The sequence below is a fragment of the Streptomyces sp. NBRC 110035 genome, assembly GCF_000829695.1.
GTDB lineage: Bacteria > Actinomycetota > Actinomycetes > Streptomycetales > Streptomycetaceae > Streptomyces.
The window spans coordinates 1-57,671 of sequence record NZ_BBNN01000032.1 but is presented as its reverse complement, the minus strand read 5'-3'; the positions used below and the strand labels follow the sequence as shown (position 1 = coordinate 57,671).

Below are 57,671 nucleotides of genomic sequence, written 5' to 3'. Positions count from 1 at the left end.
GGGCCGCCCGCCTCCGCGGCTCAGGTCCGTCGGGCCACGCAGTCCTTCAGGTGGTCGTCGACCAGGCCGCAGGCCTGCATCAGCGCGTACGCCGTGGTCGGGCCGACGAAGCGCAGGCCCTGCTTCTTCAGGGCCTTGGACAGCGCCGTCGACTCGGGGGTGACCGCGGGGACGTCGGTGAGGGCCGCCGGGGCCGGGCGGCCGGCCGGGTCGGGGGCGTGCGACCAGATCAGGGCGTCCAGGTCGCCGGGCGCCCACCCGGCCAGCACCCGCGCGTTGCCCAGGGTCGCGTCGATCTTGGCGCGATTGCGGATGATGCCGGCGTCGGCGAGCAGACGCTCCCGGTCGGCGTCGGTGAACTCCGCGACGGCCGCGATCCGGAAGCCGGCGAAGGCGGTACGGAAGCCGGCACGGCGGCGCAGGATCGTGAGCCACGACAGGCCGGACTGGAAGGCCTCCAGGCTGAGGCGCTCGAACAGGGCGTCGTCCCCGTGGACCGGGCGGCCCCACTCCTCGTCGTGGTAGGCGATGTAGTCCTCGGTGGACAGGGCCCAGGGGCAGCGCGGAGCGCCGTCCGGGCCGGCGAGGGCGGCTTTGTCGGTCACGGCTGGTCTCCCTCCTGGCGGGCGTCGGGCTTGTCCGGGGCGATGTGGGCCGCGACGGCACGGGCACCGGCCAGCGCGGACTCCATGTCGGCGATCCGGGCGTCGCGCTCGGCGAGTTCGGCGCCGAGGCGGCTCAGCGCGTCGTCCACGTCGGCCATGCGGTAGCCGCGGGCGGCGAGCGGGAAGCGGAGGGCGTCCACGTCCGCGCGGCTGACCGGGCGGTCCAGCGGCAGGGTGTCCCTCAGGCGGTCGGGGTCCGCGTCGGGCAGCGGGCCGCTCTCCCCGCCGCCCACCACCGCGAGGGTCACCGCGGCGACCACGACGGCGAGCGCGACGACCAGGAACAGGAACATAACCATCGCTGAGGTCCCCAGGGTTGGATCGGGAGGGTTGAGTCGGGCCGGAGTCGGATGTGTGGCTCCGATCGTGCCATGCGAGTCTGACAGTCGGGATCGCAGACGGCCGGGTACGGCCGCGGACCGGACCCGACGAGGAACCGAACGAGGAGAGGTCTCAGGGGATGCTCAGGCTGGGCAGGCGGGAATTCGCACCGCACGAGCCGGTGATCATGGCGATCGTGAACCGGACCCCGGACTCCTTCTACGACCGGGGCGCGACCTTCCGCGACGAACCGGCGCTCGCACGCGTGGAGCAGGCGGTGGCCGAGGGCGCCGCGATCATCGACGTCGGCGGGGTGAAGGCCGGGCCGGGCGAGGAGGTGTCCGCCGAGGAGGAGGCGCGGCGGACGGTCGGTTTCGTCGCCGAGGTGCGGCGGCGCTTCCCGGACGTCGTGATCAGTGTGGACACCTGGCGGCACGAGGTCGGCGAGGCCGTGTGCGAGGCGGGGGCGGATGTACTGAACGATGCCTGGGGCGGGGTCGATCCGCGGCTCGCGGAGGTCGCCGCGCGGTACGGCGCCGGGCTGGTGTGCACCCACGCGGGAGGCGCGCCGCCGCGGACCCGGCCGCACCGGGTGGAGTACGAGGACGTGATGGCCGACATCCTGGAACGGACGCTGGGGCTGGCGGAGCGTGCGGTGTCCCTGGGTGTGCCGCGGGAGTCGGTGATGATCGACCCCGGGCACGACTTCGGCAAGAACACCCGGCACAGTCTCGAGGCGACGCGGCGGCTGGACGAGATGGTCGCCACCGGGTGGCCTGTGCTGGTGTCGCTGTCCAACAAGGACTTCGTCGGCGAGACGTTGGACCGGCCGGTCAGGGAGCGGCTGCTGGGGACGTTGGCGACGACCGCGGTGTCGGCGTGGTTGGGGGCGCGGGTGTACCGGGTGCACGAGGTGGCGGAGACGCGGCAGGTGCTGGACATGGTGGCGTCGATCGCGGGCCATCGCCCGCCGGCGGTGGCCCGGCGGGGGCTGGCGTAGGGCTCCGCCCCGGGGGGAACGGTCCTGCCCCTACGCCCACTTCGTCCGCCCCGCCCCCGGACCCCGGGCAGAGGGCTCCACCCCGGACCCCGCCGAGAACTCCGCCCCTGGAACCCGGCCTGTGCCCCCCACCACCCGACTCGGCCGGTCGAAAGGTGATCCGAAAACCACCCGGGCCCCTCCCGGCAGGCGGCCGGTCGGAAGGTGGACCGGAGACCGCGCCCGCCCACACCGGTAGTCGGCCGGCCGGAAAGCCGTCCGAAAACCACCCGGGCCCACCCCGACACTCGGCCGATCGAGAAATGGACCGGGGGCCGCGCCCGCCCGCGTCGGCTTCCGGTCGGTCAAGGGGCGGTCCTCAGCGGCCCGCTTCCTTCGAGACCAGGGCCACCGCTTCCTCCACGTCGTCCGTGACGTGGATGAGGAGGAGGTCCTTGTCGGCTGCCTTGCCCTGGGCGATGACCGTGTTGCGCAGCCAGTCGACCAGGCCGCCCCAGTACTCGGTGCCGAACAGGACGATGGGGAACTGGGTGATCTTCTGCGTCTGGACCAGGGTCAGCGCCTCGAAGAGTTCGTCGAGGGTGCCGAGGCCGCCGGGCAGGACGACGAAGCCCTGCGAGTACTTGACGAACATCAGCTTGCGGACGAAGAAGTACCGGAAGTTCAGGCCGATGTCGACGTAGCTGTTGAGCCCCTGTTCGAAGGGCAGCTCGATGCCGAGGCCGACCGAGACGCCGTTGGCTTCGCAGGCGCCCTTGTTGGCCGACTCCATGGCCCCGGGGCCGCCGCCGGTGATGACGGCGAAGCCCGCCTCGACCAGGCCCCGGCCGAGTCGGACGCCGGCCTCGTACTCCGGTGAGTCCACCGGGGTGCGTGCCGAGCCGAAGACGCTGATGGCGGGCGGCAGCTCGGCGAGGGTGCCGAAGCCCTCGATGAACTCCGCCTGGATGCGCAGCACCCGCCAGGGGTCGGTGTGCACCCAGTCCGAGGGCGCGCGCCCGTCCAGCAGCCGCTGGTCCGTGGTGCTCGCCTGGACCTGGCCCCGCCTGCGGAGCACCGGACCCAGCCGCCGCTCCTCCGGTGGGCTCTGCTTGCCCTCGGGGTTGCCAGTAGCCATATGTGCTCCCTCCGGTTGCGGTCTCCCCCGCTCGGAAGAGGTCGAGGTCCGGGGGAGAGGTCGTTCCACTTCAGCGTAGATCCACACGGGTTACGTCTGGGGGACGTCAGCATGTCCGCGGGGAAGCGTTCCAAACGCCCTGGCAGGGCGGCGTACTCACGCGGTCAGCCAGGTCCGCAGCCGCTCCTCCCCCGCGACGATCTTCGCCGTCTCCACGCGTTCGTCCCGCTTGTGCGCCAAGTGCGGGTTGCCGGGGCCGTAGTTGACGGCCGGGACGCCGAGCGCGGAGAAGCGGGAGACGTCCGTCCAGCCGTACTTGGGCTGCGGGGTGCCGCCCACCGCCTCGATGAAGGCGGCCGCGGCCGGGTGGGAGAGGCCGGGCAGGGCCGCGCCGCTGTGGTCGTCGACGACGAACTCGCTCACGCCGCAGTCGGCGAAGACCTCGCGGACGTGGGCGAGGGCGTCGGCCTCCGAGCGGTCGGGGGCGTAGCGGAAGTTGACGGTGACGACGCACTCGTCGGGGATGACGTTGCCGGCCACGCCCCCGGAGATGCCCACCGCGTTCAGGCCCTCGCGGTACTCCAGGCCGTCGATCACCGGGTGACGCGGCTCGTAGGAGGCGAGGCGGGCGAGGACGGGGGACGCCGCGTGGATCGCGTTGGAGCCCATCCAGGCGCGCGCGGAGTGGGCACGTTCGCCGGTGGTCTTCAGGAGCACCCGGAGCGTGCCCTGGCAGCCGCCCTCGACCTGGCCGTCGGAGGGCTCGAGGAGGACCGCGAAGTCGCCCTCCAGCCAGTCGGGGCGCTGCTCGGCGACGTGCTTGAGGCCGTTGAGGTCCGCGTCGACTTCTTCGTTGTCGTAGAAGATGAAGGTCAGGTCCCGGTTGGGCTCGGGGACGGTGGCCGCGATGCGCAGCTGGACGGCCACGCCCGCCTTCATGTCGCAGGTTCCGCAGCCCCACAGCACGCCGTCCTCGTCGAGCCGGGAGGGGACGTTGTCCGCGATCGGGACCGTGTCGATGTGACCGGCGAGGATCACGCGCTCCTCGCGCCCCAGGTTCGTACGGGCCACGACGTTGTTGCCGTACCGGTCGACCGTGAGGTGCGGCAGGGAGCGCAGGGCGGATTCGATCGCGTCCGCGAGTGGCTTCTCCGTGCCGCTGACGGACGGGAAGTCGACGAGCCGCGCGGTCAGAAGCGCCGCGTCCAGGGTGAGGTCAAGCGGGGTGTCGGCCATGCCGACGACCCTAACGCGCTGGTCCGGGCGTACTGTCCACACCCGGCGCACACGCCTCGTACTCTCCAGTACCTTGTACGCGTGTCAGAGTCACCGCCTCCTTCCAAGCGTCGTGGCCGCTTCTTCCGCTTCGGGGCGGCCTCCGTGGTCCTCCTCGGAGTCGCCGGCTACCTGGTGGTCCAGTACGACACGGGCGGCGGTCCGAGCGGGCCGGGCTGCCGGGTCGTGTCCGCCAAGGGCGACGGGGCCACGTACGAGTTCACCCCCGAGCAGGCGGTGAACGCGGCGACGATCACGGCCGTGGGCACCGCGCGCGACCTGCCCGAGCGGGCCGTGACGATCGCGCTGGCGACCGCCCTCCAGGAGTCGGCGCTGCGCAACATCGACTTCGGGGACCGTGACTCGCTCGGCCTGTTCCAGCAGCGGCCCTCGCAGGGCTGGGGCACGCCGAAGGAGATCATGGACCCGGCGTACTCGGCGGGGAAGTTCTACGACGGTCTGGAGGAGGTGCCGGGGTACACCCGGCTGCCGCTCACCGTCGCCGCCCAGCGGGTACAGCTCAGCGGCTTCCCGCAGGCGTACGCCAAGCACGAGCCGGATGCCACCCTGCTGGCCGCCGCTCTCACCGGCCGCCGTTCGGCGGCCACCCTGACCTGCGAGGGCCGCCCGGCGGCGACCCGCGCGGCGGGGACGGACGCGGTACGGGACGCGCTGGCCCGGGACTTCGGGCGGGACGCCCTGGAGCCGGCCGGTGCCGAGGTCGGCGATCCGGCGAGCCCCTCCCCCGCTCCCGGGGACGAAGGCGCCGGCTCGGACGGGCGGACCATGACGCTGCCGGTCTCCACCGAGGCGGATCCCGGCCGCAAGGGCAGGGAGCGGGGCTGGCAGCTGGCGCACTGGGCCGTGGCCAACGCCTCCGCGCTGCACATCGAGCGGGTGTCGTACGCGGGGGAGGAGTGGACCGCCGGGGACGACGGCCGGTGGAGCCCGGCCGACGGCGGGGACGGCAAGAACTCCGCGGGCCCGGACGGCGGTGCGGACGCGGTCCGGATCACGACCGCGCGGTAGTCGCGCGGAGCGCGTCCCCCGTCGTGGTGTACCCGGTCATGACCCGCCACCTGCCGCCTCCGGTCCGGGGCCGGCGGGCGCGTCCCGCCGGGAGGGCACCCGGCGGTCGGTCGTCGCCGGTCCCGGCTCCGCGGGCCCGGGCGGGGCACCGGCGAAGGCGGTCGGTGTCGCGCCCGGTGTGCCGCTCGATCGGCCTCACCACGTGGCGGGGCGCCACCCCGCGCGGCCGCCCCGCGAAGTGGCCCGCACGGCCACCCGCACAGTTGCCCGACGGACCGCTCCCAGGGGTTGCCCCGAGGGGCGCGCCGTTGACGAGGTGAGCGGATTTCCGCGTCCCCTCCCCCGGCTCGGCGTACTCCTGGGGGTTTGGGCGCTGTAACCATTCGGCAACCCATCGAACAATGCACCGTTCGTCCGCTTTTCGGCACATCTGATCATGTGACACATTACCAACTCTTTACGTCGCCGCACCGCAACCTTCCCGCCCTTCGAGCGGTAGTCACGGCGTCCGAGCCCGGAGACCGATCACCGGGTCCGGCTGGACGTCCCACCGTTCTCTCCCGCCGAAGGAGCACCATGTCCCTCCCCCTGACCCGTCGGATCGCCCGTGCCGCGCTGCTCGTCGCCGCCGGAGCGGCCGCCGGGGTCGGTGCGGCCGGTTCCGCCGGCGCGGCCCCCGAACTGCCGGCCACCCCGAGCGTCGGCGGCCTGACCGTCCTGGACGGGGCCGGCGCGACCGGCGCCGTGGACGACGCGGCGCACACCGTCACCGACACCGCGGGCAACTCCGGCGGCCAGGCACTCGAGCAGGCCGCCGGGGACGCGCTGCCGACCGACGCCGTCGGTCTGGACGGCGTGCCGACCGCCCGAACCCTCCCGGCCACGGCGCTGCCGCTCGGCTGACCCGTCCGGATCCACGGAGATCCACAGGGATCCCCGTGGATCCGGACGGACCGCACGAACGCCGTCGGGGCCCGGGAAGAACCCGGGCCCCGACGGCGCCGGCGTCTCCGCTCCCCCGCGTCACGCCTTCAGGCGTTCCACCGCCGCCCGTACCCGCTCGTCCGTGGCGGTGAGGGCGACGCGCACGAACCGCTCGCCGGCCGGGCCGTAGAAGTCGCCCGGTGCGACCAGGATGCCGCGCTCGGCGAGGCGGGCCACCGTCTCCCAGCAGGACTCGTCGCGGGTGGCCCACAGGTAGAGCCCGCCCTCGCTGTGCTCGATGCGGAAGCCGTGCCCGAGGAGGGCCATCCGCAGCGCGGTGCGGCGGGCCGTGTAGCGCTCGCGCTGGACGCGGACGTGGTCGTCGTCGCCCAGGGCCGCCACCATGGCCGCCTGGGTGGGCGCCGAGGTCATCATGCCGCCGTGCTTGCGGATCTGCAGCAGCGGGCCGAGGACGGCGGGGTCGCCGGCCAGGAAGGCGGCGCGGTAGCCCGCGAGGTTGGACCGCTTGGACAGCGAGTGGACGGCGACGATGCCGTCGTACGAGCCGCCGTTGACGTCCGGGTGCAGCACCGAGACCGGTTCGGTGTCCCAGCCCAGTTCGAGGTAGCACTCGTCGGAGAAGACGAGGACGCCGTGCTCGCGGGCCCAGGCGACGATACGGGTCAGCTCCGCCTTGGAGAGCACCTGGCCCGTGGGGTTGGACGGGGAGTTCAGCCAGAGGAGTTTCAGGCCGGCCGGGTCCAGCCCGGTCGGGCCCGGCGCGTCGGCGCCCGGTGTCAGCGAGTACGCCTGGTACTCCGCGCGGGCCAGGCGGGCGCCGACCTCGTACGTCGGATAGGCCAGGCGCGGGTACGCCACCCGGTCGCCGGGGCCGAGACCCAGCTGGGTGGGGAGCCAGGCGACCAGTTCCTTGGAGCCGACGACCGGCAGTACGTGGTGGTGGGTGAGGTCACGGGCGCCCAGGCGGCGCTCCCCCCAGCGGGTGAGCGCGTCGCGCAGTTCCGGGGCGCCCCAGACCGTGGGATAGCCGGGGGAGTCCGCGGCGGCGATCAGGGCCTTCTGGATCGGCTCGGGGACCGGGTCGACGGGGGTGCCGACGGAGAGGTCGACGATACCGTCGGGGTGCGCGGCGGCCGTCTTCTTGTAGGGCTCCAGCTTGTCCCAGGGGAAGGTGGGCAGCCGGTCGGAGACTGCGGACACGGGTTCTCGCTCACTTTCTGGTACGGCAAACGCCTCGGCCCCGTACGGCGTCGGCCAGGGCCTGATCGGACCGATCAGGCTGACCGGGCGCCGTACGGAACCGAGGCGGCACAGGTTCACGCACCACTCGCGCGGCGACGGCGTCCCCGGGTGTGTCGCACACCCCGGGACGCGTCACGCGAGCGGCGTCCTAGGCCTGCGGCGGCAGCGCGGCGATGAACGGGTGGTCGCGCTCGATCAGCCCGAGCTTGCTGGCGCCGCCGGGTGAGCCGAGGTCGTCGAAGAACTCGACGTTGGCCTTGTAGTAGTCCTTCCACTCCTCGGGAGTGTCGTCCTCGTAGAAGATGGCCTCGACCGGACAGACCGGTTCACAGGCGCCGCAGTCGACGCATTCGTCCGGGTGGATGTACAAGGACCGCCGGCCCTCGTAGATGCAGTCGACCGGGCACTCCTCGATGCACGCCTTGTCCTTCACGTCGACACAAGGCTGCGCGATGACGTAGGTCACGCTGTCGTTCCTCCTCGATAGGGCGCTGGCGGGCCTCCTCAGGCTCCGCCGCCTGGCGCGCGGGAGCGCGGCGTCGTCGATGCCCGCCCCTAGTATCTCCGTTCTTGGGCACGATCCGAACAGGAGGGGTGGACCGACCTGTGGAAATATCCGCCGCCGGACGTCTCGAGGTCCGTGTCACCACTGCTGACGTGGGCAAACGGGTCTCCGTACGGAGCTTGATCGAACATGGTCCCCCGGGTGAGAAGTTCACCGACGCCGTCGGAGTTCTCACATCATGGGACAGCGGTGTGCTGCGGATCACACGCAAGAACGGCGAGAGCGTCCTCGTCCGGGAGTCAGCGCTGGTCGCGGGCAAGGTGATCCCGTCCGCACCAGCCCGCCGACGCGGTCCGGCCGCCTCGTACGAGGAGCTGGCGCGGGTCGCCGCGCGGGCGTGGCGGCCCGTGGAGAGCGAGTCGCTGGGCTCCTGGGAGCTGCGGGCGGCAGCCGGGTTCACCCGCCGGGCCAACTCGGTGCTGCCGCTCGGCGACCCGGGCGTGGAGCTGGACGAGGCGCTGACGGCCGTGCGGCGTTGGTACGCCGGGCGCGGGCTGCCCGCCTACGTGCAGACGGCGACCGGCGCCGAGGGTACGCAGGAGGCGCTGGGCGCGGAGCTGGAGCGGCGGGGCTGGGTGCGGGAGGTGACCGCCGAGCTGTGGGTCGGCGGGCTCGCGCCGGTCGCCGACCTGGTACCGGAGCGGTCCGGCGCGGAATCCGCCGGGGCGGACGTGGTCCTGTCCCGGGAGGCCGACGGGGCGTGGCTGGCGCGCTACCAGCGCCGGGGCCTGAGCGAGGTCGCCCTGAAGGTGCTGGGCAGCGGCCCGTCGGTGTGGTTCGCGACCGTGCCGGGAGGCGACGGGGGTGGCCGTCCCGCGGCCATCGGGCGGTGTGTCGTGGACGGGCGGTGGGCCGGTTTCGCGGCCGTCGAGGTGGATCCGGCGCTGCGGCGGCGCGGGCTGGCGACCGCCGTGATGGCCGCGCTGGCCCGGCGGGCGCTCGACGAGGGCGCGTCGGCCGCCTGGCTCCAGGTGGAGGCCGACAACGCGGGAGCGCGCGCCCTGTACGAGAGGATGGGGTTCGCCGCACATCACTTCTACCATCACTACCGTGCGCCCCGGTCCTCGGCTCCGGCCGGTGACGGGTCGCTCTGAGAGGGCACGGACCGGTCATGCGCTCCCCTCACCCCCCGCCCCCGGAACGCTCCGCCGAGCTGCGGCGGCGGTTCGCCGAGGAGGCCAGGTCCGAGCGGCCGGATCTCGCCACGCTGTGCCTGCTGATCGGCGCGCAGGCGGACGGCACGCTGGACGAGGCGGGCATCGACGCCGCCCAGATCGAGCTGGACGCGCTGGCGGGCCGTCTCCCCTACCGGCCCGGCGCCCCGCGCGCGTGGGCGTCGGCGCTGCGGGAGCTGCTGGGCGAGCGGTGCGGTTTCCACGGCACCCCGGGCGACTACCAGCGCCTGGCGTCGTCGCTGCTGCACGAGGTGCTGCGGCGCCGGCGCGGGCTGCCGATCCTGCTGTCGGTGGTGTGGCTGGAGGTCGCCCGACGGGCGGGGGCGCCGGTGTACGGGGTCGGGCTGCCCGGCCACTTCGTGGTCGGCCTCGGGGAGAGTGGCGCGGAGGCGGAGCAGCAGGTGCTCGTCGATCCCTTCGAGGGCGGCCGGGTACTGACCGGGGCCGACACGGAGCTGCTGGTCGCCGGGGCGACGGGGGAGACGCTGGACCCGTCGATGCTGACGCCCGCCGATCCGCTGGAGGTCGTGCTGCGCGTCCTGAACAACGTCCGCGCGTGGGCGGAGGCGCGCCCGGAGCGGTCGGACGTGGCGCTGTGGGCGCTCGACCTGTCCCTGCTGCTCCCCTCCCGGCCGGCGGGGCTGCGATACGAACGGGCCCGGTTGCTGGTGCGGCGCGGCGATGTCCTCGACGGCGCGGAGGAGCTGGAGGCCTACGCCGACGTGGTCGCCGCGGTGGACGAGCCGGCGGCGGACCGGATCCGCGGCGAGGCCCGAGCGGCACGGGCACTGCTCAACTGAGGCCGGCCCCGTCCGTCGCACAGGCCGTACGGGCCACACAGGCCGCATCAGCCGCGCCCGGAGGCCCGCCCGACACCCCGCTCGACATAGGTATGCGCGCATACCTAACATCGACGGGTGTCCATCAGTGGTGCCTCCGAACAGCGCGTCGCACACGTGAGCTCCGAGCTCGCGGCGTGCCTTCCCGTGCTGCACCGGGCCCTGGACCGGCGGGTGGCGAGCGGGTATCCGCACCCGAAGCCGCCCGAGGGGCAGCTCGCGCTGCTGCGCTTCGTCGCGCAGAACGAGGGTGCCACGGTCCGCGAGGCGGCCGAGGCCCTGCTGATGAAGCCGAACAACGTCAGCGCGCTGGTCTCCCAGCTCACCGAGCGGGGCGACCTGGAGCGCCGGCAGGACGGCGTCGACAAGCGGATCGCCCACCTCCACCTCACGGACGTCTCGCGGCGGCGGATCGCCGAGGTCACCGCTCTCGAGGAGAGCCACCTGGGCCGGGCGATGCTGTCCCTCACCGAGGGTGAGCTGGACGCGCTCGGTTCCGCCCTCGGCGCGCTGAACGCGCTGGCCCGGCAGCTCCACTCGGCAGCCCTCTGACGACGGCGTCACCGCCTCGCGCAGCGCGCGTGTTTCCGTGCGTTCCCGCACGTCACCCGATGCAGCGGTGACGTGCTCGTCCGCCTTCCGGCTCGTCCGCCCCCTCGCTGCCCCCTTCCCCCTCCCCCTTTTCCGAGGGCCCTCCTCCCCGGACGGCCCTGTGTGCAGCCCCGTACGCACCGCCCCGCCCTGACCTGCCCTGCCCCGCCCTGTCCTGTCCTCGACCGGCCGGAGGGCGCTCGGGGCCGGCTGTCGGGCCGCGGCCCTGTGCCGTGCGGTCCGTTCGCCCCCTTCGAGAAAGAAACGGCTCTCCTCATGGCGTCCACTCCCGTGGATCACTCCGCCCCCGGCACGGCCGCCCGGCCGACGTTCGAGCGGCTGCGGGCCAATCCCTGGCTCGCGCTGCTCGCCGTGTCGTTCGGTCTGCTCATGGTGCAGCTCGACGGTTCCGTCGTCGCCATCGCCAACCCGGCGATCGGCAAGGACCTCGAGGCCAGCACCGCCGAGCTGCAGTGGGTCACCAACTCCTACCTGCTCGCGCTGGCCGCCTCGATGATCCTCGGCGGCAAGCTCGGTGACCGGTTCGGCCGGCGCTTCCACTACCTCGCCGGCATCGGCGGGTTCGTCGTCACCTCGGTCGCCATCGGCCTGGTCGGCAGCATCGAGGGCGTCATCGGCCTCCGTGCCCTGCAGGGTCTGGCGGGCGGCATCCTGATGCCCAACACCCTGGGCATCCTGCGCGTCGTCTTCCCGCCGAGGAAGTTCGCCCTCGCGGTGGGCGTCTGGGGCATGGTCTCGGCCGTGTCGACCTCACTGGGCCCGATCGTCGGCGGTCTGCTCGTCGAACACGTCAGCTGGGAGTCGGTCTTCTACCTGAACGTGCCGATCGGTCTGGTCGCGCTGCTGTTCAGCGCGGCCGTTCTCGCCGAGTCGAAGAACTCCACCGGTCACCACCGCTTCGACCTCCCCGGCGTCGTCCTGCTGGCCGCGGGGCTGGTCGCGCTCGTCTTCGGCATCGTGAAGGGCGAGACGTGGGGCTGGACCTCGGCCGCGACCCTCGGCTCCATCGTCCTGGGCCTGGCGCTGCTGATCGTCTTCGGCCGGTACGAGACCCGGCAGGAGCACCCGCTGCTGCCGATGCGCCTGTTCCGCAACCGGTCGCTGACCACCAGCTCGGTCATGACCCTGTTGAACTTCTTCGTGCTGCTCGGCGGCATCTTCTTCATCATGCTGTACCTGCAGAACGTGCGCGGGTACACGCCGGTCGAGGCCGGTGTCAGCACGCTGCCGCTGTCGCTCGCCTCGCTGTTCGCCTCTCCGGTCGGCTCCCAGCTGACCACCCGCTTCGGCCCGCGCGTCACGATTCCGCTGGGCCTGGTCCTCTCGGGCACCGCCATGTTCGGCATGCTCTCCTGGAGCGTCGACTCGTCCTACGCCACGATGTGGCCGCCGTTCGTCGCGCTGGGCCTCGGCGTCGGCATCGCGCTGCCCGCCACCGCCGCCGCGATCATCGGCAGCGCACCGGTCGAGGACGGCGGTGTGGCCTCCGGCCTGCAGTCGACCATGCTGCAGATCGGTGGTGCGCTCGGCACCTCGGTGCTGGTCACCGTCATCGCGGACAAGGTCGGTTCCTCGCTGTTCGGTGAGCTGACCACCGCGGGGGTCCCGACGGGCCTGGCGCACGGCCTCGAGCAGGCCGAGGACGCCGTCACGATGGGCATCGCCCCGGTCTCCGGCGACATGTCGGCACAGATCAGGGCCGCGGTCGTCGAGGGCAGCGGCCGGGCGTTCGTCAACGGTCTGCACGCCGCCGTCACCGTCACCGGCGTTCTGTGCCTCATCGGTGCCGTGGCCGCCGTCATCGGCATCAGGAGCCGCGCCGAGGAGATGAAGGACCTGCGCGCCCGGTCGGCCGACGACGAGGAGCCCAGGGTGGTCGTCGCCGCCCACTGAGCACACCACACCACACCACACCGCACCTGCCCGTGCACGGGACGCGGCGCTGCCGGTCCCGGGCCGGAACCGGGCCGGAACCGGCGTGCCGCGCGGGACCGGTGGGAGGCTGGGATGCTGGTGGGGTGAAGCAGCGCGCGTGACGCGGCCGACGGATCTGCGGACGGTGGGTGGTGGTGAGCGCGGTGGCCATCGGCGACATCCCGGAACCGGACCGGGAACCGGACGGCGGGTCGAAGGGTGAGCCGGGCAGTGAACCGGGCGGCGGCCCCCAAACCCCCGGGGTCGACCCCCGGGGCGACCCGTTCCTGCGGACCCGTTACGCCCTTCCCCCCAGGCCCGTCACCTTCCTGCGGCGGGAGCGTCTGACCCGGCATCTCGACGGTGCCCTGACCACTCCCCTGACGATCGTCAACGGGGCGGCCGGCGCCGGGAAGACCCTGCTCGTCGCGGACTGGGCGGCCCGTCTCGGGCGTCCGGTGGCCTGGTTCACCACCGACGCGGAGGAGCTGCGCCCCGGCGTGTTCTGGGCGTACGTCCTCGAAGCCCTGCGTGCCGCCGGGGCGCCGGTGCCCGCGGCGGTGGGCTCGCCCGCCGACCCGGGCAGGGTGGACGAGACGCTGCTGAACCGGCTGGCAGCAGAGCTGAACGGCCCGACGACGGCCGGGCGGCCGGCGGTCCTGGTGCTCGACGGGTTCGACCGGGTCGCCGCACCGGAGACGGCCGCCCAGCTGGAGTTCGTGCTGCGGCACGCGGGGCCGGGCCTGCACCTGGTCGTGGTGTCCCGTACGGAACCGCTGCTGCCGCTGCACCGCTACCGGGCTGCCGGGGAGCTGACGGAGATCCGGGACGCGGAGCTGGCGTTCACCGCGCGGGAGGCCGGGGAACTCCTCGGCCGGCACGGTCTGTCCCCGCCCGCGGCCGTCGTGGACGCCCTCGTGGACCGCACCCGGGGGTGGGCCGCCGGGCTGCGTCTGTGCGCGCTGGCCGCGCGGGAGAGCCCCGAACCGGAGACGTACCTGAAGGAGTTCGAGGCCGGGCAGAGCGCGGTGGCCGACTTCCTGCTGGCGGAGGTGCTGGACATCCAGCCGCCCGGTACGCAGGACCTGCTGCTGCGGGTCAGCGTCCTGGAGCGGTTCGGCCCCGGCCTGGCGAACGCGCTGACCGGGCGCTCCGACGCCGGGACCGTGCTGGACTCGCTGCACCACCGCAACGCGTTCGTGCAGCATCTCGGGCACTCCTGGTACCGGTTGCACCCGCTCTTCGCAGAGATCCTGCGGGCGCATCTGGAGGTGCGGCACCCCGGTCTGGCGCCGGAGCTCCACCGGCGCGCGGCGCGCTGGCTGAAGGACGCGGGGTTCCTCCCGGAGACGCTCGTCCACGGCGCCGCCGCCGGTGACTGGGAGTTCGCCGCCGGCACCCTGGTCGGCGATCTGGCCGTCGGCCAGCTGTTCACCGGGCTGCGCTCGGCCGGCCTGCACGACCTGTTCTCCCGCATGCCGACCGGGGCCGGCGGCCCCGCGCCGGAACTCGTACGGGCGGCCGGCGACCTCGCCCGCGGCGACCTGGAGCGGGGCACGGTCCATCTGGAGCGGGCCGGGAAGCTGCTGGCCGGCGACCTCCTGGGCCAGCGGGGCGGGGAGGGGCAGGACGATCCGGAGGGCCTGAAGGGCGACCGGGAAGCCGCGCGGCTGTGCTGGGCGCTGCTCGAGGTGTACGCCGCCCGGCTGGCGGGGTCGTCGCCGCGCGCGGAGCGGGCCGTCCGGCTGGCTCGGGAGCTGCGCGGTGCCGTGCCGGCCGAGTTGCTGGACCGGCATCCCGAGCTGACCGCGCTGCTGCTGGCGCATCTGGGTTCGACCCGGCTGTGGACGGGCCGTTTCGAGGACGCCCGGATGGCCCTGAGCGCGGCCGTGGCGGGCCCCGGCGGGACGTCGACGGCGCTCCCCAGGGAGGACGCCCTGGCCCATCTCGCGCTGATCGACCAGCTCAACGGCTGGCCGGGCCGGGCGGAGCACAAGGCGTCCCGGGCGTTGGCGGAGACCGCGCGGTACGGCCTTCCCGGCCCGCCCGGCCCGCCCGGCACCGGTCTGGAGCGGCTGGTGCTGGCGGCGGTGGCGATCGACCGCGACGAGTTGGACCGGGCCCGGGCACTCCTCGACGAGGCGGCCACCCCCCTGGACGCCGTACCGCGTGCCGCGGCCCGCTCCGCGTCGCCTCCCGCCTCGCACGACGCGCGCGCCGCACACGACCTGCACGCCCACGCCCCGGTCGGCCCGGCCGACCCGGTCACCTCAGCGGTGCGGGCCGTCGTCACGGCCCGGCTGCTGCTGGCCCGGGGCGACCCGCGCGTCGCGCATGCCGCGCTCAGGGCGGCCGTCGGCGCCACACACCCCGACGCGACCGCCGCCCTCACCACCGAGGCGCCCTCGCCCTGGCTGCGGGGCCAGGCGGCGCTGGTGACGGCCGCCGCGCACCTGGCCGAGGGGCGGCCGAGGGCAGCCGCCGAAGCGCTCCGCGAGGTGCCCCTCGACCAGCCGGCCTGTGTCGTGGAGGCCGCCCGGATGCAGCTCGCGGCGGGCGATCCCCGCGCGGCGGGCGGCCTGCTCGACGCGCTGCACGGCACGGACCGGACCGGCCCCGGGGTGTCCGTACGGGCCGCACTCGTACGGGCCCGAAGCGGCCACCTGGCGGGAGACACGGCCACGGCCCGCCGGTGGCTGGCGGTGGCGCTGCGCGGCGCCCGGCACGAGCATCTGCGGCGCCCCTTCGTGGAGGCGGGGCCGTGGTCCGGGCCGCTGCTGGACACGGACCCGCTGCGGGGGCTGGCCGCGGGCTGGCTCGTCACCGGGTCCGCGGACGTGCCGCCGTCAGGCGTGAAGGAGCCGGTGGAGGAACTGAGCGGCCGGGAGCGGGACGTGCTGCGGCGGCTGGCCCGGCTGATGACGACCGAGGAGATCGCCGCCGACCTGTACGTGTCGGTCAACACGGTGAAGACCCACCTCAAGAGCGTCTACCGGAAACTCGACGTCAACCGCCGCGCCGACGCCGTACGCCGGGCCCGCGCCCTGCGGCTGCTGTGAAGCCCCGCCCCTCCCCACCCCCTCCCCACCCCCTCCCCATCCGCTCCCCACTCGCGCCGCGTCGCCCTGCCCCCTCACCTGCCCCGGGTGAGGGCGTACGGCCGCCCCGGGGGGACGATCGCAGGACAGGGGCAGTCCGCTCTGTCGCCCGCGCCCGAGCGGTGGGAGGGGAGGAGGGCCGCATGCACTACGAGATCCGCGTCGACGGGCAGATGTCCGAGGCGCTGACCGAGTCCTTCCCCGAGCTGGACCACGTCGTGATGCAGGGGCAGACCGTGTTGTTCGGCCATGTCGTCGACGAGGCGCATCTGTACGGGCTGCTGGCCCGCCTGCGTTCGCTGGGCCTGCGCGTGATCGAGATGCGCCCGACTCCTGGGTGACGGCAGCCCCCGCACGACGGCAGGCCCGGGTGACGGACCGCCCCCCTCCCCCCGCGCAACGGCCACCCTTGCCCGACAGCAGGCCCTCGGGTGGGAGTCTCAGAGGCTCTCCGCGGTGAGGCGTCCCGAGCGTACGGCGGCCCCGAGCTTCTCGACGTCCCGTTCGTTGCGGTCGGCGTAGGCCTGGGCGAAACCGGGGAGGGCGCGGTCGAAGCGGTCACCGGCGCCCAGGTAGGCGGCGATCGCGACGGGATCGCCGGAGCGGGCGTGGGCACGGGCCAGGCTGCCTCCGCACCAGCCCCCGAAGAGGGCGAGCGTGCGGGGATCCATGGTTTCCGGCCGGGCGATGCCCTTCCAGTCCCGCAGCTGGCGCACGTAGAAGTCCCGCTGTCTGCCGTCCAGGCCCAGGACGTGGGCCCAGCCCAGGAAGATGTCGCTGGACGTCTGGATCAGGCGCTGCCCGGTCACCACACGGCGGCCCTGGTTGTCGAAGCGTTCGCCGTCCGTGTACGGCGCGAGCACCGACTCCTGCGCCTCCTTGGCCTGGAGCAGCAGCGGATCGTCGTCGTCGCGGCCGAGCAGGAGCAGGATCCAGCAGCGGGTGCCGACACTGCCGACGCCGACCACCTTGCGGGCCGTGTCCACGAGGTGGTAGCGGCTGAGCAGGTGGCGGCGCTCGGAGGAGAGGGTGCCCGCGTAGCCCTCGACGACGGTGCGCAGTTCGCTCTCCTCGCCGTGGCCGCGCGCGTCGGGCAGCAGGTCCTGCAGGGGGGTGATCAGGGGCGGGTCCGGGGTGATCCTCCGGCCCTCGGGGGTGACGCGCGTGAGGCGGTCGACGGCCTGGACGTAGGTGCGGCTGCGGGCCCGCGCGGCGGCCCGGTCGGCACGGCGCCTGACGGAGGGCTCCAGGGAGGAGCCGGGGAGTTCCCGCATCCGGTCGACGTCGTCCTGGGCGTACCAGATGTCCAGGGTGCGCATGCCGGCGAAGCGGCGCATCCGCGCGCGGTACGCCCGGACGCAGGCGGTGACCGCCTCGTTCTGCTGCCGCGTCGAGAAGCCGTTGGCGCGGCCCGCGACGACGAGGCTGGTGGTGAGGCGTTTGACGTCCCATTCGAAGGGGCCGGGGAAGGTCTCGTCGAAGTCGTTGATGTCGAAGACGAGGTGTCGTTCCGGCGAGGCCAGCAGCCGGAAGTTCAGCAGATGGGCGTCGCCGCACAGCTGCACCTCGAGTCCGGTGTGCGGCAGGGCCGCCAGGTCGGCGGCCATGATCGCGGCGGCGCCGCGGTAGAACCGGAACGGCGACTCCAGCATCCGTCCGTACCGGATCGGGACCAGTTCGGGCACCCTGGTGGCCGACTGGTGCGCGAGCACGTCGACCGGGTCGAAGCGGTCGGGTCCGGGGTCGAACAGGCCGTGGGCCGAGCGGGGCACCCGCTTGCGGGCCGCCCGGCCGTGGTCGGTCCGCCCGGCCGGTGAGAGAGCCGCGGCGACGGCACCCGGTGCGGTCATGATCCGCCCTCCTGGCTTCGGCGTACGTCCGCACTCCAGCCCACCGCGGGCCGGGGCCTGCGGGATCACCCGTCAGGGGTGAGGCCGCACGGACGCGGCCGGGGGCAGCCTGGATCCGGCACGCACCACCACCCGTGCCGGACGGAGGAGAGCCATGAGCTCCGCGACCTACCTCGCGTACGACTATCCCCTGCTCGGGGCCTTCTGGACGATGCTGCTGCTGTTCCTGTGGGTCACGTGGTTCGTCCTGCTGTTCCGGGTCGTCGTCGACATCTTCCGGGACGACTCGCTGAGCGGTTGGGCCAAGACCGGATGGATGGTCTTCGTCATCGTGCTGCCCTTCCTCGGCGTGTTCGTCTACGTCGTCGCCCGCGGCCGGAACATGGGCCGGCGGGAGATCGCGCAGGCCCGTGCGCAGCAGCAGGCGTTCGACAGTTACGTCAGGGAGACGGCGTCGGGCCACGGCGGGCAGGCCGACACCGTCGGCGAACTGCACCGGCTGGCCGAGATCCGCTCGCGCGGCGACCTCACCGACGAGGAGTTCGACCGGGCCAAGGAACTGGTGCTCAGCGGACACGGCACGGGACAGACCCGCTGACCGCACACGCACACACACGCACACGCACACGCACACACACCCGTACGACGAACGAAAGGTGCGGCGACATGGCTTCGACTCACGCCCATCAGGCACAGGCGCGGACACGTGCACGCACGTCCTCCGCCAAGCGCGAGTGGGCCGGCGGACTGACCGTCTTCGGCGGCGTCATGCTGATGCTCGCCGGAATCCTGAACATCGTCCGGGGCATCGCGGGGATCGCCGAGGACGACGTCTTCGTGGCCACGGAGAACTACGTCTTCGCGTTCGACCTCACGGCCTGGGGCTGGATCCACCTGGCCCTGGGGGCATTGGCCGTGCTCATCAGCGTGGGGCTGTTCCAGGCCGGCACGTGGGCACGGGTGGCCGGTGTGGCGATCGGCGGGCTCGTCATGATCGCCAACTTCGTCTCCCTGCCGTACGCCCCGGTCTGGTCGGTCGTGATGATCGCCCTCTCCGGCGCCATGATCTGGGCGCTGTGCACGGTGCGGCCCGGGGACACCTGAGCCCCGCACGACGGGTGTCGTACGGGGCTCGGTCGGCGGCCCGGGGCCGGTCCCGGCTTCAGCTGGGGTCGGTCTCGATCACGGCGACGCGGTCGCTGGTGCTCTGGAGCGCCGGGCGCAGGGCGCCGATCACGTCCTCGACGGTGACGGGGGTCTTCTCCCCGTTGCCGCGGGTGATGAGCACGCCGTCGAAGACGTCGCCGTAGAGCTCCTGGAGCGCCTTCCGGTCGTAGAACTCGACCAGTTTGCCGTCCTGCGCCTTGACGCCGAGGAACTTCCACAGCGAGTTCTCCGGGCTGAAGGCGATGCTCTGCCCGGTCTCGGTCTGGACCGTGACCAGGCCGGACATCGCCGGCTCGGCGAACTCCTTCATCATCCGGTCGACCTCGGCCTTGGACACCGTGGGGTCCTGGGTGGTCGTCGGCACCGTCACCGCGGACGAGGAGCCGGTCTCCACCTGGGTCCGGTACGCCTCCTCGACCGCCGCGGTCGACCTGTCGGCGTCGATGCCCGCGCCGGGCTTGCCGTAGACGGGGACGGCCCTGCCGGACTCGAACCTGATCGTGCCGTCGTTGCCGGAGCCGCCCGCCGCATCGAGGGCGGCGTGCAGCTTCTCCTCGTCGACGGGGATGACGGGGTCGACGACGCGGCTGTTGCCGAAGAGGGAGCCGATGACGGAGACCGGGTTGTAGTCGCTCCGGGCCGCCGCGCCGACGGTGGCGGCTGTGTCGAGCTGCAGTCCGGCGTTGTCCGGCTCGAGTTCGACGGTCTTGTCGCCGACGGTCAGCTTGAGCGGCTTGTCCAGCCGGTCGGCGAGAGCCTGGTCGAGCGTCTTCACGGCCTCGTCGCGGGTGCCGCCGCCGATGTCGACGCCGAGCACGGTGGTGCCCTTGGGCACGTCGGAGTGGTTCATCAGCAGACCGGCGCCGTAGGCGACACCGGCGAGCAGGAACACGCCGCCGACGAGCAGGGGGAGCTTGCGGCGGCCCTTCTTCTTCGGCGCCTTCGAGGAGGTCGCCGGGGGCCGGGTGACCGGATCGGGCAGCCTGGGCGGCGTGTGCGTGCCGGGGGCCCCGAAGGGGTCGCCCGCGTCGAAGGAGGCGCTCGCCGGGACGACCGGGATGCCGCTGGTGACGGCCTGCCCGGAGACGTCGTCGTGGCGGGCTCCGTAGCCGGGGGTGTCCTGCTCGTGGGCGGGGAGCTGCGGGGTGAGGCTCGCGGTGTCGTCGCTCAGCCCACCGCCGGGGCGGGGGCCGCCACGGGCATCGCGCGGGCCGCTGCCGGGCGGCAGGTCCAGCGGGCCGGTCCGGCCGTTCTGACCTGTCTGACCGGTGACGGGCCCAGTCGTGGCACCACCCGAACCACCGAAACCACCGGGTCCACCCAGACCACCGGGACCCCCCGGACCGGCAGGTCCACCGGTACCGGCAGGTCCGCCGGGTCCGCCCTGACCGCCGTACGGCGCCTGACCGGGGTGACCCGCCTGACCGGGGTGGCCCGCCTGACCGTTCCGCGCTTCGAGGTCGTCGTCCGTGAAGAACGGCGTGCCGTCGAGGCGCGGTTCGCCGCCGCTGTTCCCGCCCGCGTCCGGGTGCTGGTCGCCCGGACGGGCACCGCCGTTGCCGCGCGGGCCGCCGGCCAGCGCCTCGGTCACGTCGAAGGAGCCGGTGCCGCCGCCGTGCCCGGGGGCGACCGGTCCGCCGGTCGCGCCGGAGAGCCCGGAGCCGTTGCCGCCGCCGGGTGCGGAACCGTTCGTGCCGCGGGGACCACCGGGGGCACCCGGGCCACCGGGCCGGGAGCCGCCGCCCGTCACGCTCATGCCGCCGCCCACGCCGGGCGGACGTCCACCCGGACGCGTACCGCCGCCGGAAGTACCGGACGGGCCCGAAGGTCCGGCCGCGCCGAGTGCCCGAGGGCCGCCCGCGGGACCCGAACCACCCGCCGGACCGGCTCCGTTGCCGGAGCCGCCGCCCGCAGCGCCCTTGCCCGGACCGGACTTGCGCGGCGCGAACCACTCGCTGGTCGGCTTGTCCGGCGGGGCCGCCTGCTGCGGCACGGACGCCTGCGGCGCGCCCTGCGGGCCGCCCTGCGCGGCAGCGGCGGGAGGCTCGACGGCACCGGGGCCGTGGCCGGTGCCGTTGCCGACGCCCGGCGTCCGGGGGGAACCCGGTGCCGGGGCCTGGGTGTTGGCCCCGCCCCGGTCCCGGTTCCGGTCCGCGCCCTGGGTGTCGGCGTCGTCCGTGCCTTCGCCGCCCGTGACGGTCTTGCGCACGACGACCGGCGGAATGGGCCGGGAACCGGGGATGTTGATCCGGATTCTGGTCGTCAGCGTGGTCTCGGTCTTGCGGTCGTCCGGACGCTGCTCGGCAGGCCGGCCCGCGGCCGCCGCCTCACCCGGAACCGCCGGGATCCCGTAGGGCGGGGTGCCCGACGGATAGGCGGCTCCGCCGCGCCCGTTGGGCCCGTTGGACGGGGTGTCAGTTTCACGACTCAAGGCAGGTTCTCCTGGTTGGCTCCGCCGCCCGTCACGACCTCACGGTGGGGGTCTCCCCCCACTCGACCGGAGCCGAGAGTTCGGGGAGGCTCAACGGCGCGCGCACCACCATACTGGCCACATCCGGCCGGTATCTCCTGACCGGGGCGGAAACCCCCACCGGACCCGTGCACGCCACCGCGGCGAAGCGGTATGTCATTTCCCAAGTCGGACGGGAGCGCCGCCTGGTTGCCGCCCCGGGGCGAGGGTGGCACACATCACAGCGACGGCGATGCCGCCGAGCAGGAAGAGGTAGGAGCCGGCTCCCGCGGCGAACACGAAGTCGCCTTCCGGCCGGCTGGCGGTGAGCAGGAGGACGACGAGCACCCAGCCGCCGGCGGCCGACGCGGCCCCGGCCCGGCTGCGCAGCGCGAGCGCCCCGCCCAGGCAGAGTCCGGCCTCGGCGGCGAGGGCGAGCAGCAGCCCGCCCGGGAACCACCCGGGCTGCACCAGCGTCCCGGCCACTCCGACCACGGCGCCGAGCAGGAACAGCCCCACGCAGGCGGCGATCCGCCCGACGGAGGGCAGCCGCAGCGGCTGGGCCAGCGCCGAGACCGGCGCGTTCCCGTTCGTCCGGCCGCTCACGACTCCTCCCCGGCCCCGGACGCCGTACCGGACCCGCCCCCGACTCCGACTCCGGCGAACAGGTCGTTCTCCCGGCCGGGGGCCCGCGCACCGCGCACCAACTCGTAGTACTCGGTGGTGAACAGCGGCTGGGCGAGTGCGTTGGAGAGCACGAAGTACGGCGCGTACGGCTCGGCGACCGTGATCTGGGTGGCGTGGGCGCGCATCGCGGCGGCCTTGGCGGCGGCGTACGCGGTGCCGTCGATCTCGGTGGTGACCCGTTCGTCGTCGACGACACCGGGGACGTCACCGACCTCGCCCGCCGTGTCGAACGGCAGCCCGGGCAGTGCGTCGTCCAACCGCGCGAAGGCGGCCTCGGCGACGGAGCGGGGCACCCGGTTCCAGTAGACCTTGGGGATGTCCCAGCCGTCTTCGGCGGCGAGTTCGACGGCGCGCATGGCGACGCGGTGCGCCTGGACGTGGTCGGGGTGCCCGTAGCCGCCGTGGTCGTCGTAGGTGACGAGCACCTGGGGCCGGACCTCGAGGATCACCTCGGCGAGGAGGCCGGCGGCCTGGTCGACGTCGGCCTGCCAGAAGCAGCCGGGGTCGTCGTTGTCGGGCAGGCCCGTCATCCCGGAGTCGCTGTAGCGTCCGGCGCCGCCGAGCAGCCGGACGTCGTCGACGCCGAGGGCGCGCATCGCCCCGGTCAGCTCCCCCATCCGGTGCTGCCCGAGAGCGGCACCGCTCAGGTGGGCGAGCTCGGGCGGGATGACCTCGCCCCGCTCACCGAGCGTGCAGGTGACCAGCGTCACCTGCGCGCCCTCGGCGGCGTAGCGGGCCATGGTGGCCCCGTTGTTGATCGACTCGTCGTCCGGGTGGGCGTGCACCAGCAGCAGCCGCCGAGCAGGCAGTTCCGTCATGGGCCCAGCCTACGAGGCGCCCGGCCGGGGTGCGGGCGCGGCGTTGTCACACCCCGCCCTTGGGTTGCGTTCCATGACTTCGAACCGCTCCGGCGCGGCGTCCCGGCTCGACCGGTACCGGGCGCTCCTGGACCAGGGGAACGCCTCACCGACCCGCGCCCGCAAGGCCGTCCGGGACCTCCTCCTGTTGCCGGAGGGCGGGGAGGCGCTGGAACTGGCCGCCCGGTTCGCCCGGACGGCGGAGTACGGCTCGCAGGCCCTGCTGCGGTTGTGGCCGGCTGCCGCCGATCCGGACGGCTTCTGCGCACACCTGCTCGCCCCCGCCCTCACCCGCGAGGGGCTGACCGAGCTGCGGTTGCGCCGCATGACGTCTCTCCGTGGTCTGCGGCACCTCACCATGCTCCGCACGCTGCGTGTCGACCGATGCACGCGGTTGACGGACCTCACCGACGTCGGCGCCCTCACCGGGTTGACCGACCTCGACCTGGGCGGCTGCCCGGACGGGACCTCACTCCGCTCGGCGGCCTCACGGGGCTGACCCGGCTCGGCCTGCGCGGGTGCCGGCGCGTGGAGGACGTCACCCCGCTGCTGACGCTGGGCTCGCTGCGCGAACTGGACCTGGGCATGACCGGGGTGCGCTCCGCCGTCGGCTTCGGTTCCGCGTTTCCCGCGCTGGAAAGGCTGTCGCTCCACGGCTGCGGGGAGTTCGAGGAGGCACGTCGGCTGTCCGGGCTGCCCCGACTCACCGTCCTCGACCTCGACGGCACCGGAATCCGGGACCTGAGCGGGCTGGGCGACCTCCCCGCACTCACCGGCCTGGCCCTGAGCGACTGCCGCCGCCTCCGCGGCCTGGAGGGCATCGACGGACTGGCCGCTCTGCGGCACCTGCGCGTCGTCGGCGCCCCGGCTCTGAGGACGCTCGGCGGACTCGGGACGCACTCCGGCCTCACCTCGTTCGGCGTCGACGCCTGTGCCGGACTGACCGACCTGAGCTCCCTGTCCGGCCTGACGTCCCTGACCCTGCTGAGCGTGCGGCAGTGCGAACGACTCATGCCCCTCAAGGGTGTTGAAGGTCTCCCCCACCTGGCGGCCGTGACGCTCGAGGGCTGCCCCTCCCTGCGGGACTTCTCCGCGCTTGCCGCCTTGCCCGCCCTCGGGGAACTGGAGATCCGGGACTGCGACCGGCTGGAGGACCTGGAGTCCCTGGGCACCCTCGCCCGGCTGACCGAGCTGCGGGTCCACCAGTGCCACGGTTTCCGGACCCCGGGTGATCCCTGCGGTCTGCCGATGCTGCGCAGGCTCTACCTCTTCCGCTGCCCCTCCCTGACCGACATCGACCGTGTCAACGGTCTGCCGTCGATGGAGACGCTCTCGGTGCGGGACTGCCCCGCGCTCACGGACCTCGGCGGCCTGGCCGGCTCGCCGCTGACCAGGCTTATCGTCCACGGCATGCCGGACCTGGTGTTGCTGCGCGCCCTGGAAGCGTGTCCCGGGCTGCGGACGCTGTGCCGTCACGGTGGGGCTGATGCTCGCCGCGCGCCGTTTCCTTCCCTCGTCGGCGGGAGGGCCGTTCCCTCTCGACCGACGTAGGCGGTTCCATCAGATCAACGGGCTCCAGTGGCTGCTGATCATCGCCATCGCCGCAGTCTGCGGTCATGTCGGCGTACCGGTGCTCATCCCCCCGCTGGTCGCGGTTGGCGTCGGGCTCCACTTCCTGCCGTTGGCGGCGGTGTTCGAGCAGCCCCGACTGCGCCTGCCGGCGGCCCTGCTGACCGCTTCCGGGGCAACGGGCGTGACCGTCTGGCTCGCGAACGGCCCGGACGAGACCGTTCGCCTCGTGGTGGGCCTCAGTTCCGCGCTCTCCCTGTGGGGCATGGCGACATGGACGGTCGCGGGGACCGCATCCGCTGCCGAACCGGGGGCGGGGCATGAGGGATCCGGCAGCGTGTGACAGCGCCACCCCGCCTTGGTGGCAGGGCGAGTACCAGCACCGGTCCGACCGCTCACCACCAGACCGGCGAGCCTTCACGGTCAGAGCACCAGGTGGGGCGGGACATGACGTGATGGCACAGGCCAATGCCGGTGAAGCGACGTGTTTCGACGGGCGTCGGTCAGGTAGTGTGCGAGCCATGTCGAGTCCTGAGTCGGACGAGGTGGGGGCTTTCGGTCACGCCGTCAGCCCCCTGAACCACTGAGCTCGTAGCTCTGCCGTCGCGCCGCGTTCCGTGGTGGGACGGCTGTGCCCCGGGGGCTGGCCGCGGTGACGGGATGACCTTCTCGTGCCTCTCCTCACCTCACCTCGGAGCCACTCGATGCCTCTCCCGCTGTACCTGCTCGCCATGGCGGTCTTCGCCATGGGCACCTCGGAGTTCATGCTCGCCGGCCTCCTGCCGGACATCGCCTCGGATCTCGACGTCACCGTCGGGACAGCCGGCATGCTCACCCCGGCCTTCGCGATCGGCATGGTCGTCGGTGCCCCTCTCGTGGCCGCGCTTGCCCGCGACTGGCCCAGGCGCTCCAGCCTTCTCGGGTTCATCCTCGCTTTCGCGTCGGCCCACGCCATGGGCGCCCTCACCACGAGCTTCCCGGTCCTGTTCGCCACCCGGATCGTCGCCGCGCTCGCGAACGCAGGGTTCCTCGCGGTCGCTCTGACGGCTGCCGCCACGCTGGTCTCTCCCGACAGGAAGGGACGCGCGCTGGCCGTGCTGCTGTCAGGCACCACGGTGGCCGTGATCGCCGGTGTCCCCGGTGGGTCGGTGCTCGGCACACTGCTCGGCTGGCGGGCCACGTTCTGGGCCGTCGCCGCACTCTGCCTGCCCGCGGCTCTCGGCGTCCTGAAGGGGATCCCGAGGGGACGCGGGCAGGAAGAGACGGCCGGCGGGCCGGTCCTGCGGGCGGAGCTCGCCCAGCTCACCAGGCCGCCGTTGATTCTGGTGATGCTGCTCGGCGCGCTGGTGAACGCGGCGACCTTCGCAAGCTTCACCTTCCTCGCCCCCGTCGTGACCGACACCGCCGGACTGGGCGAGCTGTGGATCCCTGTCGTTCTGGTGCTCTTCGGTGCGGGTTCCTTCGCCGGGGTCACCCTCGCCGGCCGGCTGTCCGACCGGCGTCCCGGCGCGGTCATCGCAGTCGGTGGTCCCCTGCTGCTCATCGGCTGGCCGGCCCTGGCGGTGCTGGCCGACGAGCCGGTCGCCCTGTTCATCCTCGTGTTCGTGCAGGGTGCGCTGTCGTTCGCGCTGGGCGGCACGCTGATCACGCGGGTCCTCTACGAGGCCGCGGGAGCTCCCACCATGGCCGGCTCGTATGCGACGGCCGCACTCAACGTCGGCGCCGTCGTCGGACCCCTCGTCGCCGCGACCACCCTCAGCACCACGGCCGGGAACCTCGGGCCGCTGTGGGCAAGCGGACTGCTCGTCGCGATCACCCTGCTCACCGCGTTCCGCTTCCGCGCCGTGGTCGCGGTCGGCCGCACCGCCGAGGTGGTCCGGTGACGCACTCGAACGCCCCCTGACTGTCGAGGGACACCGAAGACTCGGGGCCGGACACATCCCCGACGGCGACGGACGGCGAGCCCGCGGACGTGACTTCGAACGGGTTGGGGCCGCCCGGCGCGCGAAGACCGCCGGCGCCAAGGGCGGGTACGTCCACCCGCGCTCCGCCGCCGGCGGGTTCTCCCGCCTGGCATCCGCCGAGCCCCTCCCCGACGAGAAGGCCGCCGCCACCGTGGCGTTCTTCAGCCGCGCCCGCGCGTTCCTCGCCGCCCACGGCATCCACCGGATGGTACGCGCGGCCACCGACAACGGCGCCACCTGCCGCACCGCGGTCTTCATGAGCTCCCCGGCCCCGTGGGCCTCCCGCCACCCACGTCATGGCCGCAACACGACTAAACGGCTTCCTCGCACTCGGTTCGGCAGTCGCGGCAGCGGTCGGGGCCCGGGACGGGGGCGCGGAAGCCGCGGTCGCAGCCGTCGCAGTTGCGCACCTTGGTCTCGACGGGCGGCGCACCGGCCGGTGCGCGGAACGGGGGCGGGGGTGGCAGCTGGGCCGTCAGGCGGTGGGCCAGGAGAGCGGCGGGACGGCGTACGCCCTCGGGCGGCAGGTCGGCGGTCAGGGCGCGGCGTACGGCGGCGGGGGTGACGTCCCGCTCCAGCCAGGCGGCGACGCCGGGGGTCAGGTGGGCCGTGTCGGCGGCGGAGAGCAACAGGTGAGGGCTGTGGCGATGCAGGTCCGCGAGAAGGTCGGCGGCGGCCTGGAACAACCCGGGGACGGAGCAGCCGGGGTGCGGGACGTCCGGGAGCGGCTTGCGGGGCGCGCGCGTTCCACGGGCTTCTGGCTGCGTACGCTCCTCGCACGCCTCACTCCGCTGCGGTTCCGGCGTCACGGCCGTCACCGCCGTCACCGGGGTGGCTGTGGTGGCCGGAGGGCCGACGGTGAGGGCCGGGACCGGGGCGGGCCCCGGTCCCGGGCGGAGGCGGGTTCGCCCGTGCGGTGGCGGACCGCCGTCGGCTGGTTGCACGAGGTGGTGCGGGTGACGATCCGGCCCGCGGGGGTGCGGACGCGTTCGCGGCGCAGGTAGCCGTGGGTCTCCAGCTCGCGCAGGGCGGCGGCGATCCGGGTGGCCCCCTCGGGGAAACGGGCCGCGAGCGTCCTGATGTCGGCGGGGGCGCCCTTCGGCAGTGACTGGAGGTGGGTACCGAGCCCGATGGCGAGGAGCGGGAGTTCGCCGTGCTGGGCCAGGTGGTTGCCGATCACGGTGAAGCGGGCGGTGTGGCGGGTGTTGTCGTGGACCAGCCCGCCGGTACGGCGCCCCCGGTTCGGGGACTTGTCGCCCGGGATACGGACCTGGGCGCGCGGGGGACACGTTAGGGTTCTGAATACCCATCGGGAAGGTTCTCGCTTCCTCGGTGGTCAGGCCCTCGCCCTGGGACTGCCGTCCCGGCGGGGGCCGTCGCGTGTCTGTCGGTGTGGGTCCTGCGTTGGGCCGAGCCTCGGGCCTGGCGGGCCCCGAAATCCAGCCGGACCGGGGATGTTCACCCTCCCGAGTGAGCGCGGGCCACGGGCGGGAGGGGTGGGGTGTGGTGGGGGTTCTTTCCCCCACGTTCTTTGTCTTTCAGTCGTCAGCGCCACCGGAACCGGCGGGGCCGTGCTCCGGTGGCGCAAGGCTCAACTCCGCCCACACGGTCTTCTGCGGGAACCTCCCCTCCACCACCCCCCAGCGGTCGGCCAGCGCCTCCACGAGCAGCAGCCCACGGCCCGACTCGGCCCCCTCGGCGGGCTCCTGCCGCGCGGGCAGCCGGTCGCCCCGCGTGTCGGTGACCTCGATGCGGAGCGTGGAGCCGACGACGTACAGCGTGAGGCGGAAGCTGCGGCCGGGCTGCCGGCCGTGCGTGGCGGCGTTGGCCGCCAACTCCGCCACCACATGGCCCGCCGCCTCGTGGGGCAGGCCCCAGCTCCGGAGCGCGTCCACCGCGAGCAGGCGGCCCAGCCGGGCCCCGCGCGGGGTGGACGACAACAGCATCGTGGTGTGGCGGACTTCGTGGCCGGGTCGGGTGTCCGTCCCGGTGATCTCCCGAGTTTCCTGATTCACGTCACTCAGCGTGGTCGACCGGACGTACCGTGGAGAGTAATCGCGCTGCTGCGTACGGTGACCGTCCAGGGCTTGTCCGGCGCTGTCCGAAGTGTCGAAACGGCCCCCGCCGGCACCGCGTGACGGTACGGCGCGACACAGCGGAGGAGCACGGCATGTCGGTGGACGGCGAGGCGGTACGGGTCACGACCGAGGCGGAGCGGACGGACCGGGGTGGGAGGTCGACCCCGACGACGACTGGGCACTCGCCGCAGTGGCCACCGTGGGGCGGCAGTTGAGGCTCCGCCGGGAGGCGTCGGGCATGCGGGTCGGCGACTTCGCGGTGGCGGTGGGTTACGGCGCCGATCTGGTCTACAAGATCGAGAGCGGCAGGCGCACCCCCCGGCCCGAGTACCTGTACATGGCGGACGAGGTGTTCAACGCGGGCGGCCTCATCGCGGCGATGAAGGCGGACGTGAAGAAGGTCCGGTACCCGAAGAAGGTGCGGGATCTTGCGCAGTTGGAGGCGCGAGCGGTTGAGCTTCAGCTGTACGACCCGCTTCACATCCACGGTCTGTTGCAGACCCCGGAATGCGCGCGTGCGCTTCTGCCGATGCGGCGTCCGGCTTACGCAGTCGACCAGGTGGAGCAGTTCATTGCAGCACGCGTGGCCCGCAAGGAAATCTTCGAACGGGACCCGGCACCTGAACTCAGCTTCGTGTTGGAGGAGTGGACACTTCGACGGCCGCTGGGGGGGAAGAACTGTCCTGCGCAACCAGCTTGAGTACCTGCTTGAGGCGGGGCAGTTGCGTAACGTCGAGCTGCAAGTGATGCCGATGGAGCGTGATGAGCACGCCAGTGCGGATGGCGGCATCGAGGTGCTCAAGTTCGAGGACGGTTCAGCGATCGGCCGTTCCCCAGCGGTCGCCAACGGACGGCCGGTTTCCGAGCTGAGGCAGCTCCGTATCCTGGAACTGCGGTATGGCATCATCCGGGCTCAGGCGCTCACACCACGTGAGTCAACGGTCTTCATCGAAGAACTGCTGGGGGAGACATGATCCGCAACACCTCGTCCGGGGATGCCTCGGACCTGGCGTGGTTCAAGAGCAGCTACAGCAGCGGCAGTGAGGGCGACTCATGCGTAGAGATCGCCACCCAGCCCGACACCGTCCACGTCCGTGACTCCAAGGACGTGGAGGGCGGCCGGCCGGCCTTCGCCCCCGCCGCGTGGGCCGACTTCGTGCCGTACGCGGTCGAGGGCTGACGGGCCGTTCCTCCTCGGCCTCGGCCTCGGCCTCCGGTACGTCCACCTCGCTGCCCAGGGAACGGGCGACGGCGGTGAACTCGTTGAGGGCGGGCCGGAGGTCGCGGACGATCACCTCGCGCGGCAGCCCGCTGTCGGCGTCGTCGGGGGCGGGGTCCCTCCTCCACGTGATGGTCGCGGTCGACCTTGTCGCGGGCGATCAGGTCCTCTTGTCCGAACTTCTTGAACGGCCCGTTCCCGTCCTCGGACTCGGACTCGGACTCGACGCGGGACGACGAGGGCTCGCCCGGCCGGTAGGCCGCCACGAAGTCGTCCAGGTGGGCGCGGGTGAGCGGGCGCTGCTTGAGCGTGAAGTGTTGGCCGGCGCCGGTCCAGCCGGAACAGTGGTCTCACGAAAACACCGGGCGCCGCCGCCCGCCGGCCATTTCGTCAGGACCTGCCAACGCCGATTCCACCACCCGCGCATGGGCAGCCCCTCGCCGCTCCCGGCCGTTCACGTCCTGCGCCTGCCCGGCGAGCCCGTCAGAGGTCCTGGACCCGCCGGAACGGCTGGTCGGCCTCCAGCTCGAACGCGAGCTCCAGCAGCGTCCGTTCGGCGCCCGGGCGGCCGGAGAACATGACGCCGACGGGGAGGCCGTCCGGCGTCGTGCTCGTGGCCGGGACCGAGATCGACGGCGTTCCGACGACGTTGTTGACCGGGGTGAACGCCACGTAGGCGACGATGCGGTCGATCAGGGTCGCGTAGGGGACGCTCGGGGCGAGGTGGCCGAGCGGGGGCGTGGTGTGGGCGAGGACCGGGGAGAGGACGAGGTCGAGTCCGCGGAACGCCGCCGCGTACGGCTCCCGCGTGCGCTTCAGCCGCCGCACCACGCCCGGTGTGCGCGGCCAGTTCCGCACGTACGTCTCGCGCAGACCCCGGCTGAGACCGTCCATGCGGCGCCGGTCGAAGTCCGGGCCGAGCGTCCTGCCGGTGACGCCGATCAGGAACGACAGCAGGCCCCAGTAGGTGAGGAAGTCCTCGGTGAAGCGCGGGTCGATCGACAGCTGGACCGGCTGCACGGTGTGGCCGAGCCGCTCCAGCCGCTGTGCCGTCCGTGTGACGGCCGCCCGGGTCGCGGCGTCGGAGGGGACACCGCTCGGCGAGTCCACCACGAGGCCGACGCGCAGCCGACGCTCCGAGGGGCCCTCGACCAGGCCGACGGGCGGCAGCTTCGGGTTGCGCCAGTGCTGCTCGGCGGCGGCGAGGAACGCGGCGCTGTCCCGTACCGAGCGGCTCACCACGCCGTCGGTGACGACGTCGATCGGCAGTTGGCGGCCCTGCGCGTTCGGGACCATCCGGCCGCGGGTGGGCTTCAGTCCGACGAGTCCGCAGCAGGCGGCGGGAATCCGGATCGAGCCGCCGCCGTCGTTGGCGTGCGCGATCGGCACCGCCCCGGCGGCGACGAGTGCCGCGCTGCCGCCGGACGAGCCGCCCGCCGAGTGGCCCGTGTGCCACGGGTTACGGACGGGCGCGGCGTCCTCGTACTCCGTGGTCGGGCTGAACCCGAACTCGGGCAGCCGGGTCTTGCCGAGCACCGTGACGCCGGTGCTGACGAACTGCCGGGCGAACGGGGCGTGCCGGCGGGCGTCCTTCGGCGCGAACGCGGCGCTGCCGTGTCCGGTGGGCAGTCCCCGGTAGTCGGTGTTGTCCTTGACGAAGGTCGGCACCCCGGTGAGGGCACCGGGGTGCCCGGAGCCGTGGTCCGGGGCGTCGACGTGCACCTGGACGGCGTGGAGGCGGGCGTCCACGGCCCTGACCCGTGCCGCCGCGTCGCGGGCGGCCTCGGCCGCGCTCACCTCTCCCCGCCGGATCGCCTCGGCGAGCCCGACGGCGTCGTGGTCGCCGAGGGCGTCGTCCCGGAAGGCGTGGATCCTGGTCTGTTCCTCGGAAGTCGTCATCGCCGGCTCCGCCCCTGAACGCGTGGATACTGGCCCGCCATCATTCCTTACCGGCAAGTAACGAGCGAGGGGTCGACACGCACGAGTCGCTCCGCCGCCGTCCGCGACGCGCCACCACGGGTGAGACGCGCGATGCCGAACCACAGCAGCACGGCGGTGGCGAGCAGCACGAAGGCGGCGCAGTTCACCACGGTCGGGTTGACCCGCCCCGGCACCAGGTCGTACTCCGCGTTGCACTTGTTGTGCAGCGGGAACAGCCTCTGGGACTCCTCGACATGGGCCGACCGGTAGGCGCTGTCGTACGTCTGGTGATGGGTGTACGCGCACGTCTCACCGACGTCGAGCCCGCCGCCGAGCGCTCCCCGGAGCCAGGCCGCGAAGCCGACGAACAGCGCGAGGGACCACAGGCGCGCCCACCACAGCGGGCGCTGTTACGATCCGTCGCGCAGGCCGACGGGGATGCGGTAGAGGTTCCAGAGGCTCCACAGCAGCCACACCGCAAGGAGCCCGGTGACAGCGAGCAGCCCGGCTTCCTTCACACGCCCGTCCCAGGGTCTGTCCGGGCCCGCCCGGTGCGCCGGCAGCCCGGCAGGAGCCCGGGGCCGGCCGGTCAGAAGTTGATGCTGCCGATCATCCCCGCGATGTTGGTCGTCAGCTCGCTGATCGTGGGCGCGATCGTCGACGACGCCATGTAGAAGCCGAGGAGCATGCAGACGACCGCATGCCCCGCCTTGAGGCCCGACTTCTTGATCAGCAGGAAGACGATGATCGCCAGCAGCACTACCGCCGAAATCGAGAGTGCCACGGCGGCTCACCTCCAAGGATCCCAGGACGACAGGGGGGGTAGGAATATGGGGGCAGATAAATCCGTACAGCAGCCAGCAGGTTCATACCCACTATGCGCCAACGATCATAACTATCGGTACGTGCGCATCGATCGGCGCACGGCCGCACAAGGGGGCGCATGGCCAATATGGTCATGGCATGACCACAGACGCTGACTCCTTCCCCCGACGGCACGCCCGCACCCAGCGGTTCACGCTCGGCGCGCCGCGATCGTTCACCGTGGCACCCGACGGTTCCCGGGTGGTGTTCCTGCGCTCGGGTTCCGGTACGGACCGGGCGAATTCGCTGTGGGTGCTCGACCCCCGGGACGGCGGGGAGCGCGTGGCGGCCGACCCGCACGCCCTGTTGGGCGGCGCCGCGGAGAGCCTGTCGCCCCAGGAGCGGGCGCGGCGCGAACGCAGTCGTGAGGGAGGCGCCGGCATCGTCGGCTACGCCACCGACGCGCAGGTCGAGTTGGCCTCTTTCTCCTTGTCAGGGCGGCTTTTCACGGCCGAGCTGCGGGCCGGGACGGCGCGTGAACTGCCCACTCCCACACCGGTGATCGACCCCCGGCCGTCGCCCGACGGGCGTCACGTCGCGTACGTCGCGCAGGGCGCGCTGCGGGTCGTGGGCGCCGAGGGGACGGAGGACCGCGCGCTGGCCGCCCCCGAGGCGGAGAACGTCACCTACGGTCTGGCGGAGTTCGTCGCGGCCGAGGAGATGGGGCGTTCGCGGGGCTTCTGGTGGGCGCCCGACTCGGACCGGCTGCTGGTGGCACGCGTGGACGACACGCCGGTGAGGCGGTGGTGGATCTCCGATCCGGCGCACCCGGGACGGGAGCCGCAGCGGGTGGCGTACCCGGCGGCGGGCACCGCGAACGCGGAGGTGCGGCTGTTCGTGATCGGGCTCGACGGGGCGCGTACGGAGGTCGTGTGGGACTGGGCGCGGTACCCGTACATGGCGCATGTGCACTGGTCAGCGGCGGGTGCGCCACTGCTGCTCGTACAGGCGCGCGACCAGCGCAGTCAGCTGTTCCTGGCGGTGGACCCGGACACCGGGGCGACCCGGATGGTGCACGCCGACGAAGATCCAGTTTGGCTGGATCTTTTCGCGGGGGTGCCGTGCTGGAGCCCCTCGGGGCAGCTGGTCCGGATCACCGACGAGGGGGGTGCACGACGACTCGCCGTCGGCGAACGTCCACTGACCGGAACGCAGTTGCACATCCGCGCGGTACTGGACGTGTCGGACGACGACGTGCTGGTGTCGGCGTCGGCGGGAGCGGAGCCGGCACCGAGACCGGGGGCGTCGGACGGCGGGCCGGAGATCGGCGAGGTGCACGTCTACCGGGTGAACGAACTGGGCGTGGAGCGCGTCTCCCAGGAGCCCGGCGTGCACTCCGCGGTACGCGCCGGGGGCGTGACCGTACTCGTGTCCGCGACGCCGGACCGGCCGGGGACACGGGCGCGGGTCCTGCGTGACGGGAAACCGACGGCGACCGTCCGCTCCCACGCCGAAGACCCCGGTATGTCCCCCCGGGTGACGCTCACCCAGGGGGGCGCACGCAAAATTCCGTGCGCCGTGCTTATGCCAACGGACTACCACGGCGGCACTCCCCTCCCCGTCCTCATGGACCCCTACGGCGGCCCGCACGGCCAGCGCGTGGTGGCCGCGCACAACCCCCACCTGACCTCGCAGTGGTTCGCCGACCAGGGCTTCGCGGTGGTCGTCGCCGACGGCCGCGGCACCCCCGGCCACTCTCCCGCCTGGGAGAAGGCCGTCAGGGACGACATCGCCGCGGTCACCCTCCAGGACCAGGTGGACGCGCTCCAGGCCCTCGCCGCCGACTTCCCGCTCGACCTGGGCCGCGTCGCCATCCGCGGCTGGTCCTTCGGCGGCTACCTGGCCGCCCTCGCGGCACTGCGCCGGCCGGACGTCTTCCACGCGGCCGTGGTGGGCGCCCCGGTCACCGACCTGCGCCTGTACGACACCCACTACCAGGAGCGCTACCTCGGTCACCCGGACGAGCAGCCGGAGGCCTACCGCCGCAACTCGGTGATCGACGACGCGGGCCTGGTCGACGCCGCCGCACCGCACCGCCCCATGATGATCGTCCACGGGCTGGCGGACGACAACGTCGTGGTCGCCCACTCGCTGCGCCTGTCCTCGGCCCTCCTCGCGGCCGGCCGGCCCCACGAGGTGCTGCCCCTGTCCGGCGTCACGCACATGACCCCGCAGGAGGAGGTCGCCGAGAACCTGCTCCGCCTCCAGCTGGACTTCCTCAGGCGCTCGCTGGGCCTGACGACGCACGGCTGACCACCGCCACGGCCCGACCGTCACCACGGACCGGGACCGTCACCACGGACCGACCGCCGGCGGAACCCGACCGCCGGCGACCCCGGGCCGTGGGACCACGGAGCAGCGCCGTTCGCGCTGCTCGGCCCGAACAACGCCGGCAAGGCCACCGCCGTGAAGTTCCTCTTCACCCTCGTCACCGCCGACGCCGACGAGCTGCGGGTCGGCGGCCACGACCCGGCCGCCGATCCGCAGGCCGTGCGCGCCGCGATCGGCGTCACCGGCCGGTTCTCCGCCGTCGACGGTTTGATCACCGGCGAGGAGAACACGCTCCTCATGGCGGACCTGCACCACCTCCCCCGCAGCGAGGGCCGCCGCACCGCAGCCGAACTCCTCGAGCGCTTCGACCTGGTGGAGGCGGCGACCTCCGTGGCTCCCGTCGGGGGGCCAACTCCCTCCGCGCGAAAGGCCCTTGCGCGACACGCGGCCACGACGACCGTGGAAGGGAACCCCCGGCGGCACGGACACCGGCTCCCCCGAAACCTCGTCCGCATCCGCCGCTCCGGAGGCTGAGTTCCGTTAACACGGAGGCAACTCCGGGGAAGCGGTACCGATATACGGACACGCGAGGCTGTCCAGCGTACGGCCGTGCGGGTGCCGTGAACGGGCCGGGGCGCGCCATGTCGCCCCGGCCCGTTGCACCGCCCGGCCGCGTCACGGCCTCGCACCGGCGGGGCCCGCCACCGGCCCCTTCCCGTCGGCGGTTCCCGGCCTGCGGGCCCGGCCCCGGTGCCCCTGGGGCCGGTGCCCCGCGCCCCTGGGCCAACCCCCTCGGACCCGCCGGGTTCGCCCACGGCACCCTGGCTGACGGGGGCGGCCGGCCGCACCCGCCCCCGTCAGCCGCCCGCCGGCGGCTCCCCCGGTTCCGTCGGGGCCCCGACAGTCCCGGGGCCCCTACGGCACCACCTGCTTCTCCTCCGCGAAGTGGCACGCCGAGTCGTGCGCCGCCGGGCCGCCGGCCTTGCGGAACACCTCGGGGACCGCCAGCAGCGGGACCTCCTCGGCGCAGCGCGCCCGTGCCTTCCAGCAGCGGGTGCGGAAGCGGCAGCCGGAGGGGATGTTCGTCGGGGACGGGACGTCGCCGGTGAGGATGATCCGCTCGCGGTGCTCCCGTGCCTGTGGGTCCGGTACGGGGACGGCGGACAGGAGTGCCTGCGTGTACGGGTGGGTCGGGTGGTCGTAGATCTGGGTGTCGGTGCCGATCTCGACGATCCGGCCCAGGTACATCACGCCGACCCGGTCGGAGATGTGCCGGACGATCGACAGGTCGTGGGCGATGAAGACGAACGCCAGGTCGAACTCGCTCTGCAGCCGGTCCATCAGGTTGATGACCTGGGCCTGGACGGAGACGTCCAGCGCGGAGACCGGTTCGTCGGCGACGATCACCTCGGGGCGCAGCGCCAGCCCGCGGGCGATGCCGATGCGCTGGCGCTGCCCGCCGGAGAACTGGTGCGGATACCGGTTGATGTACTCCGGGTTGAGCCCGACCACGTCCAGCAGGTGCCGCACCCGCCCCCGCCGGTCGCCCTTCGGCGCCACCTCGGGGTGGATGTCGAAGGGCTCCCCGATGATGTCGCCCACCGTCATCCGGGGGTTGAGGGAGGTGTACGGGTCCTGGAACACCATCTGGATGTTGCGGCGGACGGCCTTCAGTGCCTTCCCCGACAGCCTGGTGACGTCCTCGCCCTTGTAGCGGATCGTGCCGGCCGTCGGCCTCTCCAGGTGGACCAGCATCTTCGCGACCGTGGACTTGCCGCACCCCGACTCGCCCACGATACCCAGGGTCTCGCCCCGGCCGAGCGTGAAGTCGACCCCGTCGACGGCCTTCACGGCGCCCACCTGTTTGCGGATCAGGACGCCCCGGGTCAGCGGGTAGTGCTTGACCAGCCCGGAGACCTCCAGAATCGGTTCTCCGGCGGGCCCGGCGCCCTTCTCGAAGCCCGGCTGCTGGGTCGGTTTTCCCTCCGTCCCGCCTCTCGGCTCAGCCATGCAGGCACTCCCTCCAGAAGTGGCAGGCGCTGCCGCGGTCGGCGTCCGACTCGGTGACCTCGTACAGCGGCGGCTCGTCGGTGCGGCAGACGTCCTGGGCCATCGGGCAGCGGGGGTGGAAGGCGCAGCCGGGCGGGATGTGCAGGAGGTTGGGCGGCAGTCCCTTGATGGCGTAGAGCTCCCGGCCCTTCTGGTCGAGGCGCGGGACGGAGTCCAGCAGGCCCCGGGTGTACGGGTGGGCGGGGGCCTTGTAGAGGTCGTGCACGGGGGCCGACTCGACGATCCGGCCCGCGTACATGACGGCGATCCGGTCGGCGACGTCGGCGACCACGCCGAGGTCGTGGGTGATGAGGATGAGCCCCATGTGGTACTCGCGCTGGAGTTCCGCGAGGAGTTCCATGACCTGGGCCTGGACGGTGACGTCGAGGGCGGTGGTCGGTTCGTCGGCGATGATCAGGGCCGGTTCCAGGGCCAGCGCCATGGCGATCATGATGCGCTGGCGCATGCCGCCGGAGAACTGGTGCGGGTACTGCCGCACCCGCTCCCGGGCGGCGGGGATGCGGACCCGGTCCATCAGCTCGACGGCCCTGGCCCGCGCGTCCTTCTTGGACATGCCCCGGTGGACGACGAACATCTCGCCGAGCTGGTCGCCCACGGAGATCACCGGGTTGAGGGAGGACAGCGCGTCCTGGAAGATCATCGCCATCTCGGCACCCCGCACCCTGCGGCGCTGCTCCTCCTTCAGGGTGAGGAGGTCGCGCCCCTGGAAGACGACCTCGCCGCCGGTGATGCGGCCGGGCGGCGTGTCGAGGATGCCCATGATCGCCTGCGCGGTCACCGACTTGCCGGAGCCGGACTCGCCGAGCACGGCGAGCGTCTCCCCCGCGTCGACGCCGTAGCTGACGCCGTTGACGGCCTGGGCGACGCCGTCCCGGGTGTGGAACTCCACGTGCAGGTCACGCACTTCGAGCAGCATGACGGCAGCTCACCTCAGCTTCGGGTCGAGGGCGTCGCGCACCGCGTCGCCGAGCATGATGAACGCCAGGACGGTGATCGCGAGAGCGCCGGAGGGCCACAGCAGCGCGTGCGGGGCGTTGCGGATGTAGGGCGAGGCCGCGGAGATGTCGATGCCCCAGGACACGCTGGGCGGCTTCAGGCCGACGCCGAGGTAGGACAGGGTCGCCTCCAGTGAGATGTACGTACCGAGCGCGATGGTCGCCACGACGATGACCGGGGCGACGGCGTTGGGCGCGATGTGCCGGAGCATCAGACGGGAGTTCGAGGCGCCGAGGGCGCGCGCGGCCTGGACGTAGTCGTTCTGCTTGGCGGTGATGACCGAGCCGCGGGCGATCCGGGAGAGCTGCGGCCAGCCCAGCAGCACGATGAAGCCGATGACGGGCCAGACGGTGGTGCTGGTGATGACGGACAGCAGCACCAGGCCGCCGAGGACGACCGGGATCGCGAAGAAGACGTCGGTGATCCGGGACAGGACCGAGTCCCACACCCCGCCGAAGAAGCCGGCCAGCGCGCCCAGGACGCTGCCGAGGACCGCGACGCCGAGCGTGGCGCAGACGCCGACGGTGACGGACGTACGGGCGCCGTGGACGGTACGGGTGTAGACGTCGCATCCCTGCCCGTTGAAGCCGAAGGGGTGACCGGCCTGCGAGCCCTCCTGGGCCTTGGCGAGGTCGCACTTGAGCGGGCTGCCGGAGGCGATCAGCGAGGGCCACAGGGAGATGACGACCAGGAAGAGGATCACCAGGGAGGAGACGACGAAGACGGGGTTGCGGCGCAGGTCGCGCCAGGCGTCGGACCACAGGGAGCGCGGTCTGTCCTGCGGGCCGGTGCCGTCGGGGCCGGACGGGGGCTTCTCGAGGGTCTCGGCCTCGTCGACGCCCAGGTCCATGGTGCCGCCCATGCCGGTCCCGGCGACGGCGCGGTCGGGGTCGAAGTGCGGTTCAGGCATAGCGGATCCTCGGGTCGAGAACAGCGTACAGAAGATCGACGACGAGGTTGGCGACCAGGAAGACCAGCACGAGGACGGTCACGAAGCCGACGACGGTCTGGGTGTTCTGCCGCAGGATGCCCTGGTAGATCTGGTAGCCGACGCCGTGGATGTTGAAGATCCGCTCGGTGACGATCGCGCCGCCCATGAGGAAGCCGATGTCCGCGCCGATGAAGGTGACCACCGGGATGAGGGAGTTGCGCAGCAGGTGCCGGGTGATCACCCGGCGTCGGGGCAGCCCCTTGGCGACGGCGGTGCGGACGTAGTCGGAGCGCCGGTTCTCGGCGATGGAGGTACGGGTCAGCCGGGTGACGTAGGCCAGCGAGACGGAGGCCAGCACCAGGCCGGGCAGGAGCAGCTCGTCGAACGGGGCCCCGGAGGACACCGACGGGCTGATCCACCCCCACTTCACCCCCAGCAGCAGCTGGAGCAGCAGACCGGTGACGAAGGTGGGGACGGAGATGACGACGAGGGTGAGCAGCAGGACGCCGGTGTCGACGGGCCGTCCCCGGCGCAGTCCGGTGACCACGCCCAGGGCGATGCCGACGACGATCTCGAAGAGGATCGCGATGAGCGTGAGCCGGATGGTGACGGGGAACGCGGTCGCCATCAGCTCGGTGACCTCCTGGCCGTTGAACGCCGTGCCGAAGTCGCCGGTGAACAGGTTGCCCATGTAGGTCAGGTACTGCTGCCGGACGGGCTTGTCTAGGCCGAACTCCCGCTCCAGCCGGGCGGCCGTCGCCGGGTCGCAGCGCCGCTCGCCGCAGAGTCCGGCGATGGGGTCGCCCATCACGTTCACCATGAGGAAGATCAGCAGCGTGGCCCCGACGAACACCGGGATCATCTGGAGCAGCCGCCGGACGACGTAGCGTCCCACGGCCGGTCAGCTCACCTTGATCTGGTCGTACACGGGGACGCTGAAGGGGTTGAGCTTCACGTCGGACAGCCGCTCGGACCAGCCCGCGCTGCCGTTCTGGTACCACAGCGGGATGGCGGCCATGTTGTCGCGGACGACCTCCTCGGCCTGCTGGAACAGGTCGATGGCCTTGGCCGTGTCGGTCTCCTGGTTGGCCCGGTCGACGAACTCGTCGAAGTCGTTGTTGGACCACTTGCCGTCGTTGGAGGAGGCGTTGGTGTAGTAGAGCGGCTGGAGGAAGTTCTGGATGAGCGGGTAGTCCATCTGCCAGCCGGCGCGGAAGGGGCCGCTCATCTTCTGCTGGGTGATCTGGTTGCGGAAGTCGGCGAAGGTGCCGACCGGGTTGCCGGTGCAGGCGCGCTCGTTGTCCAGCGCGTTGTTGATGGAGTTGCAGACGGCGTCGACCCAGTCCTTGTGGGAGCCGGTGTCGGCGTTGTAGGTGATGGTGACCCTGCCGCCGGGCAGGCCGCCGCCCTCCTCGATGAGCTGTTTCGCCTCGTCGGGCCGGTACTCGCAGCCCTCACCGCACAGTCCCTCCTGGAAGCCGCCGTCCTCGCCGAGGACCGGGGAGGTCCAGTCGGTGGCGGGGGTGCGGGTCTTCGCGAAGATGGTGTCGGTGATCTGCTCGCGGTCGATCGCCATGGACAGGCCCTTGCGGACCTTCTCCGAGCCGGACCTGTTCCAGTTCTCGTCGTAGTACGGGAAGGCGAGGGTCTGGATGATGCCGGCGGGGGTGTTGAGGTAGCGGTCGCCCAGGTCGCTCCCGACATTCCTCAGCTGGGAGGCGGGGACGTCGTCGACCAGGTCGAGGTTCCCGGCGATGAGGTCGGTGTAGGCGGTGTTGTTGTCGGTGTAGACCTTGAGGTCGACACCGCCGTTCTGCGCCGCGTCGTCACCGGGGTACTCCTCCCACGTGCGCAGGGACATCTGCGAGCCCCTGGTGTACGTGTCGACCGCGTACGGGCCGTTGCCGACCGGCTTGGCGACCCAGGCGTCGTGGTCGTCGAAGAAGGCCCGGGGCAGCGGGGCGAAGGCGGCGTAGCCGAGGGTGTCGGGGAAGGTCGAGAACTTCTGGGTGAGCTTGACGGTGAAGGTCAGTTCGTCGACGACCTCGAGCCCGGAGAGTGTGTCGGCGCTCTGCTCGCCGCCGTCCTCGGGGTGGGTCCGGTCGTAGCCCTCGATGTAGCCGAAGAAGTAGGCGTTGCGCTGGTTGTTCCGCAGGCTCGCGCCGTAGTTCCAGGCGTCGACGAAGGACCTGGCGGTGACCTTCTCGCCGTTGCTGAAGGTCCAGCCGTCCTTGACCTTGACGGTGAAGTTCTGCGAGTCCGTGGTCTCGATGGACTCGGCGAGCATGTCCTGGGCCTCGCCGGTCTCCGGGTGGTAGCGCTTGAGCCCCCGGAAGATCATGTCGAGGACCTTGCCGCCCTGCACCTCGTTGGTGTTGGCGGGCTCCAGCGGGTTCTGCGGGTCCCCCCAGGAGGCGCTCAGCACCGCGTCGGCGTCCCCGCTGCCGCCCCCGCCGTTCCCGCCCCCGCAGGCCGTCGCCGCGAGGGCGGCCGCCACCGCGCATCCGGCCCATCTGGCGTGCGTGGCTCCGCGCATGGAGTGCCTCCTCGTATGTACGCAGTGGTGCACTGCCGCTTTACGCCAATATCGACACAAAGAGTGCATCACGCACATGCGCGGGGCCCGTACGGGCGCGACGTCGACCGTATGCACCCGTCCGGCGGTGCCCCGCGCGGGAGGGGTGACGGGGGACGACACGAGGCGGCGACAGAAGACCGGCACCCGGCGCCCCTGTACGGGGTGCCGGGTGCCGGGTGTCGTCAGCGGGCCGGGCCGTCGTCGCGGACGGCGGCCCGGACGTCAGGCCTTCTCGACGGCGGAGTCGGCGGAGTGGACGTCCTCCTCCAGGGCCGCGAGCGCCGGGTCCATGACGACGTCCTCGCCGCGGGCCGTGATGGTCGGCTCCTCCGGGAAGTGGCAGGCGGTCAGGTGCCCCGGCCTGCTGCCGGAGATCTGGACCAGCGGCGGCTCCTCGGTCGCGCACTTGTCCTGCGCCTTCCAGCACCGCGTACGGAACCGGCAGCCGGAGGGCGGCGAGATCGGCGAGGGCACGTCGCCCTGCAGGCGGATGCGCTCCCGCTTGTCCGCGTCGAGGTCCACCTCGGGCACGGCCGACAGCAGCGCGTGCGTGTAGGGGTGCCGGGGCCGGTTGTAGAGCGAGTCGCGGTCCGCGATCTCCACGATCTTGCCGAGGTACATCACCGCGACGCGCTGCGAGAAGTGCCGCACGATCGCCAGGTCGTGGGCGATGAAGACGAACGCGATCCCCATCTCCCGCTGCACCTTCTGCAGCAGGTTGATCACCTGGGCCTGGATCGACACGTCGAGGGCCGAGACCGGCTCGTCGGCGACGATCAGCTTCGGCTCCAGGGCGACGGCACGCGCGACACCGATGCGCTGGCGCTGGCCCCCGGAGAACTCGTGCGGGAAGCGGTTGTAGTGCTCCGGGTTGAGACCGACGATCTCCAGGAGCTCCCGGACCCGCTTCTCGCGTCCGCCGGGCGGGTTGATCCCGTTGATCTCCATCGGGCCCGAGATGATCGTGCCCACGGTCTGGCGCGGGTTCAGCGCCGTGTACGGGTCCTGGAAGATCATCTGGATCTCGGACCTGATCGGCGCCAGCTTGGCCCGGCTCGCGTGGCTGATGTCCTGGCCCTTGTACGCGACGGTGCCCTCGGTGGGCTCGTACAGACGGGTCAGCAGCCGGCCGGTGGTCGACTTGCCGCAGCCGGACTCACCGACGAGGCCGAGGCTCTCCCCGGGGAAGACCTCGAAATCGACGCCGTCGACGGCCTTGACCGCGCCGACGGTACGCCGGATCGGGAAGCCGCCCTTGATCGGGAAGTGCTTCCTCAGGCCCTTGACCTGCAGAAGCGGTGCGGCGTCGCCGTCCCGCTGCTGCGGGACCTCGTCGGCGACCGCCGTGGTCGTCTTGGTTGTGTCGCTCATGGTGATGCCCCAGTCGCCGGTTTCAGCTCAGCCCAGCCGGGGCTGAATCTTGTCGATGAACACCTGCTGCCGCTGTTCCACCGTCAGATGGCAGGCAGCCGCGCGCCCCGGGGCGAGCTCAGGACGCTCACCCGGGCAACGGCTGCCGGAAACCAGGTCGGTGAAGCCGCACCGCGGGTGGAACGCGCACCCCGGGGGCGGGTTGAGCAGCGACGGCGGCGAGCCGGGGATCGGCATCAGCGGCTCGTCCACGTCGGAGGTGAGCCGCGGCATCGACCCCAGCAGGCCCCAGGTGTACGGGTGCTGGGGGTTCTTGAGCACCTCGCGCACCGTGCCGCGCTCGACGGCCCGGCCGGCGTACATCACCAGGATGTCGTCGGCCATGTTGGCGACCACGCCCAGGTCGTGGGTGATCATGATGATCGCGGAGCCGAACTCCTGCTGGAGGTCCTTGAGCAGGTCGAGGATCTGCGCCTGCACCGTCACGTCGAGCGCCGTGGTCGGCTCGTCGGCGATGAGCAGGTCGGGGTTGCAGGAGAGCGACATGGCGATCATGGCGCGCTGGCGCATACCGCCGGAGAACTGGTGCGGGTAGTCGTCGACCCGCTGCCTCGGGTGCGGGATGCCGACCTTCTCCAGCAGGTCGATGGCGCGCTCCCGGGCGTCCCTCTTGGAGGCGCCGGTGTGCTTCATGAACGGCTCGGCGATCTGGCGGCCGACCGTGTAGTACGGCGACAGCGCGGTGAGCGCGTCCTGGAAGATCATCGCCATCTTCTTGCCGCGCAGCGTCTCCAGCTGCTTCTCACTGGCGTCGGTCAGCTCCTGACCGTCCAGCTTGATCGACCCCTCGATGGCGGTCTTCCTGCGGTTGTGCAGGCCCAGGACGGCCAGGTTGGTCACCGACTTGCCGGAGCCGGACTCGCCCACGATGCCGAGGGTCCTGCCGCGCTCCAGGCCGAAGGAGAGGCCGTCCACCGCCTTGACGATGCCGTCGTCGGTGGAGAAGTGGACCTTGAGGTCACGCACCGACAGGAAGGCTTCCCCCGCGGCGGGGGCCGCGTCCTCGTCGGGCTTGGTCAGAGTGGTCACGGTGGTTCTCCTAGGACAGACGCACGCGCGGGTCGATGACGGCGTACAGGGCGTCCACGATCAGGTTGAAGAGGATGATGAGGGCCGCGCTGAACAGCATGACGCCCATCAGCATCGGCAGGTCCTTGTTGATGACGGAGTCCAGCGCGAGCCGGCCGAGACCGGCCAGGCTGAAGGTCTTCTCCGTCACCATGCCGCCCGCCAGCAGCGAGGCCAGGTCGATGCCGAGGATGGTGACGATGGGGATGAGGGATCCGCGCCAGGCGTACCGCATGAAGACGTAGTTGCCCGACATGCCCTTGGCGCGGGCCGCCTTCACATGCTCTTCCTGGAGCTGCTCGATCATCGAGGAACGACTCATGCGCGTGTAGTTGGCGGTGAAGATGGTCGCCATGACGACCCAGGGGATCAGCAGACCCATGAACCAGCCGCCGAGGTCCTCGGAGAACGGCACGTACTTCGGCTTGTCCAGCCAGCCGGTGCTGTAGACGAAGGCGAGCATCACGAGCGGGCCGAGGAAGTAGATCTGCAGTGAGCTGAGGACCAGCGAACCGCTGCTGAAGGTCTTGTCCAGCCAGGTGCCGCGGAACTTGGCGGCCAGCATGCCGGCGCCGAGACCGAGGATGAGGAAGACCACCAGGCCGCCGACGGTCAGCGAGAGGGTGAGCGGGAAACGATCCATGATCGTGTCCCAGACGTTCTGGTTGTTGGCGAAGGAGACGCCGAAGCAGGGGGCGTCGCAGTGGCCGACGGCGAAGTCCCGACCGGTGAAGATGCCGGAGAGGAAGATCCAGTACTGGACGGTGACCGGCTTGTCGAGGCCCAGGTTCTTGTGGATGATCTCCAGCGCGTCCGGGGTGCAGTTCTTGCCACAGGCCAGCAGGGCCGGGTCCTGCGGGATCGCGAAGAACATGAAGAACGTGAACGCACTGATCAACAGCAGAATCAGCGCCGCGCCGAATGTCCGGCGAATGAGGAATTGAAGCATGGCAGAAAGCTGCTCTCAGGACGGCGGCAGTCGGTTGGGGAGGTCGGGACAGGAACCGGGCCCCGGGGGTGGGCGCTCCGCCGCGCGCCCACCCCCGGTTTCCCTACGAGCCGGCTACTACTTCTTCAGGAAGATCCGGGTGACGTCCACGTAGCTCGAGTCCGAGCTGTAGCGGATGCCGCCGATGTTCGAGCCGAAGATCTGGAAGACCTTGGTGTAGTACATCGGGGCGGCCGGGTTGACCTCGTCCGAGATGTACTCGTTCAGCTCGGCCCAGGCCTTCGTGGCCTCGGTGGTGTCGGTGATCTTCTGGATGCGCGCGATCTCGGAGTTGACGTGGTCGTCGTTGATGTGCGCGTAGTTCGACGCACCGTCCTGGATCTGCGTGCCGTCGTACAGCGGCGGGAAGACGGTGTTCGCGGACGGCCAGTCCTGGCCCCAGCCGGTCATGTACAGGTCGAGGCCGTTGTCGACCTTGCCGATCTGCTCGTACCAGGTGGCGGCGTCGATCTCCTTCTTCTGGATGTCGAGACCGATCTTCTCCAGCGCGTCGGCGATCAGCACGGACTGCTGCTGACGGACCGGGCTGTTGGCGTAGGCGTAGACGAGCTTCTTGCCCGCGAAGCCGCCTTCGTCGATCAGCTTCTTGGCGGCCGCGATGTCGCCGTTGGGCTTCTTGGCACGGTTGAACGGGTCGTAGGACTCGTCGTAGCCCGGGGTGGTGGGCGACATCAGCGAGTTGGCGACCTCACCGCCGTAGGCGCCACCGTCGGCCTTGAAGACCGAGGAGGAGGGGATGGCCAGGGTGATCGCGTCACGCAGCTTCTTGTCCTTGACGCGGTCCATGTTGAAGTTGAGCTGCCACACGTAGGGCGCGTAGCCCTGGATCGTGCGGTTGTCCATGACCTCCTTGTCGCCCACCACCTTCTGCAGCTGCGTGGTGGCGACCTGACCCGTGAACATCATCGCGTTCTTGGCCTCGCCCTGGTCGGCGAGCAGGGTCTTGGTCTGGTCCTCGTCGTCGTGGTTCATCGAGATGTCGAAACCGTCGACGTACTGGTGACGCACCGAGTCGGACTTCGCGTCCCACTGGTCGTTCTTGACCAGCTTCATGGACTTGCCCGGCTTGAAGTCGGCGATCTTGTACGGACCGGTGGCGACCGGGTCGGTGTCGTACTTCTCCTTGGTGTCCGACTCCTCGGGCACCACCGCGTAACCGGGCATGGTCAGCAGCTGCGGGAGGTCGGGCTGCGCGTCCTTGAAGTGGAAGACGACCGTCTTGTCGTCCGGCGTCTCCAGGACGTCGTCGGGCAGGTGCTTGCCCTTGAACGGACCCTCGTAGGCGTCGCGGTAGGTGGTACCGGCACCGGACAGCCACTGCTGCAGGTAGGTCGGGCCGTCGGTGATGAACGACGCGTACATGCGCTCGATCGAGTGGCGGATGTCCGCCGAGTTGATCGGGTCGCCGTTCTCGTCCTTGAGGTCGTCCTTGAGCGTGTAGGTCCAGGTCTTGCCGCCGTCGGAGACCTTGCCCGCGTCGGTGGCGAGGTCGCCCACGACGGTCAGGTTGCCCTCGTCGTCCTCGTCGTACTGGGTCAGACCGCGGTAGATCAGACGGCTGAGCAGCTTGCCGTCCGAGACGTAGATCTGGCCCGGGTCCAGGTGCGAGAAGTCCGACTCCTGGTAGACGACCGCGGTGCCGCCGGGCTTGGCGCCGGGGACCTCGGGGGCCGGACCGGTCGACGCCTTGGCATCGCCGATCTGCACCGGCTTCGACTGGGCGGCGGCGTCCTTCTTCTGCTTGCTGGTGTCCTTGGCCGAGCTGCCGCCGTCGCCACCGCCGCACGCGGTGAGGGTCAGGGCGCCGGCCGCCACCGCGACAATCGCGGCTGTAGCGGTGCGGTTTCGGAAGATGCTCATGGAGTCGAATCCACCTGCCTGTGAGTAGTGAGCGTGGTTGTTACTGGCCGGAAGCGGGCCGGGTGGCACCGAAGCCGACCGGGGCAAGGATGAGGAGTCCCCGGACTCAGCGGCCCGTCTTGGGATCGAACGCGTCCCGCACCGAGTCACCGAGGAGGTTGAAGGCCACGATGAAGATCACCATGGCCACTCCGGGGAAGAGCATGTAGTACGGGTCCTGCTCGACGATGTCGGCCCCGATGGCGAACATGCGGCCCCAGTCCGGCGTGGGTTCGACGTATCCGACGCCCACGAAAGAGAGGAAGGCGATGCTGAGGATGAGGGACGGCAGTGCGAGGGTCGCCTGGACCAGCACCGGCGTGACGATGTTGGGCAGCAGTTCCTTGCGGATGATCCGCCAGGGCGAGGCCCCGGAGATGCGCGCCGCCTCGATGAACTCCCGGTCGCGCAGCGACAGCGTGGCCGCGCGGACGATCCGGGCCATGCTCATCCAGCCCAGGAACGAGAGCACGATGATGATCGCACTGGCCCGCACGTAGGTGGGCGTCTCCTCGTCGGGAGCGACGAACACCGTGGTGATGACCGGCATCGCGGCGACGAAGAAGAGCTGGTTGGGCAGGGCCATGAAGAAGTCGGTCACCCGGCCGAGCCAGTAGTCGACCTTGCCGCCGAAATAGCCCCCGACGAGACCGATCAGCACACCGATGAGGGTGACCAGCAGCGCCGCGGCCAGCGCCGTGAACAGCGAGGTCCGGATGCCGTACACCAGCTGCGTGAACACGTCACGACCCAGGCCCGGCTCGATCCCGAACCAGAACTCGCCGGTGATGCCGCCGAAGGGCGCCGCCGGCATGGTGAACATGTCCAGGAGGTCCGGGTTCTCCTGTCCGTAGAGCGTGTACGGGTCCTTGCCGTACGCCTTCGAGATCAGCGGCGCCGCTGCCGCGATCGCGAAGAAGAACAGGACGACGAAGGCGGAGACCACTCCGGTGCGGTCGCGCTTGAAGCGCGCCCACATCAGCTGCCCGGGGCTGCGGCCCTCGAGCTTCTTCGGCTCCTGGGCGTCGCCCTGCGGTCCGCTCTCTTTGTCCAAGACGGGAGAGGCCACAGCCCCCTCGATCTCGGTTGGACTCGTCATGATTCGTCCGTTTCACAGGTGTTGGAGGTCGTCGGCGGTACACAAGCGGTCCGACGACCTTCGCACGGCGTACGTCATTGAAGCGCGCGACTGGATCAGCGACTGGAGGTGAACCCCACCGCCGGGGAACCCTGGTCCGTGGCCGGCTCCGGCCGGTCACGGACCGGACAGTCAAGGAAGTTCGCGACGCCGGATCGTTGCCTCGGCCGCGGGAGCGGGAACAGCACTGAACGTACCCACGGGGCCTACACCTGTCATCGGGGACGACGCGACCCATATGGCGCTTGTGGCACCTCGCATGGGTTCCTCCTCATGAATCCACTGGTTCACCGCAAAGGGGAGCACTCGACACGTCTTCGTCCACCGCCCGTCGCCGGTGTCGGAGATCATCAGGTGCCCCCTGGCTCGCGAGCCCGCGCCCTCGACGCGTGACCCGTTCGGCCGAGCTCTACGCGCCTAACTATCTGCCATGCGACAGAGCCGAACCACACCCACGAGGTCTCGGTTCGATCACAGCTGGGCCCTACATCTTCCAAAATCCGGACAAAGGGTTTCGGAAGAGATCCCTGCGAAACGGACTTGTTACACATCTATCGGCGCCAACCGTCCGCATAGCGGACACCTTGCGCGGGAAAAGCCGTTGCGGGGGGTGTGATCGCCGTGCAGGATCCCTCGCAGGGCTGACGTGCACTCAGCATGCCGGGCGGCAGAGCCGTTGACCCCGGCCTCGGACCGTGACACTCCGGACGTGAACCGCACCACGTCGGCCGCGACCGCGGTCCGCTCCGGGAGAAGGGTAGTGGGCATCGCCCACTTCAGGGGCGTCTCCCGGCCGGATCGAGGGTTATCCCTACCCTCCTCTTTTGCTCCCCTTCGCCATGACATCGAACGGTGGCATCGCGCGGTGCGGGTGCACACAGCGCCGGGCACCCCTGGGAGCAGGGGTGCCCGGCGCTGTGTGCGCGTGCCTGCGTGCCTGCGCGGGACGGTGGGTCAGCCGTGCTTGGCGCGGCTCGCGGCACGGGCGCGCTCGCGGCCGTCCAGGTTCACCTTGCGGATACGGACCGACTCCGGGGTCACCTCGACGCACTCGTCGTCGCGGCAGAACTCCAGGGACTGCTCCAGCGACAGCTTGCGCGGCGGGACGATCGCCTCGAACGAGTCCGCCGAGGACGACCGCATGTTGGTGAGCTTCTTCTCCTTGGTGATGTTGACGTCCATGTCGTCGGCGCGGGAGTTCTCGCCGACGATCATGCCCTCGTACACCTCGGTGCCGGGCTCGACGAACAGCACGCCGCGCTCCTGCAGGTTGGTCATCGCGAACGCGGTGACCGCGCCGGAGCGGTCGGCGACCAGGGAGCCGTTGTTCCGGGTCTGCAGCGGTCCGAACCAGGGCTCGTGGCCCTCGTGGATGGAGTGCGCGATGCCGGTGCCGCGGGTCTGCGTGAGGAACTCGGTACGGAAGCCGATCAGACCGCGCGAGGGCACCACGAACTCCAGACGCACCCAGCCGGAGCCGTGGTTCGACATGTTGTCCATCCGGCCCTTGCGGACGCCCATCACCTGCGTGACCGCGCCCATGTGCTCCTCGGGCACGTCGATCGTCATGCGCTCGACGGGCTCGTGCACCTTGCCGTCGATCTCGCGGGTGACGACCTGCGGCTTGCCGACGGTCAGCTCGTAGCCCTCCCGGCGCATCTGCTCGACCAGGATCGCCAGTGCCAGCTCGCCGCGGCCCTGCACCTCCCAGGCGTCGGGGCGGCCGGTGTCCAGGACGCGCAGCGACACGTTGCCGATGAGCTCGCGGTCCAGGCGGTCCTTGACCTGGCGGGCGGTGACCTTGCGGTCCTTCACGGCCGCCTTCGCGTCCGCGCCCTTGCCGGTGCCGCCGCGGCCGACCAGCGGCGAGGTGTTGGTGCCGATGGTCATGGAGATCGCGGGCTCGTCCACCGTGATCAGCGGCAGCGGAACCGGGGTCTCCGGGTCGGCCAGGGTCTCGCCGATCATGATCTCCGGGATACCGGCGACCGCGCAGATGTCACCGGGGCCGGCCTTCTCGGCGGGCTTGCGGGTGAGCGCCTCGGTCATCATCAGCTCGGAGATGCGCACGTTGGACACGGTCCCGTCGCGCTTCATCCACGCGACGGTCTGCCCCTTCTTCAGCTCGCCCTGGTGCACGCGCAGCAGCGCGATCCGGCCGAGGAAGTTGTCGGCGTCGAGGTTGGTGACGTGGGCCTGGAGCGGGGCGCCCTCGTCGTAGGTGGGGGCCGGGATGTGCGACAGGATGGTGGAGAAGAACGGCTCGAGCGAGTCCGAGTCGGCCGGGACCGTGCCGTCCTCCGGCTTGGTCAGCGAGGCGACCCCGTCACGGCCGCAGGCGTAGACGATCGGGAACTCGATCTGCTCCTCGTCGGCGTCCAGGTCGAGGAAGAGGTCGTAGGTCTCGTTGACCACCTCGTCGATACGGGCGTCCGGACGGTCCGTCTTGTTGATGCAGAGGATGATCGGCAGCCGCTGCTGGAGCGCCTTGCGCAGCACGAAGCGGGTCTGCGGCAGCGGGCCCTCGGAGGCGTCGACGAGCAGCACGACACCGTCGACCATCGACAGACCGCGCTCGACCTCGCCACCGAAGTCGGCGTGGCCGGGGGTGTCGATGATGTTGATCGTGATCAGGTCCCCGCCGTCCTTGGGGTGGTACTTCACCGCCGTGTTCTTGGCGAGGATCGTGATGCCCTTCTCACGCTCCAGGTCGTTCGAGTCCATCATGCGGTCGTCGACCGAGTCGAGCTGGTGCGCGGCGAAGGCGCCGGCCTGCTTCAGCATGCCGTCGACGATGGTGGTCTTGCCGTGGTCGACGTGGGCGACGATGGCGACGTTGCGGATGTCGTGGCGCGTGGCCATAAAAGGCGTACTCCCGGAATGGTGAGGAATGCCCTGCGCAGACGGCTGCGGTGCGCGGGCCCTGCCGGGCTGGACACGCCGCGGCCACCCCCCATGGTACGGGCCCCCGGCACCGGGGGCTCGCCCTCCTCGTCCGGACCGGCCGCACGGGCCGTCACACGGGCCGTCACACGGGGTGATCAGGACTGATCAGGAATCCGACTCCGGCTCCGATTCGGGGTCCGATTCCGGCTCCGGGTCCGATTCCGGCTCCGAGTCCGATTCCCGTTCCGACTCCGGATCCCGCTCCGAGGCGGAACCGGAGCCGAAGGGCTCGGGGGCCTCCCCCCACGGTGTGCCGGTCTGGCCCTGCGCTCCCTTCTTCAGGTACCCCATGTCCTCGTAGACCGGGGTACGGAAACCGAACGCGCCGGTGTTGGCCAGGTCCTTGCGGGCGGCGGTGAGCTGGGGGCGCTGGTAGAGGGGGATCGAGCCGGCCGCCGCCCAGATACGGGCGTCCGCCTTGCGGAGCAGTTCGGCGCGCTTCGCGTCGTCGAGCGTCGCGAGGGCCTGGTCGAAGAGCTGGTCGACCTGGTCGGTGCCGACGCGGGTGTAGTTCTGCCCGACGTTCAGCGAGCCGTCGGCGGCCGGGACCGGCTTGGCGTAGACGGGGCGGGCGTCGGTGGCGGGGTAGGCGGTCGCGGGCCAGGAGTAGAGGGCGAGGTCGTACTCACCGGAGGCGATGTGGTCCGTGAAATAGCTCTCGTCGTCGACCTCGGTGATCTCCGTACGGATGCCGACCCGCTCCAGCATCTTCGTGATCCGGTCCGCCACGGTGCCGAGGACCTCCGAGCCGGGGCCGGAGGGGAGCACGAAGTCGAGCGTGAGCGCCTTGCCGTCCTTGGCGAGCGGGGCGTCCTCCGCCTGGACGGGGGCGGCGGTGCCCACGGGGGCGTAGGCGCCGGGGGCGCCGCCCCGGCTCAGCCGCGTGTGCTGGGTGCCGTCCTGGGCGAGGTGGTCGTCGTCGCCGTTGTTTCCGTCGTCCCCGCCGTCACCCTCGTGGTCCTCGGCGTCCCCTTCCTCGTCCTCGCCGACGATGTACGTGCCGTCGTCGTCGCCGTTCCCGGAGTCCTTGTCCTTGTCCTTGTCGGAAGCCTCGTCGGACGATTCCGCCTTCCTGCCCTCTGCGCCGGCGGCCTGCTCGTCCTTCTTCACCGGGCCGCCCGGTACCCAGCCGGCGTCCGCGAGCAGGGCCCTCGCCTCCTTGGCGTTCTGGTCGCCGAGGGCGCCGCTGCCGTCGGCGTAGGCGGCCTGCCCGGAAAGCGCGAGGTGGCTGCCGACGGGCTCGGCGGGCAGGCCGAGCGGTTTCAGGACCGCTTCCGCCAGGTCCCGCCGGTCCAGGGCGCGGGCCACGGCGCGGCGGACCCGGTCGTCGGCGAGGGGGCCCTCGGCTCCGTTGAGGGCGAGCTGGGTGTAGGCGGGCTCCAGCGACTTGCGCACCTCGAAACCGCTGAGGGCCCGCTCCTCGCGCGCGAGCTCCGCGGCGGCCTCGCGCTGCTCCGCGCGGGCGGAGGTCTCCTCGTCGGCGGCCTCCTCGTCGGAGCCGTTCGCGAGGGCCCAGGAGCGCAGGGCCCCGGCCGCGGACCGCCCGGCCCCGAACCCGGCGGCCCGGGGTCCCATCAGGGATGTACCGCCCGCGACCCCACCGCCCCGCGCGCTCGCACTCTCGCTCGCGCTCTTGCTCGCGTCCGCGTCCGTGTCCTGCGGGCCGGCGGCGACGGAGATGCGGCGGGCGGCCGGGGCGTCGATCTCGGCCAGGTCCAGGGTTCCGTCGGTGAGCGCGGCGATCCGTTCGTCGCGGGGGACCTCGCGCAGCACGATCGTGGAGAGCCGGGCCGGCTCGCCCCACCAGCGGGCGTTGCGGGTGAGGGTGACCTCGTCGGTCTTGCGGTCGACCTTCTTCACCTCGAACGGGCCGGCGGTGACCTTCAGCTTCGTGCGGGCCCCGTCGTTGAAGGAGTCCGGGGCGCCCATGACGTCCTTGGGGTAGAGCGGCGCGAACAGCGACCTCCAGTCGGCGTAGGGACGGCTGAAGGTGACCTTGACCTCCAGGTCGCTCTTGCCGCGCTGGATCTTCTCGATGCGGTCGTAGCCGGCGTTGCGGGCGGTCCAGTAGGCGGAGTCCTTGCCGGACAGGGCGCGCCACTGGGCGGCGAAGTCGGCGGCGCCGATCTCCCGGCCGTCGCTCCAGACGGCCTGCTGGTTGAGCTTGTAGAGGACGACCTGCCTGGGCTCGGTCTCGACGACCTCGGCGGACTCCAGGTAGTCGGGGTTGCGTGCCGGACGCCCCCGGCCGTCCATCCGGTACATCGACGGCAGTACGGCCTGGGCGATCCGGGTGGTGGTGGCGTCGGCGTCCGCCTGGAAGACGTTCAGGGTCTCCGGGACGGAGTCCACGGCCCAGCGCAGGGTGCCGCCGTCGGCGATCCGCGCGCGGTCGGCGTGGGCGATGTCCCCGCCGGCGAGGGGCCGGCCGGCCGGGTCGTCGTCGGAGCTGCATCCGGCCAGCGCGGGCAGTGCGAGCGCGCCCGCGGTGAGGAGGGCGACCGAGCGCATGACCGCGCGCGGGCCGACGCCGTCGTGGGACATCTCTGGGTTACCTCCGTGAAGCCGCGGGCGTTACGATCACTTTTGGTGGTATTTGGATTTCATCTGATGTATGCGGCCACTGAAGAGGAAAGGGTTCGGCAACCGGGAGCGACACGACGGCCGTGGACCGAAAGGTCACCCGCACGGCGCACGACACCGCGCGGTGCACCCGTGCGCCTCGGCCAATCGATGCACATCCCTTCACAGCGCAAGGTGTGACGCGCAACACTCTCAGGCGCACGAACGTTGCCGCCTTGGGCCTGAAGGACCTGAAGGACCCGCGGGAAGTGAGGGCAAGTCATGTCCGTGCACGACGAACTGGTATCCGTCCAGCGCAGTCTCGACGACCTGATCCGGTCGGTGGGGCGCCTGGAGAAGCAGCTCGGCAGCGGCGGCCTGGAGATGCGCCGCGTCCGGGCCGACACCAACCACCTGCGCGAGAGCGTCGCGCTGCTCCGGGAGACGGCCGCCAGCACGGCCGGCGTACCGAAGCGGACCGATCTCGTCACCATCTCCGACGCGCCGTACGACCCGTCCCTGTGGGTGGACATCGACGACGAGGGGCTCGGCGCGCGCGACCGCCGCGCCCCCTGATCCCGTTCGAGTCACCCGTCCACCCCGCAGGACCCGCCGCGCCCCCTGACCCCGACCGGAGCGGACAAGTGGCCACTGGCACGGAACCTCCCGCCACAGAACCCCCACCCCGACGCACCGGCGTGAGAACCGGTACCCGCGCCGCGATCGCCGCTCCGCACCTGCGGACCGACCGCTGGTGGCTGGCCCCGGCCGCCACCGCGGCCGGGCTGCTCGCCTTCGTCGTCTACTCGACCTGGCGGGCCCTGTCGAACGCGGACTACTACGCGGCGCCGTACGTCTCGCCGTTCTACTCCCCGTGCCTCGCCGAGAACTGCGAGCCGATGCGCGGCGGACCCAACTGGGAGGTCGTCGGCGGCTGGTGGGGCCTCTCACCGGCGATCCTCATCCTGATCTTCCCGCTCGGCTTCCGCCTGACCTGCTACTACTACCGCAAGGCCTACTACCGGGGCTTCTGGGCGTCCCCGCCGGCCTGCGCGGTCGCCGAACCGCACAAGAAGTACACCGGGGAGACCCGCTTCCCGCTGATCCTGCAGAACATCCACCGGTACTTCTTCTACGCGGCGCTCCTGGTCGCCCTGGTGCTGACCTACGACACCGCCCTCGCCTTCCGCGACGAGGACTACGCGTGGGGCCACATGGGGCTCGGCACCCTCGTCTTCCTGGTCAACATCGCGCTGATCTGGGCGTACACCGTCTCCTGCCACTCCTGCCGGCACATCGTCGGCGGCAAACTCAAGCACTTCTCCCGGCATCCCGTGCGCTACCGGATGTGGCAGTGGGTGGGCCGGCTGAACGCCCGGCACATGCAGCTCGCCTGGGCGTCGCTGGTGAGCGTGGCGGTCGCCGACCTCTACGTCTACCTCGTCGCGTCCGGCGCCTTCGACGATCCGCGTTTCTTCTAGGTTTCTTCTAGCTGAGTGGGGACTGCCTGATGCCCGTGGTCGACCGGCAGGAATGGGACGTCGTCGTGGTCGGTGCGGGCGGCGCCGGACTGCGCGCCGCCGTCGAGGCACGCGAGCGGGGCGCCCGTACGGCGGTGATCTGCAAGTCGCTGTTCGGCAAGGCCCACACCGTGATGGCCGAGGGCGGGATCGCCGCCGCCATGGCCAACGTCAACACCGGCGACAACTGGAAGGTCCACTTCCGCGACACCCTGCGCGGCGGGAAGTTCCTCAACCAGTGGCGGATGGCCGAGCTGCACGCCCAAGAGGCGCCGCAGCGGGTGTGGGAGCTGGAGACCTGGGGCGCGCTGTTCGACCGGACGAAGGACGGCCGGATCTCGCAGCGCAACTTCGGCGGCCACGAGTACCCGCGCCTCGCGCACGTCGGCGACCGCACCGGCCTGGAGCTGATCCGCACCCTCCAGCAGAAGATCGTCGCCCTCCAGCAGGAGGACTTCCGGGAGACCGGCGACCACGAGTCCCGGCTGAGGGTCTTCCAGGAGTGCACGGTCACCCGCGTGCTCAAGGACGGCCGTCATGTTTCCGGTGTCTTCGGCTACGAGCGGGAGTCCGGGCGCTTCTTCGTCCTTCGGGCACCCGCCGTGGTCCTCGCCACGGGCGGCATCGGCAAGTCCTTCAAGGTGACGTCGAACTCGTGGGAGTACACCGGCGACGGCCACGCGCTGGCGCTGCTGGCCGGGGCCCCGCTGCTCAACATGGAGTTCGTGCAGTTCCACCCGACGGGCATGGTCTGGCCGCCGTCGGTGAAGGGCATCCTGGTCACGGAGTCGGTGCGCGGCGACGGCGGGGTGCTGCGCAACTCCGACGGCAAGCGCTTCATGTTCGACTACGTGCCGGACGTCTTCAAGGAGAAGTACGCCGAGTCCGAGGAGGAGGGCGACCGCTGGTACGACGACCCGGACCACCACCGCCGTCCCCCCGAACTGCTCCCCCGCGACGAGGTCGCCCGCGCGATCAACGCCGAGGTGAAGGCGGGCCGCGGCTCCCCGCACGGCGGGGTCTTCCTGGACGTGTCCACCCGGATGCCGGCCGAGGTCATCAGACGCCGGCTGCCGTCGATGTACCACCAGTTCAAGGAGCTGGCGGACGTCGACATCACGGCGGAGGCGATGGAGGTCGGGCCCACCTGCCACTACGTGATGGGCGGCATCGCCGTCGACTCGGACACGGCGGCGGCGCGCGGGGTGCCGGGGCTGTTCGCGGCCGGCGAGGTGGCCGGCGGCATGCACGGCTCCAACCGGCTGGGCGGCAACTCCCTCTCCGACCTGCTGGTGTTCGGGCGCCGGGCGGGCCGGCACGCGGCCGAGCACGCGGCGGGACACGGGCGGGGGCGGGGTCGGGAGCGGCCCCGGGTGGACGACGTCCAGGTGGACGCCGCCGCCGCGGAGGCACTGCGGCCGTTCTCCGCGGAGGGCGGGGGACCCGACGAGGGGCCGCCGGAGAACCCGTACACCCTGCACCAGGAACTCCAGCAGACGATGAACGACCTGGTCGGCATCATCCGCCGCGAGCACGAGATGGAGCAGGCCCTGGAGAAGCTCGCCGCGCTGCGGGTACGGGCCCGCCGGGCCGGGGTCGAGGGGCACCGGCAGTTCAACCCGGGCTGGCACCTCGCCCTGGACCTCAGGAACATGCTGCTGGTCAGCGAGTGCGTGGCCCGGGCGGCGCTGGAGCGCACCGAGTCGCGCGGCGGCCACACCCGTGAGGACCACGCGGCGATGGAGCGCACCTGGCGCAACGTCAACCTGCTGTGCGCGCTCACCGACCCCACGGGCGGTCTCGCGGCCACCGGCAGCGTGCGCGGCCAGATCACCCTCACCCGTGAGACCACCGAACCCATCCGCCCCGACCTGCTCGCCCTCTTCGAGAAGGAGGAGCTGGTCAAGTACCTCACCGAAGAGGAGCTGTACGAGTGAGCAGCTATGAGGCCCGCTTCAAGGTGTGGCGGGGGGACGTGCGGGGCGGCGGCCTGGAGGACTTCCGGGTGGAGGTGCACGACGGCGAGGTGGTCCTCGACATCGTGCACCGGCTGCAGGCCACCCAGACCCCCGACCTCGCCGTCCGCTGGAACTGCAAGGCGGGCAAGTGCGGTTCGTGCTCGGCGGAGATCAACGGCCGCCCGCGGCTGCTGTGCATGACCCGGATGTCGGTCTTCACGCGGGACGAGACGATCACCGTGACGCCGCTGCGGGCCTTCCCGGTGATCCGCGACCTCGTGACGGACGTCGGCTTCAACTACACCAAGGCCAGGGAGGTCCCGGCCTTCGTACCGCCGGAGGGGGTCGCGCCCGGCGAGTACCGGATGACGCAGGAGGACGTGGAGCGGTCCCAGGAGTTCCGCAAGTGCATCGAGTGCTTCCTGTGCCAGGACACCTGCCATGTCGTCCGCGACCACGAGGAGAACAAGCAGGCCTTCGCCGGACCGCGGTTCCTGATGCGGGTGGCGGAGCTGGACATGCATCCGCTGGACGCGGCCGACGCCTCGGGCCTGGACCGGGGACGCACGGCGCAGGACGAGCACGGGCTCGGTTACTGCAACATCACCAAGTGCTGCACCGAGGTGTGCCCCGAGGGCATCAGGATCACGGACAACGCGCTGATCCCGCTGAAGGAACGGGCGGTGGACCGCAAGTACGACCCGCTCGTCTGGCTCGGGAACAGGATCCGGCGCCGGTCGACCCCGCCTTGACGCCAGGCGCTCCCCGGGCGCCCCGGGTACCCGGTCGGGGCCCGGGGCCGGGTCGGGACAGGGCCCGGAACACGGGCAGGGCCCCGGAACTCAGAGGGCCCGGGATCTCGCGGCCCGAGAG

47 protein-coding genes and 3 pseudogenes are annotated in these 57,671 nt (G+C 71.8%); 23 read left to right on the top strand and 27 right to left on the bottom strand.

The features are described 5' to 3' along the window. Window positions 1-20: 20 nt before the first annotated feature. Window positions 21-605, bottom strand: coding sequence for a DNA-3-methyladenine glycosylase I (locus TU30_RS22165; RefSeq protein ID WP_042172718.1), 585 nt, complete (start codon window positions 603-605; stop codon window positions 21-23). Beyond that, window positions 602-964: a DivIVA domain-containing protein gene (locus TU30_RS22160; RefSeq protein WP_078878429.1), complete on the bottom strand. Its 363-nt coding sequence runs from the start codon at window positions 962-964 to the stop codon at window positions 602-604. Before TU30_RS22160 ends, TU30_RS22165 begins: the two co-directional genes overlap by 4 nt. A 161-nt stretch (window positions 965-1,125) precedes the next feature. Between TU30_RS22160 and folP the strand changes: the two genes are divergently transcribed. Beyond that, window positions 1,126-1,986 carry a dihydropteroate synthase gene (folP, locus tag TU30_RS22155; RefSeq protein WP_042172713.1) on the top strand — a complete coding sequence of 287 codons (861 nt, stop codon included), beginning with the start codon at window positions 1,126-1,128 and terminating at the stop codon, window positions 1,984-1,986. Window positions 1,987-2,344: 358 nt separating this feature from the next. Here folP and TU30_RS22150 read toward each other — a convergent pair whose 3' ends face one another. After that, entirely contained in the window at window positions 2,345-3,103 is a 759-nt protein-coding gene (locus tag TU30_RS22150) for a TIGR00730 family Rossman fold protein (RefSeq protein WP_042172711.1), read from the bottom strand. 156 nt (window positions 3,104-3,259) lie between these two features. Next, window positions 3,260-4,339 carry a succinyl-diaminopimelate desuccinylase gene (gene dapE, locus TU30_RS22145; RefSeq protein WP_042172708.1) on the bottom strand — a complete coding sequence of 360 codons (1,080 nt, stop codon included), beginning with the start codon at window positions 4,337-4,339 and terminating at the stop codon, window positions 3,260-3,262. An 81-nt stretch (window positions 4,340-4,420) separates the two neighbouring features. Between dapE and TU30_RS22140 the strand changes: the two genes are divergently transcribed. Continuing rightward, on the top strand, window positions 4,421-5,407 hold the full coding sequence (locus TU30_RS22140) for a heavy metal transporter (RefSeq protein ID WP_078878428.1): 987 nt from the start codon (window positions 4,421-4,423) through the stop codon (window positions 5,405-5,407). A 576-nt stretch (window positions 5,408-5,983) separates the two neighbouring features. Continuing rightward, entirely contained in the window at window positions 5,984-6,310 is a 327-nt protein-coding gene (locus TU30_RS22135; RefSeq protein WP_042172704.1) for a hypothetical protein, read from the top strand. A gap of 120 nt (window positions 6,311-6,430) precedes the next feature. Here the strand turns inward: TU30_RS22135 and TU30_RS22130 are convergent, their stop codons facing one another. Both TU30_RS22130 and fdxA read right to left on the bottom strand, forming a co-directional pair. After that, window positions 6,431-7,552: a bifunctional succinyldiaminopimelate transaminase/glutamate-prephenate aminotransferase gene (locus tag TU30_RS22130; RefSeq protein WP_042172702.1), complete on the bottom strand. Its 1,122-nt coding sequence runs from the start codon at window positions 7,550-7,552 to the stop codon at window positions 6,431-6,433. Window positions 7,553-7,742: 190 nt separating this feature from the next. After that, entirely contained in the window at window positions 7,743-8,060 is a 318-nt protein-coding gene (gene fdxA, locus TU30_RS22125; RefSeq protein ID WP_042172700.1) for a ferredoxin, read from the bottom strand. Window positions 8,061-8,200: 140 nt separating this feature from the next. On the opposite strand from fdxA, the gene TU30_RS22120 reads away from it, so the two are divergent. The 6 genes from TU30_RS22120 to TU30_RS22095 all read left to right on the top strand — a co-directional run bounded on the left by TU30_RS22120 (window position 8,201) and on the right by TU30_RS22095 (window position 16,138). Continuing rightward, window positions 8,201-9,253: a GNAT family N-acetyltransferase gene (locus TU30_RS22120; RefSeq protein ID WP_042172698.1), complete on the top strand. Its 1,053-nt coding sequence runs from the start codon at window positions 8,201-8,203 to the stop codon at window positions 9,251-9,253. 17 nt (window positions 9,254-9,270) lie between these two features. Continuing rightward, a complete protein-coding gene (locus TU30_RS22115) occupies window positions 9,271-10,134 on the top strand; it encodes a transglutaminase-like domain-containing protein (RefSeq protein WP_042172696.1) in 864 nt (287 codons plus the stop codon). Window positions 10,135-10,251: 117 nt separating this feature from the next. Beyond that, window positions 10,252-10,725 (top strand): MarR family winged helix-turn-helix transcriptional regulator, encoded by a 474-nt coding sequence (locus tag TU30_RS22110; RefSeq protein WP_042172693.1) that lies wholly within the window; start codon window positions 10,252-10,254, stop codon window positions 10,723-10,725. A gap of 315 nt (window positions 10,726-11,040) precedes the next feature. After that, a complete protein-coding gene (locus tag TU30_RS22105) occupies window positions 11,041-12,678 on the top strand; it encodes an MFS transporter (protein ID WP_042172691.1) in 1,638 nt (545 codons plus the stop codon). A gap of 308 nt (window positions 12,679-12,986) precedes the next feature. Beyond that, on the top strand, window positions 12,987-15,758 hold the full coding sequence (locus TU30_RS22100) for a LuxR C-terminal-related transcriptional regulator (protein ID WP_042172854.1): 2,772 nt from the start codon (window positions 12,987-12,989) through the stop codon (window positions 15,756-15,758). Between the two features lie 182 nt (window positions 15,759-15,940). Further along, window positions 15,941-16,138, top strand: coding sequence for a hypothetical protein (locus TU30_RS22095; protein WP_042172689.1), 198 nt, complete (start codon window positions 15,941-15,943; stop codon window positions 16,136-16,138). Between the two features lie 99 nt (window positions 16,139-16,237). Here TU30_RS22095 and TU30_RS22090 read toward each other — a convergent pair whose 3' ends face one another. Then, window positions 16,238-17,647 (bottom strand): DUF2252 domain-containing protein, encoded by a 1,410-nt coding sequence (locus tag TU30_RS22090; RefSeq protein WP_042172687.1) that lies wholly within the window; start codon window positions 17,645-17,647, stop codon window positions 16,238-16,240. A 154-nt stretch (window positions 17,648-17,801) separates the two neighbouring features. Here TU30_RS22090 and TU30_RS22085 point away from each other — a divergent pair, with 154 nt between their 5' ends. Both TU30_RS22085 and TU30_RS22080 read left to right on the top strand, forming a co-directional pair. Next, window positions 17,802-18,245 carry an SHOCT domain-containing protein gene (locus tag TU30_RS22085; protein WP_042172685.1) on the top strand — a complete coding sequence of 148 codons (444 nt, stop codon included), beginning with the start codon at window positions 17,802-17,804 and terminating at the stop codon, window positions 18,243-18,245. Window positions 18,246-18,313: 68 nt separating this feature from the next. Next, complete coding sequence (locus TU30_RS22080; RefSeq protein WP_042172683.1) at window positions 18,314-18,751, top strand: hypothetical protein; 438 nt, start codon at window positions 18,314-18,316, stop codon at window positions 18,749-18,751. A 58-nt stretch (window positions 18,752-18,809) separates the two neighbouring features. Here the strand turns inward: TU30_RS22080 and TU30_RS22075 are convergent, their stop codons facing one another. The 3 genes from TU30_RS22075 to mshB all read right to left on the bottom strand — a co-directional run bounded on the left by TU30_RS22075 (window position 18,810) and on the right by mshB (window position 22,768). Then, the gene (locus tag TU30_RS22075) at window positions 18,810-21,245 is read right to left on the bottom strand and encodes a membrane protein (protein WP_042172681.1); all 2,436 of its coding nucleotides are present in this window, start codon (window positions 21,243-21,245) and stop codon (window positions 18,810-18,812) included. A 195-nt stretch (window positions 21,246-21,440) separates the two neighbouring features. Further along, complete coding sequence (locus TU30_RS22070) at window positions 21,441-21,869, bottom strand: DUF6113 family protein (protein ID WP_042172679.1); 429 nt, start codon at window positions 21,867-21,869, stop codon at window positions 21,441-21,443. Next, complete coding sequence (mshB, locus tag TU30_RS22065) at window positions 21,866-22,768, bottom strand: N-acetyl-1-D-myo-inositol-2-amino-2-deoxy-alpha-D-glucopyranoside deacetylase (protein WP_042172677.1); 903 nt, start codon at window positions 22,766-22,768, stop codon at window positions 21,866-21,868. Before mshB ends, TU30_RS22070 begins: the two co-directional genes overlap by 4 nt. Before the next feature lie 73 nt (window positions 22,769-22,841). On the opposite strand from mshB, the gene TU30_RS32985 reads away from it, so the two are divergent. From TU30_RS32985 to TU30_RS22050, 4 genes are all read left to right on the top strand, one after another. Then, a complete protein-coding gene (locus TU30_RS32985; protein ID WP_052479886.1) occupies window positions 22,842-23,306 on the top strand; it encodes a hypothetical protein in 465 nt (154 codons plus the stop codon). 29 nt (window positions 23,307-23,335) lie between these two features. Beyond that, a complete protein-coding gene (locus TU30_RS32980; RefSeq protein ID WP_052479885.1) occupies window positions 23,336-24,358 on the top strand; it encodes a leucine-rich repeat domain-containing protein in 1,023 nt (340 codons plus the stop codon). Further along, entirely contained in the window at window positions 24,294-24,719 is a 426-nt protein-coding gene (locus tag TU30_RS22055) for a hypothetical protein (RefSeq protein WP_042172676.1), read from the top strand. Before TU30_RS32980 ends, TU30_RS22055 begins: the two co-directional genes overlap by 65 nt. Window positions 24,720-25,080: 361 nt before the next feature. Next, the gene (locus tag TU30_RS22050; RefSeq protein ID WP_042172673.1) at window positions 25,081-26,259 is read left to right on the top strand and encodes a Cmx/CmrA family chloramphenicol efflux MFS transporter; all 1,179 of its coding nucleotides are present in this window, start codon (window positions 25,081-25,083) and stop codon (window positions 26,257-26,259) included. A 392-nt stretch (window positions 26,260-26,651) separates the two neighbouring features. Here the strand turns inward: TU30_RS22050 and TU30_RS22045 are convergent. Next, a pseudogene (locus TU30_RS22045) lies at window positions 26,652-27,604 on the bottom strand (helix-turn-helix domain-containing protein). A 274-nt stretch (window positions 27,605-27,878) separates the two neighbouring features. Beyond that, entirely contained in the window at window positions 27,879-28,355 is a 477-nt protein-coding gene (locus TU30_RS22040; protein WP_042172671.1) for an ATP-binding protein, read from the bottom strand. Window positions 28,356-28,510: 155 nt separating this feature from the next. On the opposite strand from TU30_RS22040, the pseudogene TU30_RS22035 reads away from it, so the two are divergent. Further along, window positions 28,511-29,392 (top strand): annotated as a pseudogene (locus tag TU30_RS22035) (helix-turn-helix domain-containing protein). Beyond that, a complete protein-coding gene (locus TU30_RS22030) occupies window positions 29,389-29,598 on the top strand; it encodes a DUF397 domain-containing protein (RefSeq protein WP_042172669.1) in 210 nt (69 codons plus the stop codon). Before TU30_RS22035 ends, TU30_RS22030 begins: the two are co-directional and overlap by 4 nt. A gap of 522 nt (window positions 29,599-30,120) precedes the next feature. Here TU30_RS22030 and TU30_RS22025 read toward each other — a convergent pair. From TU30_RS22025 to TU30_RS22020, 3 genes are all read right to left on the bottom strand, one after another. Beyond that, window positions 30,121-31,536 (bottom strand): amidase, encoded by a 1,416-nt coding sequence (locus TU30_RS22025; RefSeq protein ID WP_042172667.1) that lies wholly within the window; start codon window positions 31,534-31,536, stop codon window positions 30,121-30,123. Window positions 31,537-31,583: 47 nt separating this feature from the next. After that, the gene (locus TU30_RS36115) at window positions 31,584-31,751 is read right to left on the bottom strand and encodes a hypothetical protein (RefSeq protein WP_158719352.1); all 168 of its coding nucleotides are present in this window, start codon (window positions 31,749-31,751) and stop codon (window positions 31,584-31,586) included. A gap of 395 nt (window positions 31,752-32,146) precedes the next feature. Continuing rightward, the gene (locus TU30_RS22020) at window positions 32,147-32,341 is read right to left on the bottom strand and encodes a hypothetical protein (RefSeq protein WP_042172665.1); all 195 of its coding nucleotides are present in this window, start codon (window positions 32,339-32,341) and stop codon (window positions 32,147-32,149) included. A 179-nt stretch (window positions 32,342-32,520) separates the two neighbouring features. Here TU30_RS22020 and TU30_RS22015 point away from each other — a divergent pair, with 179 nt between their 5' ends. Together TU30_RS22015 and TU30_RS22010 are read left to right on the top strand one after the other, a co-directional pair. Beyond that, the gene (locus tag TU30_RS22015) at window positions 32,521-34,674 is read left to right on the top strand and encodes a S9 family peptidase (RefSeq protein ID WP_042172663.1); all 2,154 of its coding nucleotides are present in this window, start codon (window positions 32,521-32,523) and stop codon (window positions 34,672-34,674) included. Between the two features lie 111 nt (window positions 34,675-34,785). Further along, a pseudogene (locus TU30_RS22010) lies at window positions 34,786-35,082 on the top strand (ATP-binding cassette domain-containing protein); the annotation flags it as partial. Window positions 35,083-35,607: 525 nt separating this feature from the next. Here TU30_RS22010 and TU30_RS22005 read toward each other — a convergent pair. The 12 genes from TU30_RS22005 to TU30_RS21950 all read right to left on the bottom strand — a co-directional run bounded on the left by TU30_RS22005 (window position 35,608) and on the right by TU30_RS21950 (window position 53,302). After that, window positions 35,608-36,702 (bottom strand): ABC transporter ATP-binding protein, encoded by a 1,095-nt coding sequence (locus TU30_RS22005; RefSeq protein WP_234307947.1) that lies wholly within the window; start codon window positions 36,700-36,702, stop codon window positions 35,608-35,610. Continuing rightward, window positions 36,695-37,678 carry an ABC transporter ATP-binding protein gene (locus TU30_RS22000; RefSeq protein WP_042172661.1) on the bottom strand — a complete coding sequence of 328 codons (984 nt, stop codon included), beginning with the start codon at window positions 37,676-37,678 and terminating at the stop codon, window positions 36,695-36,697. The genes TU30_RS22005 and TU30_RS22000 overlap by 8 nt, the downstream gene beginning before the upstream one ends. 9 nt (window positions 37,679-37,687) lie before the next feature. Continuing rightward, entirely contained in the window at window positions 37,688-38,668 is a 981-nt protein-coding gene (locus TU30_RS21995) for an ABC transporter permease (RefSeq protein ID WP_042172659.1), read from the bottom strand. Then, window positions 38,661-39,584, bottom strand: coding sequence for an ABC transporter permease (locus TU30_RS21990; RefSeq protein WP_042172657.1), 924 nt, complete (start codon window positions 39,582-39,584; stop codon window positions 38,661-38,663). The genes TU30_RS21995 and TU30_RS21990 overlap by 8 nt, the downstream gene beginning before the upstream one ends. A gap of 6 nt (window positions 39,585-39,590) precedes the next feature. Continuing rightward, on the bottom strand, window positions 39,591-41,225 hold the full coding sequence (locus tag TU30_RS21985) for an ABC transporter substrate-binding protein (RefSeq protein WP_042172654.1): 1,635 nt from the start codon (window positions 41,223-41,225) through the stop codon (window positions 39,591-39,593). 264 nt (window positions 41,226-41,489) lie between these two features. Next, complete coding sequence (locus tag TU30_RS21980; protein ID WP_042172651.1) at window positions 41,490-42,638, bottom strand: ABC transporter ATP-binding protein; 1,149 nt, start codon at window positions 42,636-42,638, stop codon at window positions 41,490-41,492. Between the two features lie 27 nt (window positions 42,639-42,665). After that, window positions 42,666-43,727 (bottom strand): ABC transporter ATP-binding protein, encoded by a 1,062-nt coding sequence (locus TU30_RS21975; RefSeq protein ID WP_042172650.1) that lies wholly within the window; start codon window positions 43,725-43,727, stop codon window positions 42,666-42,668. A 10-nt stretch (window positions 43,728-43,737) separates the two neighbouring features. Beyond that, window positions 43,738-44,715 carry an ABC transporter permease gene (locus TU30_RS21970; protein ID WP_042172648.1) on the bottom strand — a complete coding sequence of 326 codons (978 nt, stop codon included), beginning with the start codon at window positions 44,713-44,715 and terminating at the stop codon, window positions 43,738-43,740. A gap of 117 nt (window positions 44,716-44,832) precedes the next feature. Continuing rightward, a complete protein-coding gene (locus TU30_RS21965) occupies window positions 44,833-46,635 on the bottom strand; it encodes an ABC transporter substrate-binding protein (RefSeq protein ID WP_042172646.1) in 1,803 nt (600 codons plus the stop codon). A gap of 106 nt (window positions 46,636-46,741) precedes the next feature. Further along, on the bottom strand, window positions 46,742-47,773 hold the full coding sequence (locus TU30_RS21960) for an ABC transporter permease (protein WP_042172644.1): 1,032 nt from the start codon (window positions 47,771-47,773) through the stop codon (window positions 46,742-46,744). Between the two features lie 993 nt (window positions 47,774-48,766). Continuing rightward, window positions 48,767-50,674, bottom strand: coding sequence for a translational GTPase TypA (typA, locus tag TU30_RS21955; protein ID WP_042172642.1), 1,908 nt, complete (start codon window positions 50,672-50,674; stop codon window positions 48,767-48,769). A 189-nt stretch (window positions 50,675-50,863) separates the two neighbouring features. Beyond that, on the bottom strand, window positions 50,864-53,302 hold the full coding sequence (locus TU30_RS21950; RefSeq protein WP_078878427.1) for an ABC transporter substrate-binding protein: 2,439 nt from the start codon (window positions 53,300-53,302) through the stop codon (window positions 50,864-50,866). 300 nt (window positions 53,303-53,602) lie between these two features. Between TU30_RS21950 and TU30_RS21945 the strand changes: the two genes are divergently transcribed. The 4 genes from TU30_RS21945 (at window position 53,603) to TU30_RS21930 (ending at window position 57,550) form a co-directional block, all read left to right on the top strand. After that, entirely contained in the window at window positions 53,603-53,896 is a 294-nt protein-coding gene (locus tag TU30_RS21945; RefSeq protein ID WP_042172640.1) for a hypothetical protein, read from the top strand. Between the two features lie 68 nt (window positions 53,897-53,964). Further along, a complete protein-coding gene (locus tag TU30_RS21940) occupies window positions 53,965-54,801 on the top strand; it encodes a hypothetical protein (RefSeq protein ID WP_042172638.1) in 837 nt (278 codons plus the stop codon). Window positions 54,802-54,830: 29 nt separating this feature from the next. Continuing rightward, window positions 54,831-56,777, top strand: a complete 1,947-nt coding sequence (locus tag TU30_RS21935) for a fumarate reductase/succinate dehydrogenase flavoprotein subunit (RefSeq protein WP_042172636.1) — start codon at window positions 54,831-54,833, stop codon at window positions 56,775-56,777. Continuing rightward, the gene (locus TU30_RS21930; protein WP_042172634.1) at window positions 56,774-57,550 is read left to right on the top strand and encodes a succinate dehydrogenase/fumarate reductase iron-sulfur subunit; all 777 of its coding nucleotides are present in this window, start codon (window positions 56,774-56,776) and stop codon (window positions 57,548-57,550) included. Before TU30_RS21935 ends, TU30_RS21930 begins: the two co-directional genes overlap by 4 nt. Window positions 57,551-57,671: the final 121 nt, after the last annotated feature.

What these genes read in the sequence shown, in the direction of transcription:
- TU30_RS22160 (WP_078878429.1), bottom strand. Translation starts at nt 964, where the DNA reads ATGGTTATGTTCCTGTTCCTGGTCGTCGCGCTCGCCGTCGTGGTCGCC.
- folP (WP_042172713.1), top strand. Translation starts at nt 1,126, where the DNA reads ATGCTCAGGCTGGGCAGGCGGGAATTCGCACCGCACGAGCCGGTGATC.
- TU30_RS22150 (WP_042172711.1), bottom strand. Translation starts at nt 3,103, where the DNA reads ATGGCTACTGGCAACCCCGAGGGCAAGCAGAGCCCACCGGAGGAGCGG.
- dapE (WP_042172708.1), bottom strand. Translation starts at nt 4,339, where the DNA reads ATGGCCGACACCCCGCTTGACCTCACCCTGGACGCGGCGCTTCTGACC.
- TU30_RS22135 (WP_042172704.1), top strand. Translation starts at nt 5,984, where the DNA reads ATGTCCCTCCCCCTGACCCGTCGGATCGCCCGTGCCGCGCTGCTCGTC.
- TU30_RS22115 (WP_042172696.1), top strand. Translation starts at nt 9,271, where the DNA reads ATGCGCTCCCCTCACCCCCCGCCCCCGGAACGCTCCGCCGAGCTGCGG.
- TU30_RS22105 (WP_042172691.1), top strand. Translation starts at nt 11,041, where the DNA reads ATGGCGTCCACTCCCGTGGATCACTCCGCCCCCGGCACGGCCGCCCGG.
- TU30_RS22095 (WP_042172689.1), top strand. Translation starts at nt 15,941, where the DNA reads ATGCACTACGAGATCCGCGTCGACGGGCAGATGTCCGAGGCGCTGACC.
- TU30_RS22090 (WP_042172687.1), bottom strand. Translation starts at nt 17,647, where the DNA reads ATGACCGCACCGGGTGCCGTCGCCGCGGCTCTCTCACCGGCCGGGCGG.
- TU30_RS22085 (WP_042172685.1), top strand. Translation starts at nt 17,802, where the DNA reads ATGAGCTCCGCGACCTACCTCGCGTACGACTATCCCCTGCTCGGGGCC.
- TU30_RS22080 (WP_042172683.1), top strand. Translation starts at nt 18,314, where the DNA reads ATGGCTTCGACTCACGCCCATCAGGCACAGGCGCGGACACGTGCACGC.
- mshB (WP_042172677.1), bottom strand. Translation starts at nt 22,768, where the DNA reads ATGACGGAACTGCCTGCTCGGCGGCTGCTGCTGGTGCACGCCCACCCG.
- TU30_RS32985 (WP_052479886.1), top strand. Translation starts at nt 22,842, where the DNA reads ATGACTTCGAACCGCTCCGGCGCGGCGTCCCGGCTCGACCGGTACCGG.
- TU30_RS22055 (WP_042172676.1), top strand. Translation starts at nt 24,294, where the DNA reads ATGCTCGCCGCGCGCCGTTTCCTTCCCTCGTCGGCGGGAGGGCCGTTC.
- TU30_RS22050 (WP_042172673.1), top strand. Translation starts at nt 25,081, where the DNA reads ATGCCTCTCCCGCTGTACCTGCTCGCCATGGCGGTCTTCGCCATGGGC.
- TU30_RS22030 (WP_042172669.1), top strand. Translation starts at nt 29,389, where the DNA reads ATGATCCGCAACACCTCGTCCGGGGATGCCTCGGACCTGGCGTGGTTC.
- TU30_RS22025 (WP_042172667.1), bottom strand. Translation starts at nt 31,536, where the DNA reads ATGACGACTTCCGAGGAACAGACCAGGATCCACGCCTTCCGGGACGAC.
- TU30_RS22015 (WP_042172663.1), top strand. Translation starts at nt 32,521, where the DNA reads ATGACCACAGACGCTGACTCCTTCCCCCGACGGCACGCCCGCACCCAG.
- TU30_RS22005 (WP_234307947.1), bottom strand. Translation starts at nt 36,702, where the DNA reads ATGGCTGAGCCGAGAGGCGGGACGGAGGGAAAACCGACCCAGCAGCCG.
- TU30_RS22000 (WP_042172661.1), bottom strand. Translation starts at nt 37,678, where the DNA reads ATGCTGCTCGAAGTGCGTGACCTGCACGTGGAGTTCCACACCCGGGAC.
- TU30_RS21995 (WP_042172659.1), bottom strand. Translation starts at nt 38,668, where the DNA reads ATGCCTGAACCGCACTTCGACCCCGACCGCGCCGTCGCCGGGACCGGC.
- TU30_RS21985 (WP_042172654.1), bottom strand. Translation starts at nt 41,225, where the DNA reads ATGCGCGGAGCCACGCACGCCAGATGGGCCGGATGCGCGGTGGCGGCC.
- TU30_RS21980 (WP_042172651.1), bottom strand. Translation starts at nt 42,638, where the DNA reads ATGAGCGACACAACCAAGACGACCACGGCGGTCGCCGACGAGGTCCCG.
- TU30_RS21970 (WP_042172648.1), bottom strand. Translation starts at nt 44,715, where the DNA reads ATGCTTCAATTCCTCATTCGCCGGACATTCGGCGCGGCGCTGATTCTG.
- TU30_RS21965 (WP_042172646.1), bottom strand. Translation starts at nt 46,635, where the DNA reads ATGAGCATCTTCCGAAACCGCACCGCTACAGCCGCGATTGTCGCGGTG.
- TU30_RS21960 (WP_042172644.1), bottom strand. Translation starts at nt 47,773, where the DNA reads ATGACGAGTCCAACCGAGATCGAGGGGGCTGTGGCCTCTCCCGTCTTG.
- typA (WP_042172642.1), bottom strand. Translation starts at nt 50,674, where the DNA reads ATGGCCACGCGCCACGACATCCGCAACGTCGCCATCGTCGCCCACGTC.
- TU30_RS21950 (WP_078878427.1), bottom strand. Translation starts at nt 53,302, where the DNA reads ATGTCCCACGACGGCGTCGGCCCGCGCGCGGTCATGCGCTCGGTCGCC.
- TU30_RS21945 (WP_042172640.1), top strand. Translation starts at nt 53,603, where the DNA reads ATGTCCGTGCACGACGAACTGGTATCCGTCCAGCGCAGTCTCGACGAC.
- TU30_RS21935 (WP_042172636.1), top strand. Translation starts at nt 54,831, where the DNA reads ATGCCCGTGGTCGACCGGCAGGAATGGGACGTCGTCGTGGTCGGTGCG.